56 protein-coding genes, 2 pseudogenes and 2 riboswitches (1 of these 60 only partly in view) are annotated in these 57671 nt (G+C 37.6%); of the genes and pseudogenes, 42 read left to right on the forward strand and 16 right to left on the reverse strand.

What is annotated here, in order from left to right:
- A protein-coding gene (gene ald / locus ACQKOG_RS02765; RefSeq protein WP_370081323.1) for an alanine dehydrogenase crosses the window boundary here: on the forward strand, positions 1-258 show its 3' end. Its footprint begins 888 nt before the window's first position; 258 of the gene's 1146 nt are visible here — the last part of the coding sequence; its start codon lies beyond the left edge, outside the window; its stop codon occupies positions 256-258.
- A gap of 131 nt (positions 259-389) precedes the next feature.
- Here ald and ACQKOG_RS02770 read toward each other — a convergent pair whose 3' ends face one another.
- Positions 390-614 carry a DUF2188 domain-containing protein gene (locus ACQKOG_RS02770; protein WP_370081321.1) on the reverse strand — a complete coding sequence of 75 codons (225 nt, stop codon included), beginning with the start codon at positions 612-614 and terminating at the stop codon, positions 390-392.
- A 266-nt stretch (positions 615-880) separates the two neighbouring features.
- Here ACQKOG_RS02770 and ACQKOG_RS02775 point away from each other — a divergent pair, with 266 nt between their 5' ends.
- The 7 genes and pseudogenes from ACQKOG_RS02775 to ACQKOG_RS02805 all read left to right on the forward strand — a co-directional run bounded on the left by ACQKOG_RS02775 (position 881) and on the right by ACQKOG_RS02805 (position 5026).
- A complete protein-coding gene (locus tag ACQKOG_RS02775) occupies positions 881-1327 on the forward strand; it encodes a recombinase family protein (protein WP_370081319.1) in 447 nt (148 codons plus the stop codon).
- Between the two features lie 53 nt (positions 1328-1380).
- Positions 1381-1467 (forward strand): helix-turn-helix domain-containing protein, encoded by an 87-nt coding sequence (locus ACQKOG_RS02780; protein WP_370081355.1) that lies wholly within the window; start codon positions 1381-1383, stop codon positions 1465-1467.
- A 261-nt stretch (positions 1468-1728) separates the two neighbouring features.
- Positions 1729-1914 carry an antitoxin VbhA family protein gene (locus ACQKOG_RS02785; protein WP_053483775.1) on the forward strand — a complete coding sequence of 62 codons (186 nt, stop codon included), beginning with the start codon at positions 1729-1731 and terminating at the stop codon, positions 1912-1914.
- 3 nt (positions 1915-1917) lie between these two features.
- Positions 1918-2637 (forward strand): Fic/DOC family protein, encoded by a 720-nt coding sequence (locus tag ACQKOG_RS02790; RefSeq protein ID WP_370081317.1) that lies wholly within the window; start codon positions 1918-1920, stop codon positions 2635-2637.
- An 86-nt stretch (positions 2638-2723) separates the two neighbouring features.
- Positions 2724-2972: pseudogene (locus ACQKOG_RS02795) on the forward strand (IS66 family transposase); the annotation flags it as partial.
- A 61-nt stretch (positions 2973-3033) separates the two neighbouring features.
- Positions 3034-3450 carry a His/Gly/Thr/Pro-type tRNA ligase C-terminal domain-containing protein gene (locus ACQKOG_RS02800; protein WP_370081315.1) on the forward strand — a complete coding sequence of 139 codons (417 nt, stop codon included), beginning with the start codon at positions 3034-3036 and terminating at the stop codon, positions 3448-3450.
- 295 nt (positions 3451-3745) lie between these two features.
- On the forward strand, positions 3746-5026 hold the full coding sequence (locus tag ACQKOG_RS02805; RefSeq protein ID WP_370081313.1) for an MFS transporter: 1281 nt from the start codon (positions 3746-3748) through the stop codon (positions 5024-5026).
- A 124-nt stretch (positions 5027-5150) separates the two neighbouring features.
- On the opposite strand, the gene ACQKOG_RS02810 is transcribed toward ACQKOG_RS02805, so the two are convergent.
- Positions 5151-5348, reverse strand: coding sequence for a hypothetical protein (locus ACQKOG_RS02810; RefSeq protein ID WP_370081311.1), 198 nt, complete (start codon positions 5346-5348; stop codon positions 5151-5153).
- Positions 5349-5580: 232 nt separating this feature from the next.
- Between ACQKOG_RS02810 and ACQKOG_RS02815 the strand changes: the two genes are divergently transcribed.
- Positions 5581-6336 (forward strand): IclR family transcriptional regulator, encoded by a 756-nt coding sequence (locus ACQKOG_RS02815; RefSeq protein ID WP_370081309.1) that lies wholly within the window; start codon positions 5581-5583, stop codon positions 6334-6336.
- A gap of 79 nt (positions 6337-6415) precedes the next feature.
- Here ACQKOG_RS02815 and ACQKOG_RS02820 read toward each other — a convergent pair whose 3' ends face one another.
- Complete coding sequence (locus ACQKOG_RS02820) at positions 6416-7447, reverse strand: biotin-dependent carboxyltransferase family protein (protein WP_427444919.1); 1032 nt, start codon at positions 7445-7447, stop codon at positions 6416-6418.
- Positions 7438-8178 (reverse strand): 5-oxoprolinase subunit PxpB, encoded by a 741-nt coding sequence (pxpB, locus tag ACQKOG_RS02825; protein WP_370081305.1) that lies wholly within the window; start codon positions 8176-8178, stop codon positions 7438-7440. The genes ACQKOG_RS02820 and pxpB overlap by 10 nt, the downstream gene beginning before the upstream one ends.
- A 278-nt stretch (positions 8179-8456) precedes the next feature.
- Here pxpB and ACQKOG_RS02830 point away from each other — a divergent pair, with 278 nt between their 5' ends.
- From ACQKOG_RS02830 to ACQKOG_RS02850, 5 genes are all read left to right on the forward strand, one after another.
- The gene (locus ACQKOG_RS02830) at positions 8457-9221 is read left to right on the forward strand and encodes a LamB/YcsF family protein (RefSeq protein WP_370081303.1); all 765 of its coding nucleotides are present in this window, start codon (positions 8457-8459) and stop codon (positions 9219-9221) included.
- A 40-nt stretch (positions 9222-9261) separates the two neighbouring features.
- The gene (locus tag ACQKOG_RS02835) at positions 9262-10479 is read left to right on the forward strand and encodes an NRAMP family divalent metal transporter (RefSeq protein ID WP_370081351.1); all 1218 of its coding nucleotides are present in this window, start codon (positions 9262-9264) and stop codon (positions 10477-10479) included.
- 65 nt (positions 10480-10544) lie between these two features.
- Complete coding sequence (locus ACQKOG_RS02840) at positions 10545-11336, forward strand: putative hydro-lyase (RefSeq protein ID WP_370081349.1); 792 nt, start codon at positions 10545-10547, stop codon at positions 11334-11336.
- A 637-nt stretch (positions 11337-11973) separates the two neighbouring features.
- Positions 11974-13413 carry a PLP-dependent aminotransferase family protein gene (locus tag ACQKOG_RS02845; protein WP_370081301.1) on the forward strand — a complete coding sequence of 480 codons (1440 nt, stop codon included), beginning with the start codon at positions 11974-11976 and terminating at the stop codon, positions 13411-13413.
- A 155-nt stretch (positions 13414-13568) separates the two neighbouring features.
- Entirely contained in the window at positions 13569-14018 is a 450-nt protein-coding gene (locus tag ACQKOG_RS02850; protein WP_370081299.1) for a YfmQ family protein, read from the forward strand.
- 129 nt (positions 14019-14147) lie between these two features.
- Here ACQKOG_RS02850 and ACQKOG_RS02855 read toward each other — a convergent pair whose 3' ends face one another.
- Entirely contained in the window at positions 14148-15281 is a 1134-nt protein-coding gene (locus tag ACQKOG_RS02855; RefSeq protein WP_370081297.1) for a DUF4261 domain-containing protein, read from the reverse strand.
- Between the two features lie 435 nt (positions 15282-15716).
- Here ACQKOG_RS02855 and ACQKOG_RS02860 point away from each other — a divergent pair, with 435 nt between their 5' ends.
- The 4 genes from ACQKOG_RS02860 (at position 15717) to ACQKOG_RS02875 (ending at position 20923) form a co-directional block, all read left to right on the forward strand.
- Positions 15717-16412, forward strand: coding sequence for a FadR/GntR family transcriptional regulator (locus ACQKOG_RS02860; protein WP_370081295.1), 696 nt, complete (start codon positions 15717-15719; stop codon positions 16410-16412).
- A gap of 381 nt (positions 16413-16793) precedes the next feature.
- Entirely contained in the window at positions 16794-18206 is a 1413-nt protein-coding gene (locus ACQKOG_RS02865; protein ID WP_370081293.1) for an FAD-binding oxidoreductase, read from the forward strand.
- Positions 18199-19482 (forward strand): (Fe-S)-binding protein, encoded by a 1284-nt coding sequence (locus ACQKOG_RS02870; protein WP_370081291.1) that lies wholly within the window; start codon positions 18199-18201, stop codon positions 19480-19482. The genes ACQKOG_RS02865 and ACQKOG_RS02870 overlap by 8 nt, the downstream gene beginning before the upstream one ends.
- Positions 19483-19546: 64 nt before the next feature.
- Positions 19547-20923, forward strand: a complete 1377-nt coding sequence (locus ACQKOG_RS02875; protein ID WP_427444927.1) for an MFS transporter — start codon at positions 19547-19549, stop codon at positions 20921-20923.
- 340 nt (positions 20924-21263) lie between these two features.
- Here the strand turns inward: ACQKOG_RS02875 and ACQKOG_RS02880 are convergent.
- The 5 genes and pseudogenes from ACQKOG_RS02880 to ACQKOG_RS02900 form a co-directional block, all read right to left on the reverse strand.
- Positions 21264-21581, reverse strand: a pseudogene (locus tag ACQKOG_RS02880) (DUF402 domain-containing protein); the annotation flags it as partial.
- Between the two features lie 15 nt (positions 21582-21596).
- On the reverse strand, positions 21597-21809 hold the full coding sequence (locus ACQKOG_RS02885; protein WP_427444930.1) for a hypothetical protein: 213 nt from the start codon (positions 21807-21809) through the stop codon (positions 21597-21599).
- Positions 21810-21824: 15 nt separating this feature from the next.
- Positions 21825-22679 carry an SDR family oxidoreductase gene (locus ACQKOG_RS02890; protein ID WP_370081285.1) on the reverse strand — a complete coding sequence of 285 codons (855 nt, stop codon included), beginning with the start codon at positions 22677-22679 and terminating at the stop codon, positions 21825-21827.
- Complete coding sequence (locus ACQKOG_RS02895) at positions 22676-23704, reverse strand: polysaccharide biosynthesis protein (RefSeq protein WP_370081283.1); 1029 nt, start codon at positions 23702-23704, stop codon at positions 22676-22678. The genes ACQKOG_RS02890 and ACQKOG_RS02895 overlap by 4 nt, the downstream gene beginning before the upstream one ends.
- Before the next feature lie 39 nt (positions 23705-23743).
- Positions 23744-24343: a glycosyltransferase family 2 protein gene (locus ACQKOG_RS02900; RefSeq protein ID WP_370081281.1), complete on the reverse strand. Its 600-nt coding sequence runs from the start codon at positions 24341-24343 to the stop codon at positions 23744-23746.
- A 289-nt stretch (positions 24344-24632) separates the two neighbouring features.
- On the opposite strand from ACQKOG_RS02900, the gene ACQKOG_RS02905 reads away from it, so the two are divergent.
- Positions 24633-25736 (forward strand): glycosyltransferase, encoded by a 1104-nt coding sequence (locus ACQKOG_RS02905; protein WP_370081279.1) that lies wholly within the window; start codon positions 24633-24635, stop codon positions 25734-25736.
- A 320-nt stretch (positions 25737-26056) separates the two neighbouring features.
- On the opposite strand, the gene ACQKOG_RS02910 is transcribed toward ACQKOG_RS02905, so the two are convergent.
- The 5 genes from ACQKOG_RS02910 to ACQKOG_RS02930 all read right to left on the reverse strand — a co-directional run bounded on the left by ACQKOG_RS02910 (position 26057) and on the right by ACQKOG_RS02930 (position 32447).
- Complete coding sequence (locus tag ACQKOG_RS02910; RefSeq protein ID WP_370081277.1) at positions 26057-29554, reverse strand: S8 family peptidase; 3498 nt, start codon at positions 29552-29554, stop codon at positions 26057-26059.
- A gap of 260 nt (positions 29555-29814) precedes the next feature.
- Positions 29815-30651, reverse strand: coding sequence for an energy-coupling factor ABC transporter ATP-binding protein (locus ACQKOG_RS02915; RefSeq protein ID WP_370081275.1), 837 nt, complete (start codon positions 30649-30651; stop codon positions 29815-29817).
- Positions 30651-31421: a cobalt ECF transporter T component CbiQ gene (gene cbiQ / locus ACQKOG_RS02920; RefSeq protein ID WP_370081273.1), complete on the reverse strand. Its 771-nt coding sequence runs from the start codon at positions 31419-31421 to the stop codon at positions 30651-30653. The genes ACQKOG_RS02915 and cbiQ overlap by 1 nt, the downstream gene beginning before the upstream one ends.
- A 5-nt stretch (positions 31422-31426) precedes the next feature.
- Complete coding sequence (locus ACQKOG_RS02925) at positions 31427-31699, reverse strand: energy-coupling factor ABC transporter substrate-binding protein (protein WP_370081271.1); 273 nt, start codon at positions 31697-31699, stop codon at positions 31427-31429.
- Position 31700: 1 nt separating this feature from the next.
- Positions 31701-32447, reverse strand: a complete 747-nt coding sequence (locus tag ACQKOG_RS02930; protein WP_370081269.1) for an energy-coupling factor ABC transporter permease — start codon at positions 32445-32447, stop codon at positions 31701-31703.
- 139 nt (positions 32448-32586) lie between these two features.
- Positions 32587-32771, reverse strand: a riboswitch (cobalamin riboswitch).
- 229 nt (positions 32772-33000) lie between these two features.
- Positions 33001-33183, forward strand: a riboswitch (cobalamin riboswitch).
- Positions 33184-33321: 138 nt separating this feature from the next.
- On the opposite strand from ACQKOG_RS02930, the gene ACQKOG_RS02935 reads away from it, so the two are divergent.
- The 18 genes from ACQKOG_RS02935 to rnz all read left to right on the forward strand — a co-directional run bounded on the left by ACQKOG_RS02935 (position 33322) and on the right by rnz (position 50723).
- Positions 33322-33693: a (2Fe-2S) ferredoxin domain-containing protein gene (locus ACQKOG_RS02935; RefSeq protein WP_370081267.1), complete on the forward strand. Its 372-nt coding sequence runs from the start codon at positions 33322-33324 to the stop codon at positions 33691-33693.
- Positions 33694-33697: 4 nt separating this feature from the next.
- Positions 33698-35368: a precorrin-3B C(17)-methyltransferase gene (gene cobJ, locus ACQKOG_RS02940; protein ID WP_370081265.1), complete on the forward strand. Its 1671-nt coding sequence runs from the start codon at positions 33698-33700 to the stop codon at positions 35366-35368.
- A 14-nt stretch (positions 35369-35382) separates the two neighbouring features.
- A complete protein-coding gene (locus tag ACQKOG_RS02945; RefSeq protein ID WP_370081263.1) occupies positions 35383-36306 on the forward strand; it encodes a sirohydrochlorin chelatase in 924 nt (307 codons plus the stop codon).
- Complete coding sequence (gene cobK, locus ACQKOG_RS02950) at positions 36303-37064, forward strand: precorrin-6A reductase (protein WP_370081261.1); 762 nt, start codon at positions 36303-36305, stop codon at positions 37062-37064. Before ACQKOG_RS02945 ends, cobK begins: the two co-directional genes overlap by 4 nt.
- A gap of 12 nt (positions 37065-37076) precedes the next feature.
- Positions 37077-37736, forward strand: coding sequence for a precorrin-8X methylmutase (locus ACQKOG_RS02955; protein WP_053594968.1), 660 nt, complete (start codon positions 37077-37079; stop codon positions 37734-37736).
- A gap of 32 nt (positions 37737-37768) precedes the next feature.
- The gene (locus ACQKOG_RS02960) at positions 37769-38869 is read left to right on the forward strand and encodes a cobalt-precorrin-5B (C(1))-methyltransferase (RefSeq protein WP_370081347.1); all 1101 of its coding nucleotides are present in this window, start codon (positions 37769-37771) and stop codon (positions 38867-38869) included.
- Positions 38826-40046 carry a precorrin-6y C5,15-methyltransferase (decarboxylating) subunit CbiE gene (gene cbiE / locus ACQKOG_RS02965; protein ID WP_370081259.1) on the forward strand — a complete coding sequence of 407 codons (1221 nt, stop codon included), beginning with the start codon at positions 38826-38828 and terminating at the stop codon, positions 40044-40046. Before ACQKOG_RS02960 ends, cbiE begins: the two co-directional genes overlap by 44 nt.
- A complete protein-coding gene (gene cobI / locus ACQKOG_RS02970) occupies positions 40039-40746 on the forward strand; it encodes a precorrin-2 C(20)-methyltransferase (RefSeq protein WP_370081257.1) in 708 nt (235 codons plus the stop codon). Before cbiE ends, cobI begins: the two co-directional genes overlap by 8 nt.
- The gene (cobM, locus tag ACQKOG_RS02975; protein WP_370081255.1) at positions 40746-41531 is read left to right on the forward strand and encodes a precorrin-4 C(11)-methyltransferase; all 786 of its coding nucleotides are present in this window, start codon (positions 40746-40748) and stop codon (positions 41529-41531) included. The genes cobI and cobM overlap by 1 nt, the downstream gene beginning before the upstream one ends.
- The gene (locus ACQKOG_RS02980; RefSeq protein ID WP_370081253.1) at positions 41524-42645 is read left to right on the forward strand and encodes a cobalt-precorrin 5A hydrolase; all 1122 of its coding nucleotides are present in this window, start codon (positions 41524-41526) and stop codon (positions 42643-42645) included. Before cobM ends, ACQKOG_RS02980 begins: the two co-directional genes overlap by 8 nt.
- Positions 42646-42656: 11 nt before the next feature.
- On the forward strand, positions 42657-44024 hold the full coding sequence (locus ACQKOG_RS02985) for a cobyrinate a,c-diamide synthase (RefSeq protein WP_370081251.1): 1368 nt from the start codon (positions 42657-42659) through the stop codon (positions 44022-44024).
- Positions 44017-44655: a precorrin-2 dehydrogenase/sirohydrochlorin ferrochelatase family protein gene (locus ACQKOG_RS02990; RefSeq protein ID WP_370081250.1), complete on the forward strand. Its 639-nt coding sequence runs from the start codon at positions 44017-44019 to the stop codon at positions 44653-44655. Before ACQKOG_RS02985 ends, ACQKOG_RS02990 begins: the two co-directional genes overlap by 8 nt.
- A complete protein-coding gene (gene cobA / locus ACQKOG_RS02995) occupies positions 44652-45419 on the forward strand; it encodes a uroporphyrinogen-III C-methyltransferase (protein WP_370081248.1) in 768 nt (255 codons plus the stop codon). The genes ACQKOG_RS02990 and cobA overlap by 4 nt, the downstream gene beginning before the upstream one ends.
- 37 nt (positions 45420-45456) lie before the next feature.
- Positions 45457-46017, forward strand: coding sequence for a nitroreductase family protein (locus ACQKOG_RS03000; protein ID WP_427444946.1), 561 nt, complete (start codon positions 45457-45459; stop codon positions 46015-46017).
- A 14-nt stretch (positions 46018-46031) separates the two neighbouring features.
- The gene (locus tag ACQKOG_RS03005; RefSeq protein ID WP_370081244.1) at positions 46032-46568 is read left to right on the forward strand and encodes a cob(I)yrinic acid a,c-diamide adenosyltransferase; all 537 of its coding nucleotides are present in this window, start codon (positions 46032-46034) and stop codon (positions 46566-46568) included.
- A 790-nt stretch (positions 46569-47358) separates the two neighbouring features.
- Complete coding sequence (locus tag ACQKOG_RS03010) at positions 47359-48858, forward strand: cobyric acid synthase (RefSeq protein WP_427444949.1); 1500 nt, start codon at positions 47359-47361, stop codon at positions 48856-48858.
- On the forward strand, positions 48855-49691 hold the full coding sequence (locus ACQKOG_RS03015; RefSeq protein ID WP_427444952.1) for a class I SAM-dependent methyltransferase: 837 nt from the start codon (positions 48855-48857) through the stop codon (positions 49689-49691). Before ACQKOG_RS03010 ends, ACQKOG_RS03015 begins: the two co-directional genes overlap by 4 nt.
- A gap of 99 nt (positions 49692-49790) precedes the next feature.
- Entirely contained in the window at positions 49791-50723 is a 933-nt protein-coding gene (gene rnz, locus ACQKOG_RS03020) for a ribonuclease Z (protein ID WP_415731549.1), read from the forward strand.
- A 199-nt stretch (positions 50724-50922) separates the two neighbouring features.
- Here rnz and ACQKOG_RS03025 read toward each other — a convergent pair whose 3' ends face one another.
- Positions 50923-51465 (reverse strand): TetR/AcrR family transcriptional regulator, encoded by a 543-nt coding sequence (locus tag ACQKOG_RS03025; protein ID WP_402873593.1) that lies wholly within the window; start codon positions 51463-51465, stop codon positions 50923-50925.
- A gap of 169 nt (positions 51466-51634) precedes the next feature.
- Here ACQKOG_RS03025 and ACQKOG_RS03030 point away from each other — a divergent pair, with 169 nt between their 5' ends.
- The 5 genes from ACQKOG_RS03030 (at position 51635) to ACQKOG_RS03050 (ending at position 57574) form a co-directional block, all read left to right on the forward strand.
- On the forward strand, positions 51635-53068 hold the full coding sequence (locus ACQKOG_RS03030; RefSeq protein ID WP_402873596.1) for a DHA2 family efflux MFS transporter permease subunit: 1434 nt from the start codon (positions 51635-51637) through the stop codon (positions 53066-53068).
- 465 nt (positions 53069-53533) lie between these two features.
- The gene (locus ACQKOG_RS03035) at positions 53534-54790 is read left to right on the forward strand and encodes a glycoside hydrolase family 5 protein (RefSeq protein WP_427445309.1); all 1257 of its coding nucleotides are present in this window, start codon (positions 53534-53536) and stop codon (positions 54788-54790) included.
- A 208-nt stretch (positions 54791-54998) separates the two neighbouring features.
- Positions 54999-55571: a glycoside hydrolase family 73 protein gene (locus ACQKOG_RS03040; protein WP_402875157.1), complete on the forward strand. Its 573-nt coding sequence runs from the start codon at positions 54999-55001 to the stop codon at positions 55569-55571.
- 12 nt (positions 55572-55583) lie between these two features.
- The gene (locus ACQKOG_RS03045) at positions 55584-56222 is read left to right on the forward strand and encodes a response regulator transcription factor (protein ID WP_402875162.1); all 639 of its coding nucleotides are present in this window, start codon (positions 55584-55586) and stop codon (positions 56220-56222) included.
- Positions 56219-57574 carry a histidine kinase dimerization/phospho-acceptor domain-containing protein gene (locus ACQKOG_RS03050; protein ID WP_427444958.1) on the forward strand — a complete coding sequence of 452 codons (1356 nt, stop codon included), beginning with the start codon at positions 56219-56221 and terminating at the stop codon, positions 57572-57574. The genes ACQKOG_RS03045 and ACQKOG_RS03050 overlap by 4 nt, the downstream gene beginning before the upstream one ends.
- Positions 57575-57671 lie beyond the last annotated feature (97 nt).

The following is a 57671-nucleotide window of genomic DNA, read 5'->3' on the forward strand; positions in this document are numbered from 1 at the left end:
GCAGTTGCGAATATGCCAGGTGCTTGCGCGCGTACCTCAACAATGGGCTTGTCAAATGTAACTGTTCCATACGGTTTGCAAATAGCTAATAAAGGCTATCTCCAAGCTGCTTTAGATAATCCTGTTTTAGCGAAGGGGATAAACGTAGTAAATGGAAAAATAGTATATAAAGCGGTAGCTGATGCACATGGATTACCATATACGGATCTACAAGTAGAATTAGCAGCAGATTCAACTTCGGCGTTAGCAGTTAAATAGAATAAGAGAAATAATGTTATTTGAAATGAAAGAAGGTGAAAATTGGTAGGGAACGTAATCTACCAAGCTTTCACCTTCTTTACTATTTTTAAATTTCGACCTATTAATATAGTGGTGAATAGATATTAATATTAGCCTCTTGGTGGATAAGGGTCGTTTCCATAACTATTTTTTTCACGGATTCGACCTTGTTTATTGTGTACAAGCAATTCAGATTTTTGGTTTATGGCGATATCTCGACCATATTGAATAGCTTCATATTGTGTGTTGAATATTTTGGTAGCTTTCGGATTGCCTGCTCCTTTAACCTGATAACCGCCATTTGGATGCGGTGTAATATGTTGATTTTTCCCCATTACATTATCTCCTTTGTTTCGGTTATTGTGGAAGGGGAACATATTATCCTCTGTTTATTCACTCCATTTTGTATTATTATTTACTATTTAAGTGAATTTCAAAATATTGGTATCCATAGATTAATAGTAATCAAATTACATTTTGTCTGTAAAACTATCGTTTTATAGACATTCTAAACAGCCTACTCAAATCAGCATTTGTCTATTTACTCATCTATAATATTTATTATATAAAACGTATGGTAATAGACAAAGTGAGGGATTTTATGAGTAGAATCATTGGTTATGCGCGTGTCAGTAACGAGGATCAAAATTTGGCTCTACAGAAAATCGCCATTGAAAAATATGCCAAGGAGCAAGGAATGGATCTCCTCTTATATGTCGAGAAAATTTCAACGAGAAAATCTGAGCGCACTGAATTAATTCATGCCCTTAAAGCAGCTGCTCCTTGTGATCGTTTCGTTGTATATAAACTAGACCGACTTGCTCGCAGCACAAAGGAGCTTTATCAATTAACAGACGAAATGGTAAAGCGACAGGTTGATTTCGTTAGTATTCGTGATAGCTTCGACACTACTAGACCGACTGGACGCGTCATGTTTGGGATGCTTGCCGTATTCGCCGAAATTGAACGCGATATTATCCAGCAGCGTACAAAAGCTGGGCTTGAGGCTGCCCGTAAACGTGGCAGAATCGGGGACGCCCTGCCATAGATACCTATACGAAGCGTCGGATTGTGAAGTTGTTTGAAAGTGGAGAAAGTGCCATGGATATTGCAAAAGAGTATGGAATTGGACGTAGCACGATTTATAAAATCTTGAATGAGAACAAAAAGGATGCAATCCTAAAGTGAAGGACCTTTTCTATAATTGCGGTACGCTTTGTGCGAAACAATTTTTTTGATCGAAATCTAACCACAATTCAAGTGGATATGATTGCCTAGCTCTAAATTTTTCCACTGGCACCTAATGAATTTTTTCACTCAAACTGTAAACGCTAATGACAAAGGTTGAACAAAACCTGTGGGAATCGTGTAGTGATCTAACTATCATCTGATGCGTAAAAACTGATATAATAGAAATATACCAATAAAGTGAGGGGTGTTATATTATTTATGAAAGAAAATTCACGCCTAGAACGTAAAAAGCAAGTGCAATTCGCAGTTGGTATGGCTGCCATTGACGGTGGAAAACCGAGTGCATTTACACAAAACCTCTTAAACCAATATGAAAATGGTCAAGTATCATCCAGCCAATTGAAACAAGCGATTGTTGAAAAATATACAAGGGCTTCACAGTAATTTATGGACCCATATATTTATCCTAATACAAATACCTTAATCAACAAATTAAATATTCGAGATAAACAACAATTAATTGACGTTGAAGCACAGCTGTTAATCGCGGGGATTGTAGATATTTCTTCTATCACCCATGAGATTGACTTTCAAAAATATGAAAGTCTTCAAATGATTCATCACTTTCTTTTTCATGAGCTATATTCATGGGCAGGGGAATTCCGCACAGTCAATATTTTTAAAAGTGAACATGTTTTAAATGGATTATCTGTTGCTTATAGCGATAAAGATCACATTGTATCTGATTTGAAAACTGTTTTCAGTTGGTCTAAATCTAAGCAATGGAAATATTCTAATCCTCGTCTTGTAGAGGACTTTTCTACATTTATGACAAAACTTTGGCGTGTTCATCCTTACCGAGAAGGAAATACACGAGCGGTTTCGATTTTCATGAAGCTTTTTGCTGAAGCAAATAGGCTAGACTTCAATGCTCAATTGCTCTCACAACATGCAGGATATTTACGAAATGCACTAGTTCTTGCCGCAGTAGAAGAAGCTCCGGAACCACAATATTTATTGAATATGATGACAGATGCACTAGATGTAGTTGATTTCAATAAATTCAAGCCTGACGATGAAGCGTCTAGTAATTATCAAGTAATTGGGCAATATGATGTTTCCAAGTATGAAGAAAAACCCTTTGAAACGGATTTTGATAAGGAATAATTTTATTTACCGATTAAGTAGGTTCTGGTTATTTAATACACTAAAAAGGATGGTGATTTGTAATTGAATCATCATCCTTTTCGTGATATGGCCTGCTTACGAATGATAAGGACTTATCAAACTGGGTGATCCGTTCAGCTGAAGATTGGCTTCTACCGGTTTATGAACAGATGAAGCAGACATTAACAGCAAAATCTGTTCTACATGTGGATGAAACCTATGCGCAAATAATCAAACGTTCAGACGGAAAATCCGGTCAATCGAACGCCTATAATTGGGTGTTCCGAAGCGTGCCAAGTCAAGGACCGATCATCGTTCTTTTTCAAAAATCCATTTTTAGCACGTGGGCTCGAAATTTACACAGGCACGATTTACGAAATTTTTTTAGCGGATGGCATGATTAAATCAAGCATCGGCAGCGGTGGTCGCTATGATAATGCGATTGGGGGACTACTTGGTACAAATGATTCATTTGCAACGGTGGGGATTTCATTTGGGTTAGATGTGATTTATACAGCATTTGAGCTAACAGGGAAAGCAGAGAAGCGAGAATCAGATATCGATATTTACATCATTCCAATTAGAGCAGAAAAAGAGGCACTTGTTTTGGCTACAGCACTACGTAACGAGGGCAATCGAGTAGAGGTTGAGCTAAGTGGCAAAAAAGTCCGAAAAGCAATGGATAAAGCCAATCGAGAGGATATCCAAAAGACAATTGTACTTGGCGAGAATGAAGTAACTGCGAATCGTTATAAAATGAAAGATATGAATAGTGGAGAAGAACAGCTATTTAATTTTGTGTTTGATAAATAATGAAATGCCAGGCTTTCTATTTAATAGAGGGCCAGCGTTAAGACTACCCAGCAATAATATGTGTTCAAGATTTAAAGCAATTGTACAAACAACAATTAATGAGATAGATGGGTTAGCATATACAAGACAGTTAAAAGATTTCAAGCTCGAAATATTCCTCCGAACTCGTCGTAATAACTAGAGAACTAAAAGCATTTTCAACCAAATTCAAACCATAAAACTACTTTGAAAAACAGGTTTTAACGTTACCTATAATTCATATATATAGAGTAAAAGCTAATAGGAGTAGAAATCAATGGACAAACAAAATAGTAGATATAGATGGGTAGTATTTGTTTCTGTACTATTTACTTATTTGTTAATGGCGAGTCAACGAACCGCCCCTGGACTGATTACAGACCAATTGATGCGAGATTTTAATGTAACAGCATCAACGATTGGGTTATTGACAAGTATACAATTTTTTGTCTACACGAGTTTGCAAATTCCGATGGGGATTTTGGCTGATCGATTTGGGCCAAATTTTTTTCTAATTATTGGTGCTACTCTTACAGGTTTAGGAACAATTATTTATAGTCTGAGTACACATGAATTCGTCCTGTTTTTTGCCAGAATACTAACTGGGGTAGGGGATGCGACCATATGGGTTAACATGGTGCTAATTTTAGCCCAATGGTTTCAACCAAAGGAATTTGTTCGATTAATTGGCATGGCTGGCATGACAGGAAGTCTTGGTTTTTTATTGGCGACAGTACCTTACTCCACGTGGATACTTTTATTTGGTTGGAGGGTAACATTTTTCTCAGTTGGACTACTATTATGTTTCTGTGGCATTCTCCTTTATTTTGTACTTGTAAAAAAAACAAAACAAATTTTGGGGGATGAGCAAGTAATTGATACAGCAGAAGTGCAACGTGAAAAAACATCAGTTTTACTACGAAGAATATTTTCAAATCCGCAAGCATGGGCTCTATTCTTTTGCCATTTTGGGGTAGTCGGCGGTTATGTAGGCTTTATCAGTTCATGGGCAGTACCATATGGGATGAATATGTATGAAATGACTCGCTCAGATGCCAGCCAGCTGATTATGATCGGTCTTATCGGGGCCCTTATTGGAGCACCTTTAGCTAGTTGGATTTCAAGTCGGTTAGAAACAATTAAAAAACCGTATATTGTCGTTCATATCATTGTTTTATTAGGGTGGTTTTCTTTCCTTTTATGTAATGGGCATCCTTCCTTTTTCTTTCTGATTATTATTTTCTTTATCATTGGCTTTGGATATGGGGCGAGTGCATTAACCTTTGCAGCTGTACGTCAATCTTTTAAACTTGAAGAATCAGGAATTGTTTCAGGGATTGCGAATACGGGCGGCTTTCTAAGTGCTGTATTGCTACCCATCATTTTTGGATATATATTAGATCATTTTCAATCAACTTCAGGAAATCTATTTGATGGATATTACTATGGTTTCATCACGCCAGTTATCTTCTCCATCGTTGGTTTGATTGGAGTGATTTTATTTAAGGAAAAACGTCAGAGCGTAGGACAAAAAAAGAATAGCCGCATTTTTAACTAGCATCGTAATCGAGGGAATCAAAATAAGAATAACAAGCAGGGGTAAAGAGCATGGAAGGAGAGCAACCATTCTCTACTCCTGTTTTTTATTCCTTTATCAACCTGATTTACAGGGTATAGGCTCATCACCAAAAGTTGTGGATGACATTTGTTAAACGTATACCTTGTATATAAGTTGATTGGAGTGGAGGCTGGGCGACTCCTTGGGGATCAGCAATAGAGGAACGAAGGCTAAAACCATCACGTCCTGTGATAACGCCTTCGTGACCAACATCGTGTTGGCCCGAGACCCTGGAACGAGCATCGCGAGTGAAGCGGCTCATCGGACGCCCCCAGGAAGCTTTGCTCTGTGCGAAAGCGAAGCGTCAGCAATTGTTTTATCTGTGCGTAAGCGTAGCGACAGCAACAACAAAGCGCCCAGTCGGAACGGAAATCAATCACACGTTTTGGTGAAGATCCAGGGTATATAAAAACAGTAAGATGTTAGGTATAATTATTAATTAAGAAAAATTATGATTAGATTAAATCTAGTATAGAAGGGGAAGAAAACTTAAATTGACAAATAATAAAACGGTTGTCCGTTCAATGGATATTTTAAATCTATTTATCGATCATACTGAACTGTCATTCCAAGAAGTAATTGAGTTATCAGGAATCCCTAAAACCTCTGCTTTCCGCATGTTGAAATCTTTCGAGGAAATGGAGTTTTTAGAAAAGGGGGCTGATGCAAAATATAGGTTAGGCATTCTCTTCCTTAAATTTGGACATTTAGTATCAATGCGCCTAGATGTGCGGAAAATTGCAGATCCAATTATGAATGAGCTACATAATGATGTAAAAGAAGCGATTAATTTAATCGTTCGTGATGGTGACGATGCTGTTTATATCGAGAAAATTGATACGCAGCAAAAAGTTCGACTCTACACAGCAATTGGTAGAAAAAGTCCTCTTTATGCAGGGGCATGCCCTCGTGCTGTATTATCCTTTTTACCGGATGCAGACATTAAGGAATATCTTGAATCGGTAGAACTTACATCATTTGCAATGGGGACAATTACAGAAAAGGAAAAGCTTTTTGAAACGATTGTGCAGGCTAGAGAACTTGGTTATACAATCAGCCATTCAGAATTAGAAAATTATACTTCTGCTGTTGCAGCACCGATTTACGATCATAAAGGAGAAGTCGTTGCAGCAATGAGTATTGCGGGACTAGAAACCAATTATCGAGGGGAAAACGTTGAAATCTTCGTCGATAAACTTAAGAAGGCTACCGCAGCGATTTCTAAACAATTGGGGTATGAACAGCTTTAAAAAATGGGTAGTCTCAAAAGTCATTTGAGATTACCCATTTTGCGCTGAAATTGCTAGTTTTTTCGGAAAATATTACTATCTAAATAATCGAATTTTGGACGATTGAATAGCCTCTATCGCTTCTATAACCTTTTAAACGAAGCCCAAATGCTAATTCATTTCGTTTTCTTTCTTGCTGTATTAACGCCAATTGAGCTTCTTCAAGAGTGACCTCTTTAAAATAGACTCGACCATTTGCTTGCATTTGTGCTAATGATGGTAAATCGGCAGAAATCACTTGAGCTATTTTAGGATATCCACCAGTTGTTTGACGATCTGCCATTAAAATAATAGGTTGCCCATTGGAGGGCACTTGAATCGTTCCAAATGTAACCCCTTCGGATAATAATTCAAATGGCTCTTTTAATTGAATAGCCTCTCCTTCTAATCGATAGCCCATTCGGTCTGACTGTGTTGTGATGGTGTAAGGTGTTGAAAGGAATTTTTTTAAACTCTCCTCATCGAAATGCTGGTATTCAGAGCCTCTTATGAAACGGATTGTTTGCGTTTTTTTAAATGTAACAAAGGGTGTGTAATCAGCTGACCAAGAAAGATACGTTGGTTCTTTTTTTAATTGTTTAAAAAGATCCTCTCCTAAATCTGATCGTCTATCTAATTCAAAAACATCATTCTTCAGCAATTTTCTTCCTTGAAATCCTCCAATTCCAGCACGTATGTAGGTACTTTTACTGCTCATCACTTTGGGTACTTGAATTCCTCCACTAAACGATACGTAGGCTCGGCAACCACTAATCGCAGTATTAAATTTTAAAACAGAGCCTTTTTGAATAAAAAGTGGCCGCCACATTGGTGCTTCTATTCCGTCTATTGTAGGTTGTAAATTCCCACCTGTAATTGCGATCAGTTCATCAGTTTCAAATAAAAGGGTTGTTCCATAAAGTGTTAACTCAAGAGCGCCTTCTCCTTCCGAATTTCCAACAAGTAAATTAGCAATTCGTAAGGAAATTGAATCCATTGCTCCTCCGACGATAACACCAAACTTTTGTAGTCCATATCTTCCTAGGTCTTGAATGGTTGCCAGCATACCTGGCTGTAATACCTTTATGCCCATGTTCTCATCTCCCAATCGCTCTTATATTCATCCAACGAAATTGGTACAAACTGAATTCGATCACCCGGTTGTAATAAGGTTGGAGGAGATTGTTCAGGTAGAAACAAACGAGAAGGTGTTCGTCCGATGATTTGCCATCCACCTGGTGTTTCTAATGGGTAAATCCCTGTTTGATTTCCCGCAATTCCAACAGATCCCGGAGTAATCGATAACCGTGGAGTTTCTTTACGAGGTGTTGCAATTTGTCTGTCCATTCCTCCCATAAAAGGAAAACCTGGAGCAAAGCCTATCATGTAAACAAGATATTCTACAGAAGAATGAATTTTAATGACTTCATTAGGTGTTAAACCATGATAAGTGGCTACAAATTCTAGATCTGGTCCCATTTCACCACCATATACTACAGGGATTTTTACGACACGTTCCTTCGTTGTTTCAACTATATGAGATTGGTTCATTAAAGAAAGAATTGTTGCTTTCACCTTTTCGTAAGGCATTTGAGCTCCTTTTTCTATAGTTGAAAAGTATACTTCAATCGGATTGTAATAAACTGTCACATTATTATAGGCAGGTACAACCTCGATGAATCCTTCAAATGGATTTCTCTCTAATAAATTCAATATATTTTTAACTTTGTAGTGAATTGCCTCACTGATTCCTTCACCTACATGTATAACTAGTGCAGAATCGCTCAAAGGTCTTATTTGTACATTCTCTTTTAAATTCAGCATAAAAACCAACTCCTGAAGTTTCGTAATTCGGTATATCAGTTTTAAATAACGGATTATTAAATATTATATTTAAAGAATAAACAAAAACAAGTTTAATTTAAATGAAAATTTTAAAAAAAATATTCTTTCTCAAAATTTTAAATTTATACTTTTCAGAAATTATAAAATATGTTAAGATTTTTTTAAATTTCAAAACTTAAGTTCCGAATATCGGTACAAAATATTTGTAAACGTATTCATTATAACTACTTAAGTGGGAAGAAAACGGGGAGAAGAAGATGTTTCGAGTTGATTTAAACTGTGATTTAGGGGAAAGTTTTGGTCGTTATCGACTTGGAGAGCAAGAAGAAATCTTAAAATATGTAACCTCTGCTAATATTGCTTGTGGATTCCATGCTGGAGATCCAACAGTCATGCGAGAGACAGTTAAGCTAGCCATTGCTATTGGTGTGAAAATCGGAGCACATCCAGGATTACCGGATTTAAATGGTTTTGGACGACGTGAGATGAACATCACACCACAGGAAGCCTATGATATGGTTATTTATCAAGTTGGTGCATTGCAAGGTTTTCTAACGACTTACAATGAAACGATGCAGCATGTTAAGCCACATGGAGCACTTTATAATATGGCTGCTAAAAATCCAGCGATTGCTGAGGCAATCGCACAAGCTATTTATGATATTTCACCTTCACTTGTGTTATTCGGTCTCTCAGGAAGTGAATTAACAAAAGCCGGAGAAAAAGTAGGGCTTCAAACAGCCCATGAAGTGTTTGCAGATCGTACCTATCAGAAGGATGGTTCTTTAACATCTCGTCAACAACCTGATGCATTGATTACCGATAAGGAACAAGCTGTGAATCAGGTTGTGAGAATGGTGAAAGAGGGAATTGTGCTGTCACAACAGCAAATCGAAATTCCATTACAGGCAAATACTATTTGTATTCATGGGGACGGGGAACATGCTGTAGAGTTTGCAAAATATATTCATTCAAGATTAGCAGAACATCAAATATCAGTACGTGCAATCAAGGAGGGGTAAGCCAATGGTAACAAAAAAAGCGGAAGTTAGTGAAGCTGGGATCGAGCAAGAGAAAAAAGGTAAATTTGTTAAGAAAACAGCAAGTAAAAGTGTGTTAATAGGAGCAGCCTTTTTAATGGCTACCTCATCTATCGGACCAGGTTTTTTAACACAAACGACAGTATTTACACAGCAATTAGCGGCTAGTTTTGGATTTGTCATTTTAATTTCATTAATTCTAGATATTGTCGCACAGGTAAACGTTTGGCGAATCATTGCTGTTTCTGGCTTGCGAGGGCAAGAAATTGCCAATAAGGTGTTACCTGGATTAGGTGTTCTCCTTGCAATAATGATTGTTATAGGCGGTTTAGCATTCAATATTGGTAACGTTGCTGGAGCTGGATTAGGGCTAAATGCAATGCTTGGCGTAGATCCAATTATGGGTGCCATTGTAAGTGCACTTTTTGCTATTTTTATATTTATCTATAAAGAAGCTGGGAAGGCAATGGACAGGGTTGCGCAAATTGCTGGCGGTGTTATGATTCTACTCATGCTATTTGTTGCTTTTAAGACTTCACCACCTGTAGGAGAAGCGATTGTGAGCACCGTTTGGCCTAAAGAAATTAGCTGGTTTGCGATTGTAACATTGGTTGGTGGATCAGTTGGAGGTTATATTACTTTTGCTGGTGGTCACCGCCTTTTGGACGCTGGCATCAAAGGACAAGAATCCTTACCAGAAGTAACAAAAAGCTCTGTGACAGGTATTTTGATTACTGGCGTAATGCGTATTGCTTTATTTTTAGCGGTTCTTGGTGTTGTTTCAAAAGGTTTAGTCATTGACCCTGCCAATCCACCTGCATCTGTTTTCCAACTAGCTGCGGGTAATATTGGTTATCGTATGTTTGGTATGATTATGTGGGCTGCAGCGATTACTTCTGTTGTAGGTGCAGCTTATACATCCGTTTCATTTATTCGTTCATTCCACCCTAACATAGAGAAATATCATAATTGGGTGATTATAGCATTTATCGTCATTTCAACAACAACTTTTGCCTTAGTTGGAAAGCCTGTTAATGTGTTAATTTTGGTAGGTGCATTAAATGCACTGATTTTACCATTATCACTTGGCATTATATTAGTTGCTGCACACAAAAAAGAAATCGTTGGTACATATAAGCATCCACGTTGGTTAACTGTAACTGGAGCAATTGTAGTTGTTCTTATGGGATATCTCAGCATCAATACATTTATTGAAGAAATTCCAAAAATTTTTAGTTAATCTAACAACCATCCATCCATGAGCATCTTTTCATGGATGGTTAATTTATAAGGAGTGAATTGATGATGACAACATATAGTGCTTTAGAGCCGAATGAAATCCGTAAACTTATTCGCAATCAAGAAATTTCTGGACCAACTTCTGGCATGTCGATTGGGTTTACACAAGCAAATTTAGTGATTTTGAAGAAGGAGCATGCCTTTGACTTTCTACTATTTTGTCAGCGAAATCCAAAGCCATGCCCGTTATTAGACGTGACAGAACCTGGATCATTTATCCCTTCAAAAATTGCTAAAAATGCAGATATTCGCAAGGACATTCCGAAATATCGTATTTATCGGGATGGTATTTTAACTGAAGAAGTATTAGACATTACAGATTATTGGGAAGAGGATATGGTAGGTTTTTTAATAGGATGTAGCTTTACATTTGAAACACCTCTTCTTGAAGCAGGTATTCCAATAAGACATATTCAAGAAAACTGTAATGTGCCAATGTATAAAACAAATATCGCGTGTGAAAAAGCAGGTTTGTTTGAAGGACCAACTGTTGTCAGTATGCGCCCTATGACACCAGAGGATGCGATTCGTGCAATCCAAATTACTTCGCGTTTTCCAAATGTACACGGTGCACCAATTCATATTGGTAGTCCAGAACAAATAGGTATTACGGATATTTCAAAACCAGATTTCGGTGATGCCGTGTCCATTAAGCCAGGGGAAATACCAGTATTTTGGGCTTGTGGCGTAACCCCTCAGGCAGTAGCAATGGAAAGTAAACCTTCTATTATAATTACCCATGCTCCGGGTCATATGCTAATCACTGATATAAAGGAAGCAAGCTTGAGCATACTTTAAGGTATGTTCGAGGACATCTATTTATTTTTCTGCATAAGTATGCGTTAAGAGGTTGGGGTTTCTAAAATCTAAAAAGCTGGTGAAATTTTACGACGAGTAATATTTCACCAGCTTTGATTTTTTTTAAAGGACTTACTTGGCACACTACAAAAACAAACGAAAAAGTACCACGGTGTCGTTCGATTCATGGACCTTAAGGGTAAAGAAATCCTGTCGTGACAAAACGTGACTAGATTGCCGCATTACCCTGGGGACGTACAGTTTATAACGTTATACTTAGAGAAAAAATAAGCATTTTCGCTTATGATTCAATTTTACAGTACTCGGTCAATCGAGTTTCTGTATTAATGGATTGTGCGTGGAGGTGCTTTTTTCTTTGCCCTAAAAGAAGGGGATATTTGAAATTCAAATAGTACAACCGTTATTGCAAGTTAGAAAACATGAAGAAAAACGAGATGATTTAGCAGTTGAAAAAATGAGGATTGATTATTTAAGTGGATGGCTAAAATAAAAAGAAGTGGATGGTTCATTACAATTGAAATAATATTAATATATAATCTTTTACCAGGAATAACACTGATGAAAGAAGAAAGCAAGATTTTAAGTAAGTTTTAAGGAACTAATGAGGTGAGTATATTTGGATTGGAAACCTGATAGACAAGCGAAAAAAGCGATCTATAAACAACTCGCAGAATATATGGAAAAGGGAATTGCAGATGGTACATTTCCACCTGATAAACCATTGCCATCAGAGAGATATTTAGCTAGTGCTTTACATTTAAATAGAAGTACTGTCGTTAATGCATATGACGAATTAGAATCGATGGGGCTAATTGAAAGAAATAGAGGCAGTGGTACTACAATAAGTAAAGATATATGGGGTATGACAAAAAAACGGATTCCTAGCTGGAATAGGTATATTGAGGCGGGTTCTTTTTTACCTAGTCAACCTGTAACGCAAAAAATAAGAAAAGAAGCTGTTGAACATAAACTAATAAATTTAGCTTCCGGTGAATTATCTGAAGAACTTTTCCCGAAAAGCTTTTTAAGCGAGATAACTTCAACACGTTCTTTTATTGGAAGCCTAGGATACGATCATCCACAGGGGAATGAAACCCTTAGAAATACCATTACTAAACACGTAAAAAAAAGTCGGGGAATCGAAACTAATCCTTCTTCAATACTTATAACATCAGGAGCGCAACAAGCATTACATTTAGTTGTACAATGTTTGTTAAAGCCTGGAGATGCAATAGCAATAGAAGATCCTTCTTACAATTATAATCTTCCAATTTTTAAATCGGTAGGTATACAAGTACATTATCTACCTGTCGATAAGGATGGAATGAACCCAGAAGATTTGCAGTTATTATATAAAAAACACCGAATTAAAATGATTTTTTTAAATCCATATTTTCAAAATCCAACGGGCTCCTTATTGAATAATAAGAAAAAAGAAGCGATTTTAGACATATCCTCAAAGCTTGGGATTCCAGTAGTAGAAGATGATCCTTATAGTTTAACAGCTTTTTCAGGAGAAAAAATCTCTACCCTTAAATCAATGGATAGGAATGGAAACGTATTATACATTAGTTCTTTGTCCAAAATTGTTGCATCAGGATTAAGAATAGGGTGGATTATAGGCCCAACATCTGTGATTGAAAGATTATCCGATGCGAAACAACAAATCGACTTCGGTCATTCTAGCTATACTCAATGGATAGCGAATGATTTTTTAGAATCAGAAAATTTTCATATTCATATAAAAAGTTTAATTAAGGAATTAGAAAAAAGGAGAGATAAAATAATAAAAAGCCTTGATACTTATTTAAAAGATCTGGTGGAATATTCTATTCCTCAAGGTGGTATTCATATATGGTGTAAAATACTTAAAAATTATAATGAAACTCAATTGCTTGAAGAATCTATTAAAAGAGGTGTCATTTATGTTCCTGGTTCTACACTGGGATCCAAAGATGGTTTTGTTCGATTTACTTTCGCCAGGGAAGATGAAGATTCAATAGATGAAGGAATCAAAAGGTTTGCAGAAGCTCTTAATAGTTTAATAGCCAATTGAATGACTAAAAATGTGTTAGCTTATATATTTATCCCTAAGATAAATGGATGGTCAAAAAAGTATCAAATTGGATGGTTATAAAAAATATAAATCCCTTATCATTGAGAGGTGGATGATAAATCATCGATATAGCCTACTGAAAGAGTTGATATGATATGACATCGGGTTTGATTATTACACTAGTAATTGGATCTATTATTAAATTGTTAATGAGCCCTCCCAGTATAGCTGTGGCATGGGGAGTAAGTAAATTTGAACTGCATAAAAAACTTGATGTTAAAGATGTAACGGTAACATTTAACGGAAAGAATTTAGAAGAGGAAGAAAAAAATAGATTTACAGCCTATTTTAATAAAGCTTCCTTTTTAAAAAAATATTATATATTTCCAGGCAATGAACAATTATTTCTACAGCCAGAGACTAATGTTACTCCATTTGTCATCAACGTAAAAAGAGGCAAAAAAGAAGACGTTAATTTCTTTGTTTTTAGTTACGATAATCACGTTGATGTAGTCAAGAAGTGCAAGGAGAAGGTTGTTTCATATAGTATTAGTTCTGAATATCTACAAAATTTCTCCATTTTAACTACAAATGCAAACCATTGAAAAAAGTTTTCGAAAAATTAGGGGTTCAGTCACCTAGCATGAAAGATTGGCTGTATAAAAAAACCAGAATGGAGAAATCCATTCTGGTTAAAGTCTAACTTTTAGGGTTCACTACAACTCTACGATGTCCTAGTATTTGATTTTGAGAGTATCCCCATCGACATAAACTCCCTCGGAACGGGAAATCGGCAGCTTTTGCTCTGCTGAGAAGCCGATCGTTTCTCCATCCCTTAAAGTAACATCCTCTTCTACAATATATCCGGAAATAGTAATCAAAAAATCACGCAGCTCGGCAGGCGATGCCTGACTGTCCAGGATCTCAATTTCATCCTTGCCAAAGGACTTTAGCCCATAAGTATATCCATCTACCCCGGTTTCCTTTCCTACCAGTCCGAAATAAACCAGATTCAGTAAAGGATACATATCGTCATTCTTCATGACTTCAGCCATATCCTGAAAAAGTTCAGGCTGGAATACTGTGCCAGATGTATAGATCCCTATTGCGTTAGGAAGCTTTAGACAACTGGCCGCCAGCTTAGTGTATAGTCTGCCGCTGTCCAGCGGGGAGCCGGAACGAGTAAATACAGCCAGGATGATTTGAGCAACATGCGTTTGAGTAACCTCCACGGCTTCTTTCCACATGTAGTTTCCCTGTGCATAATACTCAGCCTCACCATCTGGTACGGGAGCATCGACAAAACTTACCGCTAACATGCAGTCGTCCACTTCAAAGACCAGGGTTCCTTCGTTTGTTTCTTCGGCGTTATCCTCATCCTCTACCTCTACTGACGAGCAGGAGAGGTTCCAATCATTCAAAAGGTTGGCTTTTATCTGATCAATATCACATTCTGCAGAGTTAAGCAGAACGAATCCGTTAAAAATACCAGATCCACTGTCTTGTGTTTCCGTCTCGTCCTCCATGGATTGGGTAGCTTCATATGCTGCAGCCTGCTGCATCCAGTATTCTCGGATTAATTCTACCATCTTTACAGCTTCTTGCTCTGCAGTCGCAGGGTTATAGGGTTGCATCTCGCTGAATATATGGCCACAATGCTCAGTGTAAGAAGGGTCCTCATAGCCTCCGCATACACCAAGGAGCCATTTTCCAAGCATTGTTTTTTTATACTTGAATATATAGTAGTGCATATCATGTAAATCAAACTCTCCCGCAATTTCTATTTTACTAGGTTGTTTCCCGAGTTCTCGTTCATCTGCTAGCCAATCAATCATAGATTGCATCGCTGCTTGTTGTTGAGCTGTCATTAATTTCTCTCCTTTACAAATGTATGATTCTACCATTATACTACCAACTTTTGGGGAATTGAATAGTAAATCAAGAATTTTACCTCTGATGGCAGATCACTTCTAGGCGAAAACAAAACATTATATTTTCCTTCAAATCTTTATCCTCATCAAGCAATTCACCATTTCCAAACCCATCCCATTAATTTCGACAAAATGTGAATGGGGGCTACCGTTTAAAAGCCGCTCTGACCTTTTTTCAAAAACTGAAAAGTGTATTGTTTATAAAATTAAGATAGATGTAAAAAAAGGAATTCGATACTTTTGACAAACGATTAAAGTTATTATGCAAAGAGAATTTATGAAAAATATAGAAAATTAAGAAATTAACTTGTATACTTGTATTATAAGTCGACAACTTGAGGGTAAAGATATATTAGAAAGTGGGTTTTATAAATGATGATTGAACGTAAAAGTATTTCAAATCAGGTTTTAGAAGAAATATTAGAAATGATAAAAAATGATGAATTATCAGTTGGGTCTTTAATGCCAAGTGAACATGATTTAGTTACGCATTTTGGTGTTAGTAGGGCACCTATTCGAGAAGCTTTAAAAGTTCTCGAAGTGTCGGGTATTATTTCCAGTAAACAGGGTGGAAGAAGTCGTATTAATTCGATCAATTTATCAGATATGTTAGCGCCAATTCGCTTTGAAGTCATTTCTTTAGAGGAAATTCTTGATTTATTAGAGTTTCGTATACATATTGAGTCGAGTGCAGCAAGTTTGGCAGCTGAACGCCGTACAGAAGAAGAATTGGAAGCTTTAAAAGAAGCAGTTCAACAATTTGAAGAGGTCTATAAATGTGATTATGATACAGGGCAACAAATTGATTTTGCTTTTCATAAATTAATTATGCAAGCATCGCACAATCAATTTTTTATAGATACACAAAATAATCTCTCGGAACTTTATATAAAAGCGTTACAATTTTCTTTATCAAAAAATTTGGGGTTAGAAAAGAAGCGTAATGAAGTACTAGAAGAGCATAGAAAAATTGTAGAAGCGATTGAGAGAAAAGATGCACGTGCGGCAAGTAGTGCGATGATTTTACATTTAACAAATGCACGAAATAAATTGGAATCCTTGAAATAACACAGTATTGAATGGTAGTTAGAAACCCTATAACATGCAAAGGTTATTTTTGAAGTCTTTCACGGCTTTCACGATGTAATCAATTTCTTTATTTACAAGGAGTCAACCGGATGCTGTGATCTTCTGAAGAAAATTCGCAATCAAGTCACTCTTTTGTTGTATTAATAACTAGGAAAGATGTTTCTTAGTGGAAACTAAAAAATTTTAAAAAAATGATTCTCTTTTTTGATTTCTGAAAAAACAATTTCAATTAGGTGAACCATTAAAATAAGAGCGAGTAAGCAAATCGGTGACTATTTTCTATTAGAAATATAAAGAATTCGCAGTTTTCAGGCTTAATTGAAAAGAGCTCTTATTATTAATTAAAGAAAGAGGGATTGTATGGAGCTACAAAAAGTAGAAAGTGAAATTAGAAAAATTATTTCAGACACAGAACGAGTTATGAGAGATCCAGCAGATTTAGTGAGTTATTCGTATGATGCCTCTTTTGGTTCGTATATGCCTGATATTGCTGTACAAGCTATAACAACTGAAGAAGTAGTAAATATTATGAAAATAGCGAATCACTATAAAGTGCCAGTGTATCCGAGAGGGCAGTCAACGAGTTTGAGTGGCGGACCTTTACCTGTACAAGGCGGTATTGTTTTAGATTGTTCTCAATGGACATCGAAATTAGAAGTTTTTCCAGAGGATATGCTTGTGGTAGTTTCACCAGGTGTTACAGCGAAGCAAATTAATGATGCCGCACTCAAACATGGCTTAATTTATCCACCAGATCCAAGTAGTATGAATATTGCTACGATTGGTGGTAATCTAGCAGAAAATTCAGGGGGACCTAAAGGGTTGAAATATGGAGTGACGAAAGACTATGTAGTAGGTCTAGAAGTCGTGACGCCTGAGGGAGATATAATGCGTACAGGTGGAAAAACTATTAAAAATGTAACCGGTTACGATGTGACGAATTTGATTGTTGGTTCAGAAGGTACACTTGCTGTCATAACAGAAGCAACGCTACGACTTTATCCGAAACCACAGGCTACAGTTACATTAATGGCTTTATTTGATAATTTGATAGATTCCGGCCACAGTATTTCTAATATTTTAAGTGCAGGTATTATACCTGCTAAATTAGAAATTATGGATCAAGCGTCTATTCAAGCTGTTGAAGAATATCAACCGACAGGTCTACCGATAGATGTAGAGGCAATGATTTTAATTGAACTAGATGGGCATCCGGTAGCAATTGAACAAGAAATTGAAGTTGTTAGAAATGTATGTACAAAGTATAACGCTCGAAAAGTAGAAATTGCTAAAACAGAAGAGAAAGCTCTAGCTTTATGGAAAGCACGTAAGCTAGTGTCACCAGCAATTGTTCGTAATAAACCGACAAAAATTTCAGAAGATGCAACTGTTCCGAGAAGTAAAATTCCAGAGATGTTTTCACGATTAAAAGAAATTCGTCAAAAATACGATGTTGAGCTAGTTATTTTCGGTCATGCAGGTGATGGAAATTTACATCCAAATATTATTGCAGATGCAAATGATTTGGAGGAAATGAAACGAGTGGAAAAAGCTGTAACAGAAATTTTTGAAGCAGCAATCGAACTTGGTGGAACACTTTCAGGTGAGCATGGAATAGGCACATTAAAGGCACCATTTTTAGAAATGGAACTAGGTGAGGTAGGGGTAGATATGATGAAACGAATTAAACAAGCATGGGATCCAAATAATATTTTAAATCCAGGAAAGATTTTTGCTGAAAAAGGGCAGAAATTTTCGTTAACAAATGATTAAACAAGAACTTGCTTATAAAGAAACGCTTAGCTGTGTACAATGCGGCTATTGTCTACCTGCTTGCCCAACCTATATTACTTTTAAAAAGGAGAAACACTCACCACGTGGCCGTATTAATTTAGTGAAAATGGCTGCTGAAGGAAAAATTTCTTATGAAGATATGGAGCAAGGTATTGAGCTTTGTCTTGGATGTAGAGCTTGTGAAACTGCCTGTCCTTCAAACGTTCCTTATGGCACCATTTTAGAATCGGCTGTTGCGAGTTTAGCGACTTATAATAAAGAAAGAATGAAAAAACGTCACAAACTTATTAAGTATATGTTGTTTGAACATACAATTCCAAATAAAAAAGTACTAAATATTGGTGAAGTAGGGTTAAGTCTTTATCAAAAAACAGGGGTGCAAAAAGTAGTCCGTAAATCAAATATATTAAATGTATTCCCAGAAAAAATGAAAGCGTTTGAAAACATATTACCAGAAGTAGACCGTCACAAAAGGCAATCATTTTATGCATCAAAGCAAATAAAAAAGTTTAATGTAGGATTTTTTACAGGTTGTGTAATGGATACGATGTTCAAAAAAATTAATACGTTAAGTATTAAATTATTGCAAGTGGCTCACTGTAATGTAAGTGTAGTTCCAAAACAAGGCTGTTGTGGAGCATTACATAATCATAGCGGAGAACATGATTTAACAATAAAGTTAGCGAAGCATAATATTGAAATTTTTGAAAAACATCAATTTGATTATATTGTTAATAGTATTGGTGGTTGTGGAGCAATGCTCATTGAATATGATGTTTTATTAAAAAATGATAGTAAGTGGGCCGAACGTGCAAAAGCCTTTGCTGAAAAAGTTGTTGATATAAGTGTCCTTTTAAATCAAGTAGATTTGCCATTTAAAAAATCCATTTCACAGCTCGTCACATATCAGCCTTCTTGTCATATGACAAATGTTCAAAAATGTGTAGCACCGCCTGTTAATTTAATTCAGAAAATTCCGGGTATTTCATATGTACCATTACTAGAAAAAGATATGTGCTGTGGCTCAGCTGGAATTTATAATTTTATAAATTATGAAGCTTCAATGAAAATTTTAGATGAAAAGATGCTTCATGTAAAAAATACACTACATCAAGAAAAAGCATGGATTATTACATCAAATCCGGGGTGTCATTTGCAAATGAAACTTGGTATTGATCGTGAAAAAATGGATGAAAGTGTTGAAGTATATCATCTAGTAGAAGTTTTAGCTGATGCATGTGATATCCATATATAATTGGTATTTTGCTTCTCACAAAGGGGCTTAAATATAGAAAATAGTTAAATGGGGGATATAGTTTATGAAAAATAATTTACCGCAAGTTGACGAGCGTAAATTAATGAGAAAAGTATCTATACGTATTTTGCCATTCTTGATTTTATGTTACATATTAGCGTACTTAGATCGTGCAAATATAGGCTATGCTGCATTAGAAATGAATGCAGATTTAGGTTTAACAAGCCAGGTTTTCGGTTTAGCAACAGGGATTTTCTTCATTGGATATTTTGTGTTTGAAATTCCAAGTAATATTTTAATGGAGAAGTTTGGCGCACGTATTTGGATTGCACGTATTTTGATTACATGGGGTATCATTTCAGGTTGTACGGCTTTTGCTCACAATGAAGTGCAACTATATATTATTCGATTCCTACTAGGGGTTGCAGAAGCAGGATTTTTCCCAGGTATTATTTTGTATTTAACATATTGGTTCAGAGGTAAGGAACAAGCATCTGCAATTGCTATTTTCTCAATGGCCATTCCAGTTTCATATATTATAGGAGCACCGTTATCAACTCTTATTATGGATAATTTCAATTTCTTAGGTTTTGAAGGATGGCGTTGGATGTTTATTTTAGAGGCATTTCCAGCTATTCTTTGTGGATTTATTGCATTTAAATTATTAACAGATAAGCCAGTGGATGCAAAATGGTTAAATGATGATGAAAAGCTTTGGTTAACGAAGACAATTGAAAATGAAAAAACTGTAAAGCAGAGTAAAGCTGTAAAACAAGATGGTCATTTTGCAGCATTTAAAAATGGGCGTGTATGGTATTTATCAATTATTTACTTTGTTTATTTGACAGGAAGTTTAGGTGTAGGTTATTGGATGCCACAAATTATTAAAGGATTTTCAGATGACTTATCAAATACACAAGTTGGATTTATTGCTATGGTGCCTTATATCGTAGCGACAATTGTGATGATTTTATGGTCACGTAACTCAGATCGCACGAAAGAAAGAAAGTTCCACTCGGCATTCCCTTTATTTGTAGCTGCTATTACGTTAGCTGGTGCAGGGGCATTTAATGCACATCCTGTTTTATCTATGATATTGATTACATTTGCTTTAACAGGAATGTATAGTTTCAAAGGACCATTCTGGACTTATCCACAGTTGTTGTTGGCGCCGTCATTACTTGCGGTAAGTATTGCAATGATTAACTCATTTGGTAACTTAGGTGGTTTTGTTGGGCCATATATGATGGGGTATTTAAAAGATACATTTAATACAACAACTGTCGGATTATATTTCTTAAGTACATTATTATTAATTAGTTCTATAATGATATTCTTCTTAAAAGACGTTGAGAAAAAAGAGGATATTAAAAAAGTAAAAGAAACAGAAAAAGCAAATAAAGAAAATGTAAAAGAAGATAGTGCTAATATTTTCATATAAATAACTGTTTATCACAAATTAGCAATAAAAAGCTTGTCGCGAATAATCTTTTTCGACAAGCCTTTATTTAATTTACGTTTAGCTTACAGTGAATTATGTTCTATAATATGCTCTCTATAAGGTTACAATCATCTATAACTTATACTGACTGAAATGTGTCGAATGATTTGGGGTCTAATGCCACCATAAATCTTTGTAAGACCATAATCAAATAACTCATATAAATGATCAGCATCTCCATGTACGATAGACGTATCAATTAAAGGAGGTGCTTTTCTTAAGAAAAGAAACCACATATGTCTTTACAAAAGAACTAGTCTAAGCTCTTGAAAAATATGATTTATGAAATTGATTCATTTATTAAAAAATCTTTATGATCTTTAGAAAGGTTAACCAACTTAAATTCACCTTTGCATATATCTCTTTTTATGCTGTTTAGCTCGTTCCAAGCCAAATCATAAAGAGATTTATCAATGATGCCATTCAAATAAGCTTCTTCTAATTCATCAGCATCTTTTTCAATCACTTCTTTCGATGGTAACAAGATAAGATCTAAAAATAGATCATCCATATAAGGTACATTTTCTTCTATTGAATTTTTATGGCAAATATCGATATACCATTGAATTATTTCTCCGTTAGCATCAAACATTGTTGTTACAGAATGGTTTTTTTAAAGAGGAAATTGTTGTAACCATAAATAGCCGTTATCAACAATACATAGCTTTTTCTCTCTATAATTCACGAATAAAGGTTCAGTAACTCGGGTTGCTTTTAATAATGTTATAAAACCCTTAAATTCTCTCGTATCAAGATATGACTGACTGTACTTTCTTTCTATAACTCGTTGCCATTCTGCACGGTCTCCGTACTTTCTTTTTAGCATACTGAACCTCCAAACTCATTGAAAATAATGAGGATACAATTCTTTATGCTGCCATATCCATTTTTTCATCTCAAGGATCATTTCCTCATAGCTAGGTACAGTAAATGAAAAATCTTTTCGTGTGTTGACTAGTGTTTTATCAATGTTTACCAATTGGTATGGGCGGATGGTAATTTTATTTTCCTTGAAGTGCTTATTGAATAATTGCAGCAGCTCAAATTTTGAAATACTGCTATTGTTGACGAGGTGGTAGAGGCCTGTTGTCCCTTCAATTGCTGCACGTTCAATGGCTTTTGCTAATGTTAGGGTAGTAACTCCCGTCCATATTGCGCCAGTATAGCCGTTAATAGTATCTTGCTGCTTCATAAACCAATGAAAGAGGCCTATGCCATCTACTTTCATATCAGGGCCGATGATAGAGTTACGAAACGTTAGGTGTGGAGTGCTTTCAATTTCCCCTAAGCCCTTCGTACGATCATAAAAGGTTTCTCCGTCGAGAAGGCTTTTTTCATGATAGGGGGCTACTTTTCCAGAGAATACACAATCCGTACTCAAATGAATAAGCTTTGTTTTCTTGTTTTTTAATAAAGATACGATGGCATGAGGCAAATAACTATTGAGATATATGCTTTTCTCACGGTCGGTTTCACAGGCATCATTTAAAACTCCGATACAATTGACTACAACATCGTAGTCGTGGTCTAGTAATAGTGACCTTAAAAAATTTGTATCTGAAATATCTCCCGTAATATTATTTCCGTATGAAAAGGCTGTTCGTGAATAGGTAGTTACATCATGCCCTTGAGAGCACAAATAGAGTGAAATCGTGTGGCCAGCCATTCCAGTAGCGCCAAGAACTAAAAATTTCAAGGTTTTCCTCCCATCCAATTATGTAATTCTTCTTGAACAAGAGGGAGCTTTAATAATTTTTCTTTGATTTCAGCGACGGACAGTATTTTCGTATTAGTAGAGTTATATTCATCGGTTAACGTAATTTTAGGAGAGCCCTCATCAAGATATTTCCCATAATTTAAATCCCGATTATCTGCAGGGATTCTATAAAAATTCCCCATATCGATGGCCTTTGCAGCTTCTTCCTTTGTTAATAACACTTCATAAATCTTTTCACCATGCCGTGTTCCGATAATTTGTATCTTATTTTGAGCCTGAAATATTTCTAGTAAAGCTTGTGCTAAATCCTCAATATAAGCAGCTGGTGATTTTTGAACCATAATGTCCCCGTTACCAGCGTGTGAGAAGGCGTATAAAACTAGTTCTACTGCCTCGTCAAGACTCATCATAAAGCGTGTCATTTTTGGATCTGTAATAGTTAAAGGCTTGCCAGCTTTAATTTGTTCGATAAATAAAGGGATAACAGAGCCTCGAGAGGCCATCACATTGCCGTATCGTGTACCGCAAATCAATGTTTGATCTGGATGAACCATTCTTGACTTAGCAATAAACGTTTTTTCCATCATGGCCTTTGATATTCCCATTGCATTTACTGGATAAGCAGCCTTATCAGTAGATAGGCAAATAATTTTTTTAACACCTGTTTGAATAGCAGCAGTTAAAACATTATCGGTACCGAGGATGTTCGTCTTAACTGCTTCTAGTGGGAAAAATTCGCAAGAGGGGACTTGCTTAAGAGCGGCAGCATGAAAAACAAAATCGACATCATACATCGCATTGTAAATGCTTTGGATGTCACGTACATCACCGATAAAAAATTTGATTTTCGGATGTTGATAGAGTTTACGCATATCATCTTGCTTTTTTTCATCTCTTGAAAAGATGCGTATTTCTTTAATGTCTGTATTCAAAAATCTCCTTAATACAGCATTACCAAAAGAGCCTGTGCCCCCTGTTATGAGAAGAACTTTATCTTTAAACATTGTATTGTTTCACACCTCTTACATGCATGGAGTACCAATTTATTTTAATCCTCTTCGATGTAAATCATATTCAGAATTCTCCCTCGGGAAGTTATACCAATATGCCAATTCATTTGTATATTTGCTCGTCGGGTTTTTATCCATTAAGGCACAGTTAAAATCCCAATCCCCAGCAATATCTTTTCTTATGGTAAAGGTTGCATCACCTAAAAAACTTCTTCGAATAATTTTAAATTGTCCAGGTAAAGTGTATCGATTAGATTCATCTTTTATAAATGCATAGCCAGCCTTTGTTAGCATGTTGTAGTAGTAAATATCAAACTGACCATCTACTTGTGCTAAGACGTTTCGTATAGCGGGTAAATAGTGATCATCACTATCAATGATAGCTATATAATCACCTGTAGCTTCTGCGATACATCGATTATAGGCTACACTAGCACCTAAATTAGTTGGATGGTTAATTATTTTTAAGGCAGGACAGTTTTTTTGATAGTCCTTTAATAGGGCTACAGTATTGTCAGTTGAGCCGTCATCGCAGACGATAATTTCATAGGCATATTCTTTCGGGATACTTTCCAACATGGTCAATATCCACTCTTCACTATTATAGGCAGGTGATAAAAAGCTAATATTCATGAAAAACCTCGATTCTTTTATAGTTAGTTGAAATAGGTGTAAGTAGGAGTTTTATAAAGTCTAATGCTGTTTACTTTGATTGACATAAAGGATTCTTTATTACAATATGCGTTGCAAGAGCTGTTCTATAGGCAATTGTTTATATTCGTTGTTATTTAAAAGAGAGAAAGCATATTGAAAATAAGGTGATTTTACTAGTGTATTCACGGTGCTTATACTATTCTTTTCACGTTATTAAACGAGAAATCATAATTTAATGAAAGCATTTCATTTTAATAAGGGGGATGTTATGTCAAAAAAGATAGCCTTCATATGTAGCGTGGAATCGTATAAGCTTTCCGACGCACATATTTTCAAAGATTTGTGCCTTGTTCCGATTTTGTTAGGTGAATATTTAGGCTATGATGTTAGTATTTTGACGACGGAAATGAATGAGGCATTATTGAAGCAAAATTTTCCTACTGTTACTTTTCAACATATTCCGTTTGGGGATGACTATGTTGCGAATATGAATACCTATTTAATAGAGCATGCGAAGGACATCGATATTGCATTTGCAATAGGGCCGTATCCATCGTATTTTTCGATATTAAAAACCTATAAAAAATATAATCCGAACGGAAAAATTTATATGAAACTAGATGTTAATCGGTTTTGGTTAAATCGATTGAAAACCTATCCTTATTTTACGGAGTTACTCCAGCTTTGTGATGTGCTGTCCTCTGAATGTGAATCCATTCAAAACGCTATTCATGAATTTTCGAATATAGATATTAAACGTATTCCTAATGGCTTTTATGAGCTGTTTCACACGGAGCCTGTTTCATTTAACGAGAAAGAAAATAGAATATTAGCGGTTGGTCGTTTAGATGCTCCTGAAAAACAAATTCTTTTAGCAGTCAAAGCATTTTTAGCAGCACAACTTTCAGATTGGGAATTTCGGTTAGTAGGTCCAATGTCAGAGGCGTTTAGACAGGAGCTGTTGAACGTGCTTGATGGAAACCCATTTGCGGCACAGGTCACTATTTTGGGACCGATTTATGATAAGGTGCAATTGGAGGAGGAGTATAGGAAGGCTAAAATTTTTTGCCTTACCTCTTTAGTAGAATGCTATGCTCATGTCTTTGCTGAGGCCGCAAAGAATGGTTGTTATATCGTTACGACTGATGTAGATGGGGCTGCGGATATTACTCATAATCAACGCTACGGGTCAATTCATCCGACACATGATTGGCAAAGTGTTGGACGGACATTGCAGCAAGTTACGAATCAAGAAGTTTTATTGGCTGATACATGCGAACACCTCCAAGCATTCGCAAGAGCGGAGTTAAATTGGAGAAATATTGTGCAAAAAGTGGCTGAATATTTAGGGGAAAAGCCAAGTTTAAATTAGGTAGAATAAGAGGAAGGGTAGATATCTCTAACATGTCATTATTATAAGGTGATTGGCGTGAAGACAGGGCACCTCCTTGGAGATTTTAGAGCCAGTAGGGGAACAAGGTTAAAAGCATCCTAAGCCTTCTTGATGAACGGAAATAAAATCTTCGTTATGGTGAATAAAACATAAATGTATAAAAAAATCCCCTAGATTTTCCATTGTCTAGGGGATAATCTTTCATTTTTTTGAAAACTTAAATCGTGCAGCTATTACACTACCTTCAACTGAAAAGTCTATTCTTCTACAAAGTTCGTTTTTCAGCCCAAGGCTATATCTTATTTTATTTCAAGTGTATACGGTTGAGTACTAGCTTTGCCGTAATATTCACTTACTTCAATATAGTAAGTGCCTTTATCTAGTTCGACTGTACCTACTTCAGCATCTCCAGCTCCGTAAAGATCTAAAGTTTCTACTGTTTTTCCTTTTGCATCAATAATTCGGATGACGCCATCTAGTGCTTTTTCTGTTTGAAGAGAGAATGACACATTGCGTTTGCTGTCGTTATTAAACTCAAAATAGTCCTTATCACCAAATGGAACACCAGCATTTAGATATTGAGTGGCTACCCATTTATCATCTTTTTTCGAAAGTACAGTTGGTTTTGTCGGTATACCGTTAACTAACTTAGAATCTGCATCTTCATCTGGTTTTTTATGATCAAACAAAGTTAAAGTATATGGCTGGATTGATACTTGTCCAACATTGCTTCCGTTAAGAACAATAAAATAACCGTGATCTTTTTTTGCTTTAAAGGAAGTATTTACATCTGTTGTTCCTCCAAGACCGAGTAACATTTGAAGGAGGTCTTCACCTTGTCCAAATGGAATTTGTGTTGCCATTTCTTCTGGATCGATTTCCATGTTACCATTTGTATCTTCAATAATGACGCCTGAAAACTTTAAGTCATTTTGAAGTTCTTTAGGTAATTGATTTAGTTGTTCTTTTGTAAATGGTACAGAAGAAATAAGAAGACTCATGACTTCATCGTTACCTTTTTGTTTGTAGTAGTAGAAATCAGTATCATCTTGATAAATGAGATGATCTTTGTAAGTGATACCAGGTTGAATCGTGTTAGCAGCTCCTGGTGAATTATTATTTCTATTATCGTCTTCTGGAATTGCTGCCATTTTACTAGTTTTAAGTGTATATGGTTCAGCAGAACGGTCACCAAGATTCATAACTTTTACAACATATGTTTTGTCCTTTTCCAATGCAATTGCCTTAGCATCGTTTGGATCACTTGTTTGTCCTAGAAGTAGCCCTAGTAGTCCCATATCATTCGTTAATGAAGTAACTGGATTTAATTCATTTGTCTTCTCATCGTATTCAAATATAGTCCCAGCTGGTGATTGGTTCATACCTTTTTGAATTTGGAAACCATATACGGCATCTTCTTTAGCAGTAAATGCGAAGTAATCTTCATCATCTTCTGTTTGGAAGTATGCTTTTTGATCTTTGCTGATATCAAAGCGAATTGCTTGGTCCATGATTTGGTCAACGTTTTCTGGTTTATCCATAGCATATGGATTCATGAATATATTCATGAAATCATTTTGTTGCTTACGTTTTTTTGTTTTATATTCAGTTAAAGGTAAAAGACTCTCTTGTACGTTGTCTTCTAGCATCATCGCATTTAATTGAAGGCCATCTTCATCTATAGGATAAGTAACGACTTCACCTTTTAATGTGTAAGGGATGATTGATTCACTAACAGTTTGCTCAGTATCAATACCGCCGCTAAAGAACATATCAAGTGAAAAATTACTACCGGTTTCATTAGATACGCTTATTACATACTCTTCCTCAGGTATAGCATCGACAACTAAGTTTACTCCATCGCCTTTATCCGCGCCGTAAGTTGCTCGAATTGGATAGGCCTCATTTAATCCTTCAACATCGTCTTCCTCTGTCGGAACATTAACTAAGTCTTCTTTTAGAAAAAGCTCCATGGATGCAGTAACACCTGGAATCCCAGTTAAATCAAATTTCAGTGTCGTTGGTTCATTCACTGAAAATGTAAAATAATCTTTGTCACCTAGATGATCTTCAGAAAGTAGGGTATAGTTTTTCCCGGCTGTACTGAATGGGAATTTTTCAATCTTCTCCATATGTTCCATATCTAATGCATCAATTGGTAATTTTTTAGTCGTTTGAGCCGTGAAGACGTAGTTAGAATCACCCTTTGAGCTATAGCTGCCATTTTGATCTTTAACTCCAATAAGAAGGGTTCCTTTTTGATCTGCATTATATAGGTATCCTTCTTGCTTGCCTACGCGAACATCATTGACGTTAATTGGTTCTACTTCTTCTTTTTGACCTTCAGGGTAGAAGTATAAATCAAATGCATAATCGTATTTGTTTGCACCTTTTAATGTCAGTTGAGCATACTCATTTGCGTCTAGATCAACCTTGTACCATTTCTTTTCGTCCGGTAACTTGAATTCTCCTTTTTCGGTATTTAAGGTATCTTTTTTAAGAACTTTTGCGTTTTTCAAGCGCTCTTCTTTTGTTTCAGAATACTGTTTTGGTAGATTGTTAATATTAAACTGTAATGCTTTCACAGGATCTACTAGGCCATGTCCATATGTAAGATCATAGCCCTTGTCACCTAAATCCTTTGCAGTCATTTCGAGAATAGCTTCTATTTCATAAGGCTTTAAATCTGGATATTTTGATTTTAGTAGGGATGCCACACCTGCAACAACAGGAGAGGCCATCGATGTTCCGCTAAATTTTACAAAGGAGGATCCTTTTTTCTCATCATAAACTGAACTATATATATCTTCGCCTGGAGCTACTAGATCAACCGATGGGCCGTAGTTTGAATAGCTTGATAGTTTGTTTCTATCATTCGTAGAACCTACACTTATAACGCCTTCGAATGAAGCAGGGAAGGAGTAATTATCTGTCGATTCATTTCCAGCAGCAGCTACAACGGTAATTCCTTTATCAATCGCTTTCTGAACGGCTTCCTCCATTAATGGAGATTCACCATAGCCGCCAAGACTCATATTGATAACATCGGCGCCTTGCTCAATAGCGTAAAGGATTCCTTGTGCAATGGCGAAATCACTAGCACCATCTTTTCCGTTGAATACATCAATTGGAAGAAGCTTGGCATTTGGATTAATCCCATGGCCTCCAATCCCATTATCTTTTGCCGCTCCAACAATGCCTGCTACATGTGTTCCATGCTCACTAGGATAAGAAGTATTGGCAGGTGCTGCAGCATTATATGGTGGTAGCACTTGAGATTTTAAATCAGGATGTTTAAAATCCACGCCACCATCGATAACTGCTACTTTTACCTCGTTGTTACCTGCTAATTCTAGTGCTTTATCAATTTGAAGAAGATTCAAATGATACATATCCTGTTTCTTTGGATCTACTTCAGTGCCAAAGGAATGATACACGTAGCTTGGGGATACACGTTTAACCCCTTTTTGCTTAGTATAATATGAAACTGCTTTTTCTAAATTTGTTCCTTTGTTAAGTTGGATAACATCGTATCCTAATGAAGGAATAGAGCGGATCACTTTTGCGCCAATTTTTTTGTGTGCATTCTTATCAAGACCGGAATGTTTGACGATAATAGTATCCTGACTAATCCATTCTTTTTGATTCTTAGATGATTGTTCCTTATTGCTAGCTATTTTCACTAACTCTTGGTTCTTTGCTGTTTTTTGTGGTGCTTCAGCAAAGGCAGAAGTAGCAGGAACCATTAGTGCTGCGGATGCAACTAAAGCTACTGATTTTTTCTTCCAGTTTTTCAACTGTATTCCCTCCTTGGGTGTTCCAAATATTTGTGACATCTATACTATTACGAATGAACGATAGAAAAGTTTCGTAATAAGTATATATTTTTCCAAAAGTACCATTCTATATTTTACCACGTTCCTCGTTATAAAAATATGTAGAAGGGAAGTCAAAAATCCTCAAAGGACCATAGGGTACATCCTACTCGATTTGTGCGTTTGGAGTAGTAGCGTGGATTCTACTACAATTGAAAAGTACCAAATATGGACAAATTATCTTAAAGCCGCTCAATAAGTCTGTGTAAATCTTTCTTCGAACGAGGCATTTTTATGTTTTTCTCAAATAACTTTTTCTTTTGTAAGGCAACGGCCATTTCAAAGACCCATGGGCGTTCAAGATGGGCTCTTTCAAGCAAATCCTCTTGGAAGAACATTGCTACTGGATCTCCATTGTAAATAATTCTCCCAGCTTCCATCACGATGATTTGATCTGCCCATTCATAGGCTAAGGGGATATCATGCGTTGCCAATAATATTGTTCGTTCCCCGTTTTCTAACATAGCTAAATACTGTAAAACTTGTGCACTATAATAATTATCTAGTCCAGCTGTCGGTTCATCTAATAATAAAACGGAAGGTTCCATTGCAAGTACGCCTGCCATTGCGACACGTTTTTTCTGACCAACACTTAAAAAATGGATCGGTTTATCTAGCAATGCTTCGACTTCGGTTTGAGCGACAGCCCACGCAATTTTTTCCTCGATTTTTTCAGTTGTCCAGCCAAGATTCAAAGGACCAAATGCAATATCTTGCTTAACTGTGCCGGAAAAAAGCTGGTTGTCTGCATCCTGAAAAACAATACCAACCTGTTGGCGTAATTCTTTTAATGCTTTTCTACTATAGTTCAGTTCATTGCCACAAAAGGAGATACTTCCAGCGGTAGGCTTCAAAATACCATTTAAATGCTGAAATAACGTTGATTTCCCGGCTCCATTATGACCAAGTAAAGCGATTTTTTTTCCCTTTGGAATTTGAAGTGTAATATCTGTTAAGGCATGAGTTCCATCTGCATAAGCGTAGGATAAATGTGTTAAATCAAAGTATAAATCTGTCATCAGAAAAAACCTCCATAAATGATGAGGAGTATAAAAATAGCAGCAATACCTATCCAATTTTTCGTGTTACAGGGAACATCATCCTGCCAATAGACCATTTCGCCACCACGTGCTTCCATTGCATTGTTTAGCTCACGACTGCGTTGGAACATCTCGACAAATAAAGCTGCAATTAGCATTGATACCGATCGAAGCCACTGCATAGGGGAGCTGTATCCCAGACGAGCCTGTTGGGCAAGATGAATTTTTTGCATACTGTCTAAAAAGATAAAAATAAAACGATACGTTAGCTCTACTAACTCTACAAATAGAGTTGGGAGTCGCCATTGTCGTAAGACGTAACAAATAGATTGGACTGATGTTGTGAGAATTAAAAAATACAAACAGCTAATGCTGCCAAGGACGATGAAAAAAAGCTGCTGCGCTGTTACTAGGCTTGCACTGCTGACAAAAATTGTCCAATTATGAAGAGAAAATGACCAAATGTTTGAAGGAAGCCTGTTTGTCGCTGGCGCGATAGAAATTAAAATGGATACTAAACTTGATAGTAAAAAAAATCCAGGTAGCAACAATAACTTTGCGTAATATTTAGCAGGGATTTTTGCGCCTAAAATGATAAAAGCACTCATCACAATAAATGTAATGAGTGAAATTCGTTCATCTCTCATGATAAGCGACAATAAAAGCAGTCCAAGGGATAACGTCATTTTTTCTAGCGGATGAACAGACGCTAGTTTATTCAAATAAGCATACTTATCAATGAGTAACATAGCGTTTAACCTTCTTTATGTTTGCCGCGCATTAAGCCGATGAAATACCCGATGAAACCAGCACCGATAGCAGCTTGTAGTGCGAATAATAAGCTTTCAATTTCACCACTTGGTGGTTCCCATAAGCTTTCAAACCATGGCTCGTAGCTAGCATCTATTTCACTAATTGCTGCTTCCGCTTCGCCATCAGCCCCTTCGAATTCAGCACCTTTTTGAATAAACAGGGGAACGATTGCTAACAACACAACAATGGCGATGAGCAGTAAGTTTTTTTTCATTTTAGTGAGCCTCCTTTGCAGAGAACACACGTAGAGCTTTTAGTTCACTCACATTGTATTTTTTCAGAAAGTTCATAACGATCACTGTTAAAATTCCTTCACTAACAGCAAGAGGAATTTGTGTTAACGCAAAAATACCAGCAAATTTAGTGAATGAAGCCATAAAGCCTCCGACCTCAGAAGGGAAGGCAAGAGCTAATTGGACAGAAGTGACAATATATGTACCTAAGTCACCAAGCATTGCTGCTAAAAAGACAGCAATGGAAAAGGATAGTCCCAATTTTTGTGAGCCCTTAAATACATAGTAGGCGATAATAGGACCCATAATTGCCATAGAAAAAGTGTTTGCCCCTAATGTTGTAAGCCCACCATGCGCTAACAGTAAAGATTGGAATAATAATACGATTGTCCCGATAACACTCATCGCTAATGGTCCAAAAAGAACTGTTCCAAGTCCAACACCTGTAGGATGCGAGCAACTTCCTGTTACAGAAGGGATTTTTAAGGCAGAAAGTACAAAGGCAAAGGCACCCGAAAGCCCTAATATCATTTTTGTTTCAGGATTTTCATCAATGGTTTTACGAATAGAACGTAATCCTAAAATAATAAATGGAATCGAAATGACCCACCAAAAAATCGCCCATTCGATTGGCAAAAAGCCCTCCATTATATGCATCGCAAATGCACGATTTGGTACGAATAAAAATGCCAATAAAAAATAACTAAGCTTCCAACCTGAAAATTTCAAAAATCTCTCCTCCTTACATTAAAATTTTTAGAAAAAGTATGCGAAAAAAAGCACTTCTCCGATAGTGGAAAAGTGCATAGCTAAAAAAGCAAATAAAATTCTAATCTGCTAAGCCGCACACCCATCCTCGTAGGTTGAAACGATCACATATTTTTCGGCAGGTCTCCTGGCTTTAGTTCAACGTTTTATAGGCCTTCCCATCCTTTGGACAGTGACATTATCTATAAAACTCCCTAATACAGTGGCGGGACCGCGCCGGACTTAAACCGGCTTCCCTTTTAAGCGAAATGCTGAACATTTCACACCGAAAAAAAGATGAAGTTGTGAGATTTCACGACAAAGTGTAACACGAATTTCCATATATATGCTATCCCTTTTGTGAAAAAATTTTAAATTGGGTGTCTATGTCGAAAATTTAGATAAATAGAAAATGGATGTCGCATTTTTCTATGGAATTTTAAAAAAATTGTCACAAATTAAGAAAGAAATATTGAAATTTTAAAAAAATAAGCTATGATAGAAACAGTTTTCAATTACAAAAAAACCATATAATTCATATAAAACATCCATAAGTGCTTGAATATTCAAGATAATAGGGAAATCGGTGAAAGTCCGATACAGCCCCCGCTACTGTAATAGCTGATGAAATCGCGGATGCCACTAGTGAAAACTTAGGAAGGCGCGAAAGTAAAAGGAAGCTTAAGTCAGGAAACCTGCTTATGTGATGATGCAAGCAAACTTTTCGGAGGGAGAAGTTGAAGCGAAAGCGAGTACCAGTATATATTCGTTTTTATTTGGCTTCTACTAAACCTTTACTCTTCGTCTAGAGTAAAGGTTTTTCTTTTTCCTAAAAGCATATGAGGGGAGAACGACTATGACAACTTGGAATTTAGAGGGGATGAAAACACATCTTTTTATTTGCAATGGTAGTAGTTGTATGAAAAAAGATGCTGAGGACATTACACAGGCAATTCGTGATGAAATACAGTTACTGGAGCTTGATAAGGAGATACATACAACAAGGACCCGCTGTAATGGCAGGTGTAAGGATGCTTGTGTTGTCATTGCATATCCTCAGGGCAATTGGTACCGAGTGCCAACGAAGGAGCATGCGAGAGTACTTGTACAAGATTTAAATCATGAAGCGTTACATAATGAGCATGTTTTTACATTGCGTGAAGGTTCGTTGCAGCGTACAGCACAAACAACAGCCATTAAAGGCATTGAAAAGGTGAAAGAGGGGTAACAAAATGGCTCAAAAAGGTAAGATTTTCGTAGTTGGCTTTGGCCCTGGAGACTTTAAACATATTACGACTCGTGCTGTGGAGGCACTACAACAAAGTCATATGATTATAGGCTATAAAACTTATGTTGAACTGATTCAGGATTTAGTTAGTGCAAAGTCGATTATTAGTACTGGTATGACAGAGGAAGTTTCACGTGCGCAAGAAGCGGTGCGTCAAGCAGAGGCTGGAAGTATCGTATCGGTCATTTCCAGTGGGGATGCCGGGGTTTATGGAATGGCAGGATTAGTGTATGAGGTATTAATCGAGCTAGGCTGGACAGAAGCAACTGGTATCGAGGTAGAAATTGTTCCAGGTATTTCAGCTATTAATTCATGTGCCAGTTTACTAGGTGCTCCCATTATGCATGACGCCTGTACCATTAGTTTAAGTGACCACTTAACACCTTGGAATTTAATTGCAAAACGAGTAGAAGCAGCAGCAATGGCGGATTTTGTTATTGCTCTTTATAACCCGAAAAGTGGACGTCGTACGAGACAAATTGTAGAGGCACAACGAATTTTATTGGAATATCGTTCGCCAGATACACCAGTTGGACTTGTGAAAAGCGCGTATCGTGACCGTCAGGAAATAACGATGACTACTTTAGCAGAAATGCTTGAACATGATATCGGCATGTTAACAACGGTTATTATCGGGAATTCAACAACATTCTTCTACGACAATAAAATGATTACGCCACGTGGTTATCAGCGTAAATATACACTTGGTGAGGAAAAACAACCGTTACGACCACATCAACGACTTAAAGAAGAAAATGAACCATGGGCGATGAATCAAGAAACAGGAGCAGCACGTAATGATTTTGCGACAGATCCTAATGCCAATCGTATTAAGCCCAGTTTAGCCATAACACCACAACAAAAGCCTAAAAAATCGTCACTTGAAATGGCGACAGCTGCTCTTACTATGGTAAAGGGAACAAGCGCGGTGAAAGTAACACCTAAGCGTGTTCAACAAAAAATCGAATCTATTTTTGAATTAGCGGTTAGTCCTGGGGTTGCCAATAAGTTCTTTAGTCCTCAACAAATGATGACGTTGGCTGAGGTAGTTGGTGAGGAAGGAACGATGGAGTATACACCAGACCATCAAATTCATTTGAAAGTTCCAACGTCCGAGCCTGAAGAGGTTACCGCAAAGCTTCGTGAAGTTGGCTTTTTACTAGCACCAATTGGTGACGTGCTATCGTTAAAGGCTTGTGACTTCTGTTATGGAGAAAAGTTCGATTCGATTCCATATGCGGAAGAAATTCAAGAAAAGCTTGGTGGTATGTCGTTACCGAAAACATTAAATATCGGCTTTAACGGCTGCGGTATGGCATGTTATCGAGCAGTATTTGATGATATTGGCATTGTTTATCGTAAAAGTAAATTTGATGTTTTTATTGGTGCCAAGCCGGTTGGTCGTACAGCACATGCGGCCCAGCCAGTTGTTGAGGGATTAGAGCCTGAACAGCTCATCCCACTTATTACCGATATTATCGAAGAATATAAAGCAAATGCACATCCAAATGAACGTTTGTTTAAATACTTCAAGCGTGTGAAAAAGATATTACATTTTACGTATCAGGATATGTCTTCAAAAATAAAAGTAGAGCCCGCTCCATGCGGCGACTAGTGAGGAGTAATAAGATGAAAGCAATTTTATTTGTCGGCCACGGGAGCCGTTTAGCTGCAGGAAATGATGAGGTACGCACGTTTATCGAGCAAATGACACCTCGTATTGATGATAGCTTTTTAGTAGAAACATGTTTTTTAGAGTTCGCTTCGCCGAACATTGAAGAAGGTATTACGAACTGTGTGAAGAAGGGTGCTACAGAGGTACACGTTATTCCGATTATCCTTCTTCATGCTGGACATTCAAAAATGCATATTCCAGCAGAAATCGAACATGCGCGTGAGCATTATCCGAATATAACGTTCACATATGGTCAAACAATCGGTATCCATGAAGAAATATTTGCGATTTTAGAAGATCGTTTAGCAGAAATCGGCTTTAATGCGGAAGAAGAACAGAAGGATACTGCCATTTTATTAATTGCACGAGGCGGTAGTGACCCATATGCAAATGGTGATTTTTATAAAATTACACGTTTGTTATGGGAAAAACTCCCGGTTCAGTATGTAGAAAGCGCGTTTATGGGCGTCACAGATCCGCGTGTTGAAGAAGGAATAGAGCGCTGTGTGAAGCTGGGTGCTAAAAAAGTCATTATGCTACCGTACTTTTTATTCACAGGTATCCTAATGGAACGAATGAATGGTATGTGTAAGCAATTTAACGAAAAATATCCTGAATGTGATATTCAAATTGCTAACTATTTTGGCTATCATGAGCGTTTACAAAATGTGCTATTAGAGCGTATTGAGCAAGCTGTGAATGGTACATCAACAGGTATGCAAGATTTAGAAAATTATCGTGCTTATGCGGCAGTGCATGGACATGCGCATCATCATCACCATCATGACCACGATCATGGACATGATCATGATCATCACGATCACCATGATCACGATCACGACCATCATCACCATCATGAAGAGGAGCCAGTGAAATGATTTTCATGTTAGCAGGGACGAGCGATGCTAGGAATCTAGCACTTGAAATCCAGTCAGCAGGTTATGCTGTGACAGCAACGGTCGTTACTGAATCAGCTGCTTCTAGCCTGGCAGAAGTAGGCCTTCCTTATTTAATCGGTCGTTTAACAGCGGATGAAATGGCGACGATTATTACGGAGCGAGGGTACCGTTTAGTTGTAGATGCCTCTCATCCATTTGCTGAAGAAGCTTCAAAAAATGCCATGGCGGCAGCTGAGCTAGCAAATGTTCCTTATATTCGCTATGAACGTGCTCATGAGCATTATGCCCATCCACTAATTACGGTAGTGAAAGATTATGAGGAGGCTGCCCATTTAGCAGCGGAAATACGTGGTGTCATTATGCTAACGACGGGCAGTAAAACGCTAGCAACCTTTACGAAGGTATTACATGGTTTAGAAAATACACGAGTGATTGCGCGTATGCTTCCTCGACTCGATAATATGGAAAAATGCGAAGCACTTGGTGTGGCACAAAGAGATATTGTTGCCATACAGGGCCCTTTTTCAAAGGAATTAAACGAAGCCCTCTTTCGTCAATATGATGTGACATTGATGATCACGAAAGAAAGCGGCAAGGTTGGCTCGGTGGATGAAAAGCTAGACGCTGCCCTTGCATGTGGCATTGAAACGATTTTAATTGCAAGACCAAATATAAAATACGGACAGCAATATTTTACATTTGAAGATGTATTACAAGCTGTACAAAACACACTTTAGGAGGCCATTCAGATGGATTTTAAAACAGATTTCAAACCTTTAACAGTAGACCCAGATAAAATTTACGATTACAGTTTTTCAATTATTGCAGAGGAAATGGGCGAGCATAACTTCTCAGAGGATGAGTGGAAAGTTGTTCGTCGTATCATTCACGCTTCTGCTGACTTTGAATTAGGACGTAGCGTTATTATTACACCAGGAGCACTTGAGGCCGGTATTAAATCAATCCTTGCTGGTCGCCATGTCATTGCAGATGTGCAAATGATCGAAAGTGGTTCAGGGAAAAAACGCTTCCAAAAGCATGGTGGCGATTTACACTGTTATATTGCTGATGAAGACGTATCGATTGAGGCGAAAAAACAAAACACAACACGTGCAATTATTTCTATGCAAAAGGCTACTAAATTACATGAAGGTGGCATCTATGCAATTGGGAATGCACCAACAGCATTACTTGAATTAATTCGTTTAATTAAAGAAGGCTTAGCGAAACCAGATTTAATTATCGGTATGCCCGTTGGTTTCGTGTCAGCTGCTGAATCGAAGGAAGAGCTGTTAAAACTAGAAGGTATTCCGTATATTACAAATGTTGGTCGTAAAGGCGGTAGTACAGTGACGGTTGCCGCATTGAATGCTGTCTCACTTTTAGCGGATGAACAGGCGAAAAAATAGTGGAGCGGAAGCCAAAAAAGGATCCCAAAGACATGCGTCACGGTTATACAACGGGATCCTGTGCAACTGCAGTAACGAAGGCCGCATTACTTGCCTTAATTACAAATGAAGAGCAAGAAACAAGTACTATTCATTTACCGATTGGGCGAGATGCGACCTTTACGATAGAAAAATGTACATTTCAGCAGGATGCTGTCAGCTGTGAAACGATTAAAGATGCTGGTGATGACCCAGACGCAACACATAAAGCACTCATTATCGGCACGGTGAGCTGGTCGGATATACCAGGTATTCATCTGGACGGTGGAATTGGTGTCGGGCGTGTAACAAAGCCCGGCTTACCAGTACCTGTCGGAGAAGCGGCCATCAATCCAGTACCACGGAAGATGATTCATAGTACTGTACAAGGCGTACTTGATGAATTTCAAATTAAACGAGGCGTTAACGTAGTTATTTCCGTCCCTAAAGGTGAGGAAATTGCTAAAAAAACGTTAAATGGGAGACTTGGTATTATTGGAGGCATCTCCATTTTAGGTACAAGGGGAACCGTCGTGCCTTTTTCGAGTTCCGCCTATATGGCCAGCATTGTCCAAGCGATTAGTGTTGCAAAAGAGGCTGGTTGTGAGCATCTAGTTGTGACGACTGGTGGCCGCAGTGAAAAGTATGGGATGGCACAGTACCCTCATTTGCCAGAGGAAGCGTTTATAGAAATGGGCGATTTTGTAGGCTTTACATTAAAGCATTGTAAACGACTTGGTATGAAGCAAGTATCGCTTGTTGGTATGATGGGGAAATTCTCGAAGGTGGCACAAGGTGTCATGATGGTGCACTCCAAAAGTGCTCCTATTGATTTTAACTTTTTAGCACAATTAGCAGTGGATATAGGTGCAGATGAAGAAACCGTTACAAACGTACGAGAGGCAAACACTGCTTCACAGGTCGGAGAAATTATGGCAGAAAAGGGCTATGATGCATTTTTCAACCACTTATGTGAAGCTTGCTGTTATTCTTCATTACATCATATTAAGGGCGGTTTAACGCTTTCCACATCGATCTATTCGATGCAGGGACAATTATTAGGAAGGGCTGATGACATTGCATCGATCGATGAAATTGATTGGGATCGGGGATAACGGACAAGAAAGCTTACTACCACAATATGTACAGTGGATTGAAGACTGTGAGGTACTTGTTGGTGGAGAGCGTGTTCTAGAATTTTTCCCGAATTTCACTGGTGAAAAAATGTTGATTAAAGGTGGTCTTTCAGCGCTTGTCGAAAGGTTATCTGCAGAAACAAGAAATACAGTTATTTTAGCGTCAGGTGATCCATTATTTTACGGAATCGGTGGTTATTTAGCGAAAAAGCTAGACATTGACGTTTATCCATATATGAGCTCTGTGCAGCTTGCTTTTTCAAAGATGGGGGAAAGCTGGCAGGATGCTTATGTTACAAGTATTCATGGGCGCTCCATGAAAGGCTTAGCACAACGAATTGATGGTAAAAAGAAAGTGGCATTGCTAACAGATGCAGAGAATAATCCGAATGAGTTGGCACGTTATTTAAAGCACTTTGGCATGACAGAGTACCGTGCATTTGTCGCAGAAAATTTACAGGGCACAAATGAAAAATTCGGTTGGTATTCGCTTGATGAATTAGAAATGGCTGATTTTTCTCCATTAAATGTTGTCATTTTACAGCAAACTTCAGAACCGAAACGCTATGCACTCGGTATCGATGATGAAGAATTCTCACAGCGTAAGCCAGACAAAGGGCTGATTACGAAAAAAGAAATTCGTGTCTTAAGTTTACAAGCGATGCAACTGCAAAAGGATAGCACTATTTGGGACGTTGGGACATGTACGGGTTCGATGGCGATTGAGGCAGGCAAGCTTGCGCCAGAAGGTCAAATATTTGCCGTGGAGAAAAACGCTCCAGATTTAGAAAATTGCCTGCAAAATCAGCAAAAGTTCCGTGTAGATATTACTGCTATTCATAGTAAAGCGCCAGCAGGACTTGAAAACTTCCCTGACCCGAATGCGATTTTTATCGGCGGCACGGGAGGAGAAATGGTGGAGTTATTACAATTGTGCTGTACACGCTTAAAGCCAAATGGTCGTATTGTCTTGAATGCTGCAACCATTGAAAATTTATATAAAGCAGTCGAAGCGTTTAAGTCTTGTGGCTTTGCTGTAGACATCTTGCAGGCACAGCTTGCGCGCAGTAAACCAATATTAGATATGACACGTTTTGTCCCATTAAATCCAATTTACATTATTTCTGCATATCGAAAGGAAGAAAATCATGAGTAATCTTGGTATTTTATATGGCTTGGGCGTAGGTCCTGGCGACCCAGAGTTAATTACAGTTAAGGCATTCCGTATCATTCAAGAATCGCCTGTTATTGCCTATCCGAAAAAACTAAAAGGCAGTAAAAGCTATGCACATCGTATCGTAGATGTCTACATTAACCCAGAAGAAAAGGACATGCTTGGCCTAGTATTTCCAATGACAAAAGATGAAGCTGTATTAGAACGCGAATGGACGAAATCAGTGGAACTTGTCTATGGAAAATTAAAAGAAGGTAAGGATGTCGCATTTGTTACAGAAGGTGACCCATTATTATATAGTACGTTCATCCATATGATGAAGCTTATGCAGGACATGCACCCGGACGTTGAAATTCAAACAGTTCCTGGTATTTCTTCGTTCAACGGTTCAGCATCACGACTTGGCATTGCGCTGGCAGATGGCGATGATCGTGTTGCCATTGTCCCTGCCCATGATAACTATGAGGCGATGCGTGAAGCGATTGAAAGTCACGATGCAGTGGTGTTCATAAAAGTAGCGAAGGTTATTGATTTAATGCTTGAGGTGCTTCGTGATTTAGATTTACTTGATAAGGCATCAGTCGTAACAAAGGTAACGTCAGACGAAGAGATTATTTGGGATGTACGCGAGCTAGACGGTGTCGATTTAGAATATTTAACGTTAATGGTGGTGCGTAAATAATGAAGAAAATATATATTGTCGGCGCTGGTCCTGGTGATCCAGATTTAATTACAGTGAAGGGTTTACATATGCTACAAACAGCGGACGTAGTAATGTATACAGATTCTTTAGTGAGTGAGGACCTTATTGCAAAGGCACGACCAGATGCAGAGGTTATTCGTACGGCAGGTATGCATTTAGAGGAAATGGTAGCGACTATGGTAGATCGTGTCAATGCGGGGAAAGTGGTAGCTCGTATGCATACAGGGGACCCTGCGATGTATGGAGCCATCATGGAGCAGGTGGCACTATTAAAAAAAGAAGGTATTGGTTACGAGGTTATTCCTGGTGTTAGCTCTGTCTTCGCTTCTGCAGCGGCAATTGGGGCAGAATTAACTATTCCTGACTTAACACAAACACTTATTTTAACGCGTGCCGAAGGACGTACTCCTGTACCAGAATTTGAAAAGCTACGTGATTTAGCAAGTCATCATTGTACAATTGCCTTATTCCTGAGCGCAACGTTAACAAAGAAAATAGTAAAAGAATTACAAAATGCTGGCTGGGCTGATGATACACCAGTAGCTGTTATTCAACGAGCTTCTTGGCCAGATCAAAAAATCGTACGTACAACATTAATTGAACTGGATGAAGCCATGCGTGTAAACGGTATTCGTAAGCATGCGATGATTTTAGCTGGCTGGGCATTAGATCCAGATATTCATGATAAAGATCAATATCGTTCGAAATTATATGATGCTACTTTTACACATGGCTTTAGAAAAGGCGTGAAGACTAGTGATTGAGTTACAAGAGGGCGTATTGCCAGAGGTTGACCAACGAAATCCTTATGCAGTTGTCGCCATTACAAAGCACGGTGTTCAAATTGGACGTCGCTTGCAGCAAACCTTTGCTGCGAGCGACTTATATTACATGAGTAAATTCGAGCAGGGTGATGAAGCAGAAAAGCATATTCAGATGTTTACAGGTACTGTGCGTTTACTGTTGCCTACTCTTTTTAAGCAATATAAAGGCTTAATTTTAATCATTTCACTCGGTGCAGTTGTACGCATGATAGCACCGATTTTAAAGGATAAAAAGACAGATCCAGGCGTTGTTGTCATTGACGATCGTGGTGAAAACGTAATTAGCGTGTTATCGGGACATTTAGGTGGCGCCAATGAACTGACACATGAAGTAGCTGCAGCACTTGGAGCAAATCCGATTATTACAACAGCCTCAGATGTGCAAAAGACCATTCCGGTTGATTTATTTGGTGCACGTTTTGGCTGGGTATGGGATAGCGCCGACAAACTAACACCTGTCAGTGCCTCTGTTGTCAACGAGGAGCACGTCGCAATCGTTCAGGAAACTGGGGAACGTGACTGGTGGATGCGTGATACAGCGATGCCAGAACAAATTAAAATGTATCCGTCAACATATGCTGCGATTGAAGCGAAACCACATGCTACTCTGCTGATTACTGACCGCATCATTGACCCGGAGGAAGAAGTACTTCTTGAAAATGGTGTCATTTATCGACCAAAATCGGTCGTGCTTGGCATGGGCTGTAATCGTGGAACAGCTGTGGAAGAAATTGAGCAAGTCATTGATGAAACTCTTGCAGAGCTGAAGCTTTCGAAAAAAAGTGTGAAAGCGCTATGCACGATTGATTTAAAGAAGGACGAGCAATGCCTACTAGAAATAACGAAGAAATACGATTGGGAGTTTGTAACATATTCACCGGCGGAATTAAATGAAATTGATTTCCCATCACCTTCGGAAACCGTATTTAAATATACAGGAGCATACGGGGTGAGTGAGCCTGCAGCGATGCGTTATGCGCAGGTCGAGTCGCTTGTGCTAGAAAAGAAAAAATCGGGCAATGCTACAATCTCAGTTGCTAGATTAACATTTTAAGGAGGAAGCCTATGCAAACGAATCGCTTTGTACTTGCTGGTACTGGTAGTGGAGTTGGTAAAACAACCTTTACCATTGGACTCATGAAAGCGTTACAAGAAAAGGGCAAAATTGTGCAAGGCTTTAAATGTGGTCCCGATTATATTGACCCTACCTATCATACTGCCGTAACAGGAAGGGTATCGCGCAATATTGATAGCTGGATGTTTTCACATGAAGCAGTGCGTGATATAGTCGCGCGCGCAAGCAAAGATGCTGATGTTTCCATTATTGAAGGAGTTATGGGCTTTTATGATGGCAAAAGTCCGCTATCGGATGCTGGCTCTGCAGCAGACAATAGTGTTGTCACAGAGAGTCCTGTTATTTTAATTGTCAATTGTGCAAGTATGGCACGAAGTGTAGCGGCAGTTGTGAAAGGTTTTCAATTGTTGTCGGATCAACCGAATATCGTTGGTGTCATTGCCAACCAAGTCGGAAGTGTCGGTCATTATGAGATTGCGAAGGCTGCTATTGAGCAGGAGTGTGGTATTCCTGTCATCGGCTATTTGAAGCGAGAGGAAGGGATTGATATTCCTAGTCGTCATTTAGGATTAGTCCCTGCCATCGAACGAGGAGAACTCGATACATTTTTTGATAAGCTAGGCGCTCTAATGGCTGACACCATTGATTTAGATCATTTGCTTGAATTAACAAAGGCTCCTGTTCTACAAGAATCAGGGCAACTATTTGCGGAACAACCATCTCAAAATATTTGCATCGCTGTAGCAAAGGATGCCGCGTTTAACTTTTATTATGAAGAGAATTTGAATTTACTGCGTGCAAAAGGAGCCGAGCTTCAATTTTTCTCTCCACTTGCGAATGAGCCTGTTCCGGCTACAGCAGACGGATTGTATATAGGTGGGGGCTTCCCTGAAGAATTTGCAGATATTTTGGCGGATAATTCAGATGCCAAAAAGTCTATTCGTGAAGCAATTGCCAAAGGTCTTCCAACATTAGCTGAGTGTGGTGGCTTTATGTATTTGACGGAGGCTATTACGAATAGCAATGGTGACCGTTATGACATGGTTGGTGTTATTCCGGGAGAAGTAGCAATGCAAACAAAACTAGCGGCTCTCGGCTACCGTGAAATTTTTGGCACACCAAATAATTTTTTAATTGGTACAGATGAAGAAGCTAAGGGACATGAATTCCACTATTCAAAATATAGCGGCTCACATAATACGCCGGCCTATGAAACGAAGGGGCGCTTTGGTAACAAGAAAGAGGGCTACCAAGCAGGGAATTTAGTAGCTGGCTATACGCATTTTCATTTCGTATCTAACCCAAAGCTTGTTGACAATTGGTTAACAGCTTGTAAGAAGGTGAAAAATCATGACTAATTATTTTCCTATTCATATCAATATTGAATATAAAACCGTAGTAATTGTTGGAGGAGGGCATGTAGCAACACAGAAGGTAGCTTCACTGCTTCCAGCTAAAGCTAATATTGTCGTTGTCAGTCCAACTCTAGATGAATCCTTACTGACTCTTGCTGAGTCAGGGCAAATTACGTGGCGTGAAAAAGAATTTGAAGCGCGTGATTTAGATGATGCATCGCTCATCATTGCAGCGACAAATGATACGTCAGTAAATGAGGCTGTCCAAGAAGCAGCTCAACATTGGCAGCTCATCAACCGTGCAGATGCACAGGCTGAAAGCGACTTTATAACGCCAGCAACAGTGCGCCGTGGTCCTTTAGTGTTAACAGTGTCAACGTCAGGTGCCAGTCCAGCACTAGCGCGTAAAATCAAAGCTGATCTCGAAGAGCAATTTGATGACGTTTATGATGACTATGTATGCTTCCTACAGCAGGCACGTTTAATGATTGCTGCTAAGTTTGAAAAAGGCTCACAAAGACGTACCGCTTTACAAGCATTACTTGAACCAAACCTACTAGAATGGACACGTAGTGGAGAGATTGATAGACGTGAAGCATTTTTACAACAAATACTGATGGGAGAAGCGCGATGAAAGACGGAACAGTGTATTTAGTTGGAGCTGGACCAGGAGATCCAAAGCTCATTACAGTATACGGGCTCGAATGTATTCAAAAGGCTGATGTCATTGCATATGACCGTCTTGTGAACCCGAAATTACTAGAGTTTGCGAAAAAAGATGCTGAGCTTGTGTACTGTGGTAAATTACCTGGTAAGCATCACTTAATTCAAGATGAGATTCATACATTACTCGTCGAAAAAGCGCAGGAAGGCAAGGTTGTCACACGATTAAAAGGTGGCGATCCATTTGTTTTTGGTCGTGGTGCAGAAGAAGCGGAAATTTTAAAAAGTCATGGTATTGCTTATGAAATTGTGCCAGGTATTACAGCTGGAATTGCTGCCCCAGCGTATGCCGGCATCCCTGTAACACACCGTGATTTTGCAACAAGCTTTGCGCTTGTAACAGGGCATGGTCGTGAGGAAAAAGGACAGGACTTTTTAAATTGGCCAGCACTTGCAACAGGCATCGATACAGTCGCCTTTTATATGAGTGTTGGTAATATTGCTTATATTTCTAGAAAGCTCATCGAAAATGGTCGCAAAGCAACTACTCCAGTGGCCGTTATTGAGTGGGGAACAACAGAGCAACAGCGTACCATTACAGGACAGCTTGATGAAATTGCAAGCATTATTGAACGAGAAGGCTATCATAATCCTTCCATGATCGTCGTTGGCGAAGTCGTCAATGTACGTGACAAAATTCAATGGTTTGAAGAACAGGGACTAGGCCTTACATAAAGACAAAAGTTATTTGAGCATAGGGAGGAAACACATCATGACAGTAATCGAGGCTTTAAAAAATCGTCGAGCGATTCGCAATTACACGACACAGCCTGTTGAAAAAGAAAAAATCGAGCAAATTTTACAAGCAGCAACTTATGCTCCAAATGACCGTATGCGCGAACCTTGGCATTTTTATGTTATTCAAGGCGATGCGATGAAACGCTACGAGGAAATGGCAAATGCTTATTTGCAAGAGCGATTCCCAACAAAACCAAATTTAGTGGAAAGCTCGTTAAAAGTTGTTCAAACAACGCCTGTGGCCATTGTTGTGACAGCAGATATAGTAGAAGACGATGCTGATGCGACAGCAGATAATGTCTTTGCTGTATGTAGCGCTATTATGTCTATGTGGCTTACCGCAGAGGAGCAAGGACTTGGCTTCGTATGGCGTACACGTGGTGTAGGGCTTGTTCATGACCCGCGTATGCACGCATTCATTGGCGCAAGTGAATCACAAAAAGTAGTAGGAACGATCTTTATTGGCTACCCAGAAGAGCAGGTGCTTAAAGACAAGAAACGTACCTCATTTGAAGAAAAAACAACATGGCTTTAAGGGAGGCTTAAAGAATGGCTAGAAAAGGCTTGCTTTTAGTTTATACAGGTGAAGGGAAGGGCAAAACAACAGCTTCTCTTGGTGTCACATTACGCGCAGTAGGTCGAGGCCTAAAGGTGCGTTACATGCAATTTATTAAATCACCAGAGCGTACATACGGTGAGCAAATTGCTCTTCGGAAGCTTGGCGTAGAAATGGAGCAAATGGGAATCGGCTTCACTTGGACAAAAACACCCGAGGAGCATCGCGCTGCGTTAGCAAAGGCATGGAAAAAAACAAAGGCCGCTCTGCAAGACGACAGTATTGATGTACTCGTATTAGACGAGCTCAACAATGCGCTTGCTATTACAAAATTCCCAATCGATGATGTGCTCCCATTAGCCGAAGTCATTGAAGCTATTCAACAGCGCCCATCTACAATGCATTTAGTTGTAACAGGCCGTAGCGCCAATCCAGCGCTAATTGCAATGGCTGATTTAGTATCAACCATCGATGCGACAAAGCATTATTATGACGAAGGCATTCCAGCTGTTAAAGGTCTTGAATTCTAATTAGATCCTCTTGCAGCGGTGGGTACTCGCAGAACGGGGTAGAATCCCGGGAAGCAAGCTGAACCCCGTGTATCAAGTTGAACTTCGCACGTTTGTGAGAATACTCGCGCTCTGAGGGGAAATACTCGCGGAATGAAGCAGAATACTCGCGCTTTGGGGAGGAATACTCGCGGAACGAAGCAGAATGCCCCCGCTCTGGAGGGAATGCCCGCGGAACGGGGTAGAATCCCGGGAAGCAAGCTGAACCCCATGTATCAAGTTGAACTTCGCACGTTTGTGAGAATACTCGCGCTTTGAGGGGAAATACTCGCGGAATGAAGCAGAATACTCGCGCTCTGAGGGGAAATACTCGCGGAACGAAGCAGAATACCCCGCTCTGAAGGGAATGCCCGCGGAAAGGGGTAGAATCCCGGGAAGCAAGCTGAACCCCGTGTATCAAGTCGAACTTCGCACGTTTGTGAGAATACTCGCGCTCTGAGGGGAAATACTCGCGGAATGAAGCAGAATACTCGCGCTCTGAGGGGAAATACTCGCGGAACGAAGCAGAATACTCGCGCTTTGGGGAGGAATACTCGCGGAACGAAGCAGAATACCCCCGCTTTGGAGGGAATGCCCGCGGAACGGGGTAGAATCCCGGGAAGCAAGCTGAACCCCGTGTATCAAGTTGAACTTCGCACGTTTGTGAGAATACTCGCGCTTTGAGGGGAAATACTCGCGGATCGCAACAGAATACCCGCGAAAGCAAGAAGAACACCCGCACTTCAACTATAAAAAAAGGAGGGAAAAGACTATGCCAGCAAAATCTATCATGATTCAAGGGACGGCTTCTGATGTAGGGAAAAGTATGATTTGTACTGCGCTGTGCCGTATTTTCTCTGATGATGGGCTAAAGGTAGTACCGTTTAAATCACAAAATATGGCCCTTAACTCGTTTGTAACTCAAGATGGCGGTGAAATTGGCCGTGCACAGGGTGTACAAGCAGAGGCGGCACGAATTGTCGCCACTACGGATATGAATCCTATATTGCTAAAACCAAAGCAGGATATGGTATCGGAAGTGATTGTTCATGGCAGACATTTTTTTAATATGGACGCCAAAAGCTATCGCAATCAATTCGTTCAAGAAGCGATGCCGATCGTTGAAAAGTCAGTACGAACTTTACAAAATACATATGATGTCATTGTTCTTGAAGGTGCGGGAAGTCCGGCAGAAATCAATTTGAAAGACCGTGACATAGCAAATATGCGCATGGCTCATCTAGCAGATGCAGCGGTTGTGCTAGTTGCTGATATCGATCGAGGCGGAGTATTTGCATCGATTGTTGGAACACTCGCATTACTTGACGATGCAGAACGTGCACGTGTAAAAGGGCTGATTATTAATAAGTTTAGAGGGATGCGTGAATTACTCGATGATGGCGTTGAATGGGTTGAGCGTGAAACGGGGATTCCTGTCCTTGGAGTTGTACCATATATAGATGTCAATATTGAGGCTGAAGATTCGTTAGCACTATCTTCGTTGCGTTTTAAAAAACCAAAGCAAGGGGAGTTTGCAGTGGATGTGGCAATGATTCGTTTACCACGCATTTCAAACTTTACGGATGTCGATCCATTTTTTGATGAGCCAGAGGTTGGTGTGCGTTTAATTGGCAATGTCAATGAGCTTGGCACGCCCGACTTACTTATACTACCTGGAACTAAAAGTACAATAGATGATTTAGCGTGGTTAAAGGCACAAGGCTTCGATCATGCGATAGCAAATTTACGCGCACGAGGGACAAAAATTATTGGCATTTGCGGTGGCTTCCAAATGCTTGGCGAAACGTTACTAGACCCAGATGCAGTAGAAGGTAATGGTGATTCAGCGCAAGGTCTAGGTTTATTGCCAATGGAAACTGTTTTTGTTGGCGATAAAAAAACAGTTCAAATGACAGGAACAAGAGGACAGGATACGTTTACTGGCTATGAAATTCATCTAGGACGTACAAAAATTTTACGTGATGAAGTTTCACCATTTTTACAGCTTGCAGATGGACGAGTAGATGGGGCAGTAAGTGCTGATGAACAAGTGATCGGAACATATTTCCATGGTTTATTCCATAATCGTACCTTTACACGACAGCTTGTCAACGACATTCGCGTGAAAAAGGGGCTCGCTGCTTTACCAAGCGATGTGAAAAGTGACGCGGAACGTAGAGAGGACGCTTACAATATGCTGGCAAAGCATGTGCGTGCTAATCTCGATATGAAAAAAGTATATGAAATCATGAATATAGAGGTACCTGTATGACAAGAAAAGGACCGTTAGCTATTAATTATGAGGCGTTATGGCAGGAAGGTATGAAGGACTGGCATGGCCAAATGCCTGAAAGAATGGTCAATGATCAACTAGAGGAGCAGTTTTGGGTACAGTCAATCGCACGTAAAAAGGCTGGACAAACAGATCCTTATGCTGCAAAAATTTTTCAAGAAATTAAAAAAAGTATTCAACCTGAGGACTTGGTATTGGAAATTGGTCCAGGCTGGGGTAATTATACATTTCCACTAGCTGATCATGTGCGCAAGCTAACGTGTGTAGATAGCTCAGAAAGTATTCTTAGCTATTTAGAAAATTGCATGGAAGACAAGCAACATGTTTCTTATATTCATGCAAAATGGGAAAGCCTTACTGAAGATGAAGTAGGAGCGCACGATATAGTTATTGGTGTCAATTGCTTTTATCGTATGTATGAAATCAAATCAGCACTTTACCATATGAATCGTCTAGCTAAAAAGCGTGCAATTATTGGCATGACAACAGGGCCGATTCAACCCCACTATGAAATATTATACGAAAAGTATGGCTACGATATTAAATTTCCACGAAGAGATTATATAGAATTTTTAAATTTGCTCTATGAAATGGACATTTATGCAGAGTGCAAAATCATTCCTTTAGAACGAGTGTATGAATATGAAAGCTATGAGCAACTTGTCACAACACAAAGTAAAAAAATATTAAATAATACTTTTAATAGAGAGCATGTTGAGGAATCGCTCTTGCCGTTTATTGAGGAAAAGAACGGGCGTTATTATTATCGTCATGATTTCCATGCGGCAATCGTATCATGGGAGCCGAAATAATTATGAAACCTTTGGACAAAACTAGTGACCAAAGGTTTTTTTTATTGGAAGCAATAGGGTACAATAAAGCGATATAGAAATAGAAGTGAGGTGGCATATGTGCAACTACATTTTTTAGGAACAGGCGCAGGAATGCCTTCAAAGGAACGAAATACAAGTGCTCTAATGGTAAAGCTATTAGATGAAGTGGGGGAAATGTGGCTTTTTGATTGTGGGGAGGCGACCCAACATCAAATTTTGCATACATCGTTAAAGCCACGTAAAGTAACAAAAATATTTATTACACATTTACACGGTGATCATATTTTTGGATTACCTGGCTTTTTAAGCTCTCGTTCATTTCAAGGGGGGGACGAGCCATTAACGATATTTGGCCCACAAGGTTTACAGCAATGGATTGAGCAAACCTTAGCCTTGTCGAAGACGCATTTAACATATCCATTACAATTTGTTGAAGTTCATGAAGGTATTATTTATGAAGATGAACATTTTACAGTAAGTGCGAGTGAATTGCGACATGTAGTTCCATGCTATGGATACCGTATTGAGCAAAAGGATTTGCCTGGCGAACTGTTAATGGAAAAAGCACAGGCTCTTGGTGTTCCGAAAGGTCCTTTGCTAGGACAATTAAAATCAGGGAAAGATATTGAGCTAGCTGATGGCACCGTTGTATATGCGAAAGATGTTGTCGCCCCATCCAAAAAAGGCTTTACGCTCACTATTTTAGGAGATACTAAATACTGTCCAGAGGCTGTTTCATTAGCTTTTGGAGCAGATATCGTTATTCATGAAGCGACCTTTGATGATACTACGACAGATTTAGCAGCGAACTATGGACACTCTACAAATGTCGAAGCGGCAAAGGTGGCACAACAGGCAGGAGCAAACTATTTACTGCTGAACCATTTAAGTGCCCGCTTTTTACCACATGATTTACCGAAATTTTTAGCAGATGCACAGGAGGTTTTCCCACAAACCTTCCTGACATCCGATCAATCCATATTCTCTTGGAATAACAACAAATTAACTTAATCAAAAACATAAGTACCCTTTAGATGACGTTTCATTTAAAGGGTACTTTTATCTTTACTTCAGCGAATGTATTCTGAGCGAAAGCGCAGCGACAGCAACAAAATGTTTTTTCTGTGCGAAAGCGCAGCGACAGCAACAAAATGCTTTCATAACGAAATACACCCACATTTTGAGGTTAGCAATTTATTTGTACGAATAATTATCGATATAGCTCAATAATTTGAGTGGCTATATATTCGGAGCTAAAGTGAACCCCGTTTCTGAGCCACCACATGATGATGCCAAGTATTGAAGATGCAAGAATATCCATTGATAGAGTTGTGTTAGTACTATTAGCACCTTCACTTTTATGTTGTATGACAATCAAGTCCTTTAGTGTCATATGCATTTTTTTATTGAAACCAGGGTGCTCAAATAGAACAGCTAAAATTTTTCGGTGCTTATAAAAGTAATCTAAAAACGTAATTAATTGTTCTTGATTATTTAAATTATCAATTTGTAAAGTTGGGGATATTTCCGACAACAAGTCGTCGAAAATATCATAAACTACCTGCTTTAATAAATCGTTAATATCTAAAAAATGTAAATAAAAAGTTGCTCGATTTAGTTCTGCACGTTGGGCTATTTTTTGTACTGTAAGTTTCGAAATATCTGGGTTTTCAATCAAGATTTCTACAACAGCTTCTTTGAATACCCGTTTAGAGCGAATAGATCGGGGGTCTTGCTTTTTTTGTGTAGTCAATTTAATTCTCCTTTATCTATTAAATACAAATTTAATTAATAGTATTTTAAATTTTGTTGTTTAATTGACACTTCTTGAAAAATTGTAAATAGGAATCAAAAAATAAAAATGTTATTATCTATTTTATTGACATTGTGTTAATAAAACAAGTGGAAAGAGGAATAAATTAATGCCGGAATCAATAAATAAAAAGGTACTATTAACAGTACTAATTTTAGGGTGTTTTTTATCTACACTAAACCAAACATTGTTAAACGTTGCATTAAGTAATTTAATGGACGTATTTTCCGTTTCTGCTACAACCGTTCAGTGGTTGTCTACTGGTTTTATGTTAGTAAACGGGGTGCTAGTCCCTATAACAGCATACTTAATGAAACGTTTTTCAACACGCCAATTATTTATAAGTTCAATGCTGTTTTTATTATTAGGCTCTATTTTTTGTGCAATAGCTCCGAACTTCACCACTTTACTAATAGGTCGTATGATTCAAGCAATTGGAGCAGGAATTATTATGCCATTGCTAATGAGCATCGTGATGTTTATTTTTCCTCCTGAAAAAAGAGGCAGTATGATGGGGTTAATTGGGCTAGCTATGATTTTCGCTCCAGCCATTGCACCAACATTAGCAGGTTTCGTTATAGATTATTATTCATGGCGTTGGTTATTTATCGGAATAATTCCATTTGTCGTGATCATTATATTTATGGCAATGAAATATTTAATTAATGTTTCAGAAACAGCAAAAACGAAGTTAGATGTAATCAGTGTTATTTTATCGACAATTGGCTTTGGTCTTATTTTGTATGGTTTTAGTAATGCAGGAAGCCATGGTTGGGATGATAAAGTTGTAATCGCTTCTATACTTGTAGGGATAATGATTACAGCAATATTCTGTCTACGACAAATTAAATCTGCTGATCCACTTCTTAACTTATCCGTTTTTAACAATAAATTATTTACGCTAACGTCCATCATCAATATTATTGTCACAATGATGATGTATGCGGACATGATTTTATTACCAATGTATTTACAAAACGGAAGAGGATTTACGGCTTTAGACGCTGGTTTATTATTATTACCGGGTGCACTTGTAAATGCCTTTATGTCTCCAGTGACAGGAAAAATGTATGACCGCTTTGGGGCAAAGCCGTTATTTATTATCGGTTTGATTTTTGTCATTCCTTCAATGTGGGTTGTAACGGATTTATCAGACACAACAACTTATAGCTTTATAATGATACGTACTATTTTTCTACGTATAGGGTTGAGTTTTATTACAATGCCATTGAACACAGCTGGTTTAAATGCCTTACCTAAGACACTTGTCACACATGGTACAGCAGTAAATAATACATTACGCCAAATTGCAGGTGCCATTGGATCTGCTGTCGTTATTACAATTTTTACAGCACAAACGACAAACCATGCGAAAACATTGCTAGCAGAAACACCAAATGCTACGGCTGAAGGTATTCGCACACTTGCTTCAACCTTAGGTTCAAGTGATGCCTATTATTTCATGACAATCTTAGCGATCATTGCATTTGTATTAACTCTATTTGTTCCATCTAAAAATAAGTTTAAACAACAAGCAGAATGATTTTATATACTATAATTACGAGCAGTAGTTAACGTTTTCTACGTTAGCTACTGTTCTTTTTTTATGGTTAAATGCTTTATATATGGGTGTGGTTTTATAGTTCTTATAGTTATTAATGAAACTGAGGAAGAAGATGGAGGTATAAGAGTTTGGATCTACTATTTAAAATATCTTTCCAATATAGGGAGAGCAGAAAACACCATTAAATCTTATGCAAATTATCTAAGACTATATTTTGAGTTTTAGAAGTTGAAAAAATCGATTATCAATAAATTAATCTACATACATTCTCTACCCTAATTCCTCATTAAATACTTTTCAAAGATCCTTAATTTGATTTCAGATAAACATATACACATCCGCATATTTTGTCACATTCACGTAACACAGGTTCAGTAGTATATATCGCGAGGTGATATTATGAGAGAAATAAATCAAAGGAAATGGCTGAAAAATAAATTCAAAATGGTAGCCTCCCTTGGTTGTGCTTTAACAGTAGCACTTGCTGCTGGCTGTAGTTCTTTAGAGCAAGAGAAGAAACAGGAAATACAAGAAGTAAAGGAGATAAAGAAAGATTTTTGGGATGGGCAAAGAAAAGGAACAAATTTTATGAATTCTACTTCTTTACCGAAAAATTATGAAGAAGCGAATAAATTCGATATTGAATTTATCCGTTTAGCACCTGATAAATGGGCAAAAGATAGAGACTTCTTATTTAATGACGGGAAAGACTCTAATCCTAGTAAAGATTTCTTAATCGGTAATGCAGATCAATATGAGGGAATTGTTGAAGAAGATTTTATAAAGTTAAAAGAGGATTTGGATGCAGCATATGCAAGAGGGTCAAAAGTTGTACTAACCGTTCTAAGTCTTCCAGGAAATCGTTGGAGGCAGTTTAATAATTATGAAAATGACGACCGTATTTGGAAAGACTTTAAATATCATGAGCAAGCAGCGCTTTTTTGGAAAGATCTTGCCTTCCGTTTGAAAGATCATCCTGCAGTGGTTGGATATAACGTAATTAATGAGCCACACCCTGAAACAGCTACGGGATTTAATGATTTTTGGACAGAAGATTATGACAAATGGTACAACAAATTAGAAAATACTCCCGCAGATTTAAACCTGCTTTATGAAACAATTGTAGATTCTATACGAACTGTAGATTCTGACACACCAATTATTTTAGATTCAGGTTTATTTGCCACTCCATGGGCAATTAAATATTTAAAACCAATAGATGACGATAATGTGTTATATGCATTCCATATGTATGAGCCTTATGAAATGACAAGCCAAAATCGAAAAAAAGGATTCACATACACTTATCCTGGCAAGGTGAAGGTTGGTGAAAATCAAGCAGAAAAAATGTTCGATAAAGCTGCATTGAAAGATTTTTTAAAACCAGTTGTACAATGGACAGAGCAACACAATATACCAAACAACCGAATTATTGCTGAAGAGTTTGGAATTAACCGAATGGTTGGCGGAGCCGATCAATATGTAAAGGATTTAATTGATATTTTCGATGATTATGGCTGGCACTGGGCATTTTATGCATTTCGTGAAGATACGTGGGAAGGTATGGATTTTGAATTAGGAAGTCAACCAGTCAAGTGGGCATATTGGAAAGCTAAAGAAGATGGCGAACTACCAGATAGAAAAGATATAGAAGTGGATAATTCGATTTGGGATGCATTGAAAAAAGGACTGAACAAATGACCTTGTTCGATACACTTAGTTCAAAATAAAATAATAGTATCCGTAGTACAAACAATAGTTTGTACTACTTTTTTATTATAGAAATAAGTGAACAACGTATTCCTTAAACCTATTTAAGTTTTTTATCTAATATTATTCTTTTGTCAAATTACTGTAACATTCCTCTTTTAAAATACATGTATAAATTCATTTAAAAAGAGGTTATATAATGAAAAGAATCTGCAAATATAGAAAATCTAAAGTGTCAATAATTATACTAGTAGTTAGTTTAGTTTTACTTTCTGTATTTTTTATAAGACTATTTCAGAAAGAAAATGGAGAAATTCATTTTATAGATGAAATTGCTCCTATAGCTGTAGAATTAAACCAACAAACAGGAGGAGTGCTTCCGAGTATAACAATTGCACAGGCTATATTAGAATCGAATTATGGCAAAAGTGAATTAGCTATAAAAGCAAATAATTTATTTGGGATAAAAGGTAGCTATAAAGGCAATTCAGTAAAAATGCCAACTATGGAATATAAAAATAATAAAAGTTATACAATTGAAACTGAATTTAGAGCTTATCCAGATTTGAAAAGTGCGTTTATTGACCATACTAAATTAATTTTAGAAGGAACGAGTTGGAATAAGCATCAATATTATGATGTTCTTGCTGCAGCGAATTATCAGGAAGCAGCCCATGCTTTGAAAAAAAACCACTATTCCACAGATCCTATGTATCCAGAAAAATTAATTGCTATTATAGAACAGTATAATTTAGGAAAATATGACAATTAGGAGATAAATATAATGAATATACTTATCGCTGATGATGAACTAGATATGTTAAAGATTTTACAAAGTTATTTCAAAAAGGAAGGATTTACGGTATTTACGGCGACAAATGGTTCAGAGGCACTTGATATTTTCTATAATGAAAAAATTGATTTGGCCATTTTGGATTGGATGATGCCAGAAAAAGATGGGATTACAGTTTGCCGCGAAATGAAGAAGACTCAAAAAATTAAAGTATTAATACTAACGGCTAGAGATACTGGAGAAGATGAATTTATTGCCTTATCTGATGGCGCTGATGATTATGTAAATAAACCATTTTATCCAAAAGTTTTATTAATGAGGGCGAAAAAATTGTTGCAAATGGAATCCATTCAACGAATAAACGATGTTTCATTTGATATTTCAAGCAAACGTGTATGGATATCTGGAAATGAATTGATTTTAACAAAGACTGAATTCGAGCTTTTACGTATATTTAGCCAAAATAGAAGACAAATATTAACGAGAGATCAACTACTTAATTTAATATGGGGAATGGACTACGAGGGTGATCCGCGGACGGTAGATACACATATTCGGCGTCTACGTGAAAAAATTGGAGAGGATATTATCCAAACGCATCGAGGAGTTGGATATAGTACAAGAGAATGAAACGAAAAATTGGAACAAAATTAACTATTTATATAACTCTTGTTGTTATCATCACATTTAGTATCTCACTTACGATAAGTCAGTTTTTTCTACCAAAATATTATCTTCATCAATTGAACCAAAAAGTAACTAATGCTTTTTCAGTATATCAGGAATTTGAGGATAAGAGTTTGGTGGAGGATCAATTTGATGTAACTATTCTTTCAGTATCGCTAAAAGATAATATTAATGTCCTGAATGAAAATTTAAAACAGCAACTTGCCAGAGAACATATTGCACTTAATAAATTTTGGGTTTCCGAAGAAGTATTACAAAAAGTTAATGAGGATAAAATTGTAGGCAAGGTTTACAATCAAGGAAAACAAAAGTCCAGTTTTATCGCACATTATTCAAAAGATGATTATCAGCTAATAATGATTGGAGCCTCGATGGCTAATTTTATTGAGATAGCTAATTTTATTAATCGTTTTAACATATTCTTTTTGATAGTCAGTATCTTGCTGATTATTATTATTACTGCCTTTTTATCTCGAAAACTAACAAGGCCGTTAAATGAACTCAAAAAAGTTGCAAAAGAAATTGGCGAGTTGGATTTTAAACAGGCTGAAATTCGGACAGGAGATGAAATCGAGGATCTTGCAAGAAGTATTAATAAAATGAGTAAGACACTTGAAAAAGCGCAACAGGATTTATCAAAAAGAAACATTGACTTAAAGCAATTTATGATAGGTTTAACACATGAGCTTAAAACTCCTTTAGCATTAGTTAGAGTATATTCCAGTGGAATTGAAGATGGTATGGATGATGGAACTTATCTTGCAACCATTAACAAGCAAGTTGATAGAATGGAAAAAATAATTACAGATATGCTTTATTTCGCCAAAACAGAAGAAAACGATTCTAATAAAACAAACTTTGATTTAATAATGTTGATAAATGAGATACTGGATAACTATCGACACATACAAGGAGATAAACATATTTATTTTAAAACTGAAGTTACTAAATTTATGCTGTCGACTGAACAAGATAAAGTACATTTCATATTTGAAAATATGATTAGTAATGCAGTCAAATATGCTTCTGGAGATGAAATTCAGATTTTCTTTGGTCAAGACGGAGTGTTCGAAATTAGTAATGATACCACTCTTACAGATATATCTAGAATATGGCAGCCATTTCATGTTGGAGAAAGCTCTCGTGACAAAAACTTTTCAGGTACTGGGCTAGGACTAGCTACCGTTAAAAGCCTTGTTGAACAATTAGAATATTCAGCTCAAGCAACGCTATCTAACAGTAAAATCATTTTTAAAATCGATTTTGTAAATCATGATTGCGTGGATATGCATTAAATCATATTATTGCTAATTTAAAATGGGTCTTAATATTAATTGATAACAGTTGCTGAACTATCCTAAAACAACAAAATAAATAGACAAACAATCGCAA

Origin of the sequence: Lysinibacillus sp. NPDC093216 (assembly GCF_050280325.1) — a bacterium.
Lineage (GTDB): Bacteria > Bacillota > Bacilli > Bacillales_A > Planococcaceae > Lysinibacillus.

Excerpts from the sequence above, each read along its gene's own strand:
- ACQKOG_RS03015 (WP_427444952.1), top strand. The coding sequence starts at position 48,855 with ATGACAAGAAAAGGACCGTTAGCTATTAATTATGAGGCGTTATGGCAG.
- ACQKOG_RS03030 (WP_402873596.1), top strand. The coding sequence starts at position 51,635 with ATGCCGGAATCAATAAATAAAAAGGTACTATTAACAGTACTAATTTTA.
- cbiQ (WP_370081273.1), bottom strand. The coding sequence starts at position 31,421 with ATGTTACTCATTGATAAGTATGCTTATTTGAATAAACTAGCGTCTGTT.
- ACQKOG_RS02830 (WP_370081303.1), top strand. The coding sequence starts at position 8,457 with ATGTTTCGAGTTGATTTAAACTGTGATTTAGGGGAAAGTTTTGGTCGT.
- cobK (WP_370081261.1), top strand. The coding sequence starts at position 36,303 with ATGATTTTCATGTTAGCAGGGACGAGCGATGCTAGGAATCTAGCACTT.
- cbiE (WP_370081259.1), top strand. The coding sequence starts at position 38,826 with ATGACATTGCATCGATCGATGAAATTGATTGGGATCGGGGATAACGGA.
- cobA (WP_370081248.1), top strand. The coding sequence starts at position 44,652 with ATGAAAGACGGAACAGTGTATTTAGTTGGAGCTGGACCAGGAGATCCA.
- ACQKOG_RS02855 (WP_370081297.1), bottom strand. The coding sequence starts at position 15,281 with ATGACAGCTCAACAACAAGCAGCGATGCAATCTATGATTGATTGGCTA.
- ACQKOG_RS02885 (WP_427444930.1), bottom strand. The coding sequence starts at position 21,809 with ATGCTAAAAAGAAAGTACGGAGACCGTGCAGAATGGCAACGAGTTATA.
- cobI (WP_370081257.1), top strand. The coding sequence starts at position 40,039 with ATGAGTAATCTTGGTATTTTATATGGCTTGGGCGTAGGTCCTGGCGAC.
- ACQKOG_RS02850 (WP_370081299.1), top strand. The coding sequence starts at position 13,569 with ATGACATCGGGTTTGATTATTACACTAGTAATTGGATCTATTATTAAA.
- ACQKOG_RS02770 (WP_370081321.1), bottom strand. The coding sequence starts at position 614 with ATGGGGAAAAATCAACATATTACACCGCATCCAAATGGCGGTTATCAG.
- ACQKOG_RS02860 (WP_370081295.1), top strand. The coding sequence starts at position 15,717 with ATGATGATTGAACGTAAAAGTATTTCAAATCAGGTTTTAGAAGAAATA.
- ACQKOG_RS02840 (WP_370081349.1), top strand. The coding sequence starts at position 10,545 with ATGACAACATATAGTGCTTTAGAGCCGAATGAAATCCGTAAACTTATT.
- cobM (WP_370081255.1), top strand. The coding sequence starts at position 40,746 with ATGAAGAAAATATATATTGTCGGCGCTGGTCCTGGTGATCCAGATTTA.
- pxpB (WP_370081305.1), bottom strand. The coding sequence starts at position 8,178 with ATGCTGAATTTAAAAGAGAATGTACAAATAAGACCTTTGAGCGATTCT.
- ACQKOG_RS02900 (WP_370081281.1), bottom strand. The coding sequence starts at position 24,343 with ATGAATATTAGCTTTTTATCACCTGCCTATAATAGTGAAGAGTGGATA.
- ACQKOG_RS02805 (WP_370081313.1), top strand. The coding sequence starts at position 3,746 with ATGGACAAACAAAATAGTAGATATAGATGGGTAGTATTTGTTTCTGTA.
- ACQKOG_RS02800 (WP_370081315.1), top strand. The coding sequence starts at position 3,034 with ATGATTAAATCAAGCATCGGCAGCGGTGGTCGCTATGATAATGCGATT.
- ACQKOG_RS02820 (WP_427444919.1), bottom strand. The coding sequence starts at position 7,447 with ATGGGCATAAAGGTATTACAGCCAGGTATGCTGGCAACCATTCAAGAC.
- ACQKOG_RS02775 (WP_370081319.1), top strand. The coding sequence starts at position 881 with ATGAGTAGAATCATTGGTTATGCGCGTGTCAGTAACGAGGATCAAAAT.
- ACQKOG_RS02955 (WP_053594968.1), top strand. The coding sequence starts at position 37,077 with ATGGATTTTAAAACAGATTTCAAACCTTTAACAGTAGACCCAGATAAA.
- ACQKOG_RS02810 (WP_370081311.1), bottom strand. The coding sequence starts at position 5,348 with ATGAGCCGCTTCACTCGCGATGCTCGTTCCAGGGTCTCGGGCCAACAC.
- ACQKOG_RS03035 (WP_427445309.1), top strand. The coding sequence starts at position 53,534 with ATGGTAGCCTCCCTTGGTTGTGCTTTAACAGTAGCACTTGCTGCTGGC.
- ACQKOG_RS03005 (WP_370081244.1), top strand. The coding sequence starts at position 46,032 with ATGGCTAGAAAAGGCTTGCTTTTAGTTTATACAGGTGAAGGGAAGGGC.
- ACQKOG_RS02925 (WP_370081271.1), bottom strand. The coding sequence starts at position 31,699 with ATGAAAAAAAACTTACTGCTCATCGCCATTGTTGTGTTGTTAGCAATC.
- ACQKOG_RS02915 (WP_370081275.1), bottom strand. The coding sequence starts at position 30,651 with ATGACAGATTTATACTTTGATTTAACACATTTATCCTACGCTTATGCA.
- ACQKOG_RS03045 (WP_402875162.1), top strand. The coding sequence starts at position 55,584 with ATGAATATACTTATCGCTGATGATGAACTAGATATGTTAAAGATTTTA.
- cobJ (WP_370081265.1), top strand. The coding sequence starts at position 33,698 with ATGGCTCAAAAAGGTAAGATTTTCGTAGTTGGCTTTGGCCCTGGAGAC.
- ACQKOG_RS02785 (WP_053483775.1), top strand. The coding sequence starts at position 1,729 with ATGAAAGAAAATTCACGCCTAGAACGTAAAAAGCAAGTGCAATTCGCA.
- ACQKOG_RS02985 (WP_370081251.1), top strand. The coding sequence starts at position 42,657 with ATGCAAACGAATCGCTTTGTACTTGCTGGTACTGGTAGTGGAGTTGGT.
- ACQKOG_RS02945 (WP_370081263.1), top strand. The coding sequence starts at position 35,383 with ATGAAAGCAATTTTATTTGTCGGCCACGGGAGCCGTTTAGCTGCAGGA.
- ACQKOG_RS03010 (WP_427444949.1), top strand. The coding sequence starts at position 47,359 with ATGCCAGCAAAATCTATCATGATTCAAGGGACGGCTTCTGATGTAGGG.
- ACQKOG_RS03050 (WP_427444958.1), top strand. The coding sequence starts at position 56,219 with ATGAAACGAAAAATTGGAACAAAATTAACTATTTATATAACTCTTGTT.
- ACQKOG_RS02865 (WP_370081293.1), top strand. The coding sequence starts at position 16,794 with ATGGAGCTACAAAAAGTAGAAAGTGAAATTAGAAAAATTATTTCAGAC.
- ACQKOG_RS02870 (WP_370081291.1), top strand. The coding sequence starts at position 18,199 with ATGATTAAACAAGAACTTGCTTATAAAGAAACGCTTAGCTGTGTACAA.
- ACQKOG_RS03040 (WP_402875157.1), top strand. The coding sequence starts at position 54,999 with ATGAAAAGAATCTGCAAATATAGAAAATCTAAAGTGTCAATAATTATA.
- ACQKOG_RS02905 (WP_370081279.1), top strand. The coding sequence starts at position 24,633 with ATGTCAAAAAAGATAGCCTTCATATGTAGCGTGGAATCGTATAAGCTT.
- ACQKOG_RS02935 (WP_370081267.1), top strand. The coding sequence starts at position 33,322 with ATGACAACTTGGAATTTAGAGGGGATGAAAACACATCTTTTTATTTGC.
- ACQKOG_RS03000 (WP_427444946.1), top strand. The coding sequence starts at position 45,457 with ATGACAGTAATCGAGGCTTTAAAAAATCGTCGAGCGATTCGCAATTAC.
- ACQKOG_RS02895 (WP_370081283.1), bottom strand. The coding sequence starts at position 23,704 with ATGTTTAAAGATAAAGTTCTTCTCATAACAGGGGGCACAGGCTCTTTT.
- ACQKOG_RS02875 (WP_427444927.1), top strand. The coding sequence starts at position 19,547 with ATGAAAAATAATTTACCGCAAGTTGACGAGCGTAAATTAATGAGAAAA.
- ACQKOG_RS02790 (WP_370081317.1), top strand. The coding sequence starts at position 1,918 with ATGGACCCATATATTTATCCTAATACAAATACCTTAATCAACAAATTA.
- ACQKOG_RS02780 (WP_370081355.1), top strand. The coding sequence starts at position 1,381 with ATGGATATTGCAAAAGAGTATGGAATTGGACGTAGCACGATTTATAAA.
- ACQKOG_RS02960 (WP_370081347.1), top strand. The coding sequence starts at position 37,769 with ATGCGTCACGGTTATACAACGGGATCCTGTGCAACTGCAGTAACGAAG.
- ACQKOG_RS02990 (WP_370081250.1), top strand. The coding sequence starts at position 44,017 with ATGACTAATTATTTTCCTATTCATATCAATATTGAATATAAAACCGTA.